The 54,700-nt window shown below is 54.8% G+C and carries 70 protein-coding genes (1 of these 70 cut by a window edge); 43 read left to right on the plus strand and 27 right to left on the minus strand.

Translation table 11 applies throughout. The features are described from left to right. Entirely contained in the window at positions 1–576 is a 576-nt protein-coding gene (locus ACA051_RS31405; protein WP_497376107.1) for a hypothetical protein, read from the plus strand. Between the two features lie 153 nt (positions 577–729). On the opposite strand, the gene ACA051_RS31410 is transcribed toward ACA051_RS31405, so the two are convergent. Then, on the minus strand, positions 730–1,272 hold the full coding sequence (locus ACA051_RS31410) for a hypothetical protein (RefSeq protein ID WP_497376109.1): 543 nt from the start codon (positions 1,270–1,272) through the stop codon (positions 730–732). A 280-nt stretch (positions 1,273–1,552) separates the two neighbouring features. Between ACA051_RS31410 and ACA051_RS31415 the strand changes: the two genes are divergently transcribed. Together ACA051_RS31415 and ACA051_RS31420 are read left to right on the plus strand one after the other, a co-directional pair. Beyond that, the gene (locus tag ACA051_RS31415; protein WP_497376111.1) at positions 1,553–1,891 is read left to right on the plus strand and encodes a type II toxin-antitoxin system RelE/ParE family toxin; all 339 of its coding nucleotides are present in this window, start codon (positions 1,553–1,555) and stop codon (positions 1,889–1,891) included. Next, a complete protein-coding gene (locus tag ACA051_RS31420) occupies positions 1,888–2,187 on the plus strand; it encodes a helix-turn-helix domain-containing transcriptional regulator (protein ID WP_497376113.1) in 300 nt (99 codons plus the stop codon). The genes ACA051_RS31415 and ACA051_RS31420 overlap by 4 nt, the downstream gene beginning before the upstream one ends. Positions 2,188–2,299: 112 nt before the next feature. Here the strand turns inward: ACA051_RS31420 and ACA051_RS31425 are convergent, their stop codons facing one another. From ACA051_RS31425 to ACA051_RS31440, 4 genes are all read right to left on the minus strand, one after another. After that, positions 2,300–2,446: a hypothetical protein gene (locus tag ACA051_RS31425; protein WP_497376115.1), complete on the minus strand. Its 147-nt coding sequence runs from the start codon at positions 2,444–2,446 to the stop codon at positions 2,300–2,302. Between the two features lie 52 nt (positions 2,447–2,498). Continuing rightward, positions 2,499–2,726 carry a hypothetical protein gene (locus ACA051_RS31430; protein WP_497376117.1) on the minus strand — a complete coding sequence of 76 codons (228 nt, stop codon included), beginning with the start codon at positions 2,724–2,726 and terminating at the stop codon, positions 2,499–2,501. A 348-nt stretch (positions 2,727–3,074) separates the two neighbouring features. Continuing rightward, a complete protein-coding gene (gene traM, locus ACA051_RS31435; protein WP_497376119.1) occupies positions 3,075–3,539 on the minus strand; it encodes a conjugal transfer transcriptional regulator TraM in 465 nt (154 codons plus the stop codon). A 12-nt stretch (positions 3,540–3,551) separates the two neighbouring features. Next, positions 3,552–4,271 (minus strand): nucleotide-binding protein, encoded by a 720-nt coding sequence (locus ACA051_RS31440; protein WP_497376184.1) that lies wholly within the window; start codon positions 4,269–4,271, stop codon positions 3,552–3,554. An 828-nt stretch (positions 4,272–5,099) separates the two neighbouring features. Between ACA051_RS31440 and ACA051_RS31445 the strand changes: the two genes are divergently transcribed. From ACA051_RS31445 to ACA051_RS31615, 35 genes are all read left to right on the plus strand, one after another. Then, positions 5,100–5,462, plus strand: coding sequence for a plasmid mobilization protein (locus ACA051_RS31445; RefSeq protein WP_497376121.1), 363 nt, complete (start codon positions 5,100–5,102; stop codon positions 5,460–5,462). Then, positions 5,459–7,894 (plus strand): TraI/MobA(P) family conjugative relaxase, encoded by a 2,436-nt coding sequence (gene traI / locus ACA051_RS31450; protein ID WP_497376123.1) that lies wholly within the window; start codon positions 5,459–5,461, stop codon positions 7,892–7,894. Before ACA051_RS31445 ends, traI begins: the two co-directional genes overlap by 4 nt. Next, positions 7,891–8,259 (plus strand): hypothetical protein, encoded by a 369-nt coding sequence (locus ACA051_RS31455; RefSeq protein ID WP_497376125.1) that lies wholly within the window; start codon positions 7,891–7,893, stop codon positions 8,257–8,259. Before traI ends, ACA051_RS31455 begins: the two co-directional genes overlap by 4 nt. Next, positions 8,256–10,247 carry a type IV secretory system conjugative DNA transfer family protein gene (locus tag ACA051_RS31460; protein ID WP_497376127.1) on the plus strand — a complete coding sequence of 664 codons (1,992 nt, stop codon included), beginning with the start codon at positions 8,256–8,258 and terminating at the stop codon, positions 10,245–10,247. Before ACA051_RS31455 ends, ACA051_RS31460 begins: the two co-directional genes overlap by 4 nt. Continuing rightward, the gene (locus ACA051_RS31465; RefSeq protein ID WP_497376129.1) at positions 10,244–10,810 is read left to right on the plus strand and encodes a S26 family signal peptidase; all 567 of its coding nucleotides are present in this window, start codon (positions 10,244–10,246) and stop codon (positions 10,808–10,810) included. The genes ACA051_RS31460 and ACA051_RS31465 overlap by 4 nt, the downstream gene beginning before the upstream one ends. Then, entirely contained in the window at positions 10,807–11,781 is a 975-nt protein-coding gene (locus ACA051_RS31470) for a lytic transglycosylase domain-containing protein (RefSeq protein ID WP_497376131.1), read from the plus strand. The genes ACA051_RS31465 and ACA051_RS31470 overlap by 4 nt, the downstream gene beginning before the upstream one ends. Positions 11,782–11,783: 2 nt before the next feature. Beyond that, the gene (locus ACA051_RS31475; protein WP_497376133.1) at positions 11,784–15,122 is read left to right on the plus strand and encodes a zincin-like metallopeptidase domain-containing protein; all 3,339 of its coding nucleotides are present in this window, start codon (positions 11,784–11,786) and stop codon (positions 15,120–15,122) included. Positions 15,123–15,181: 59 nt separating this feature from the next. After that, positions 15,182–17,194 carry a type I DNA topoisomerase gene (gene topA, locus ACA051_RS31480; protein WP_497376135.1) on the plus strand — a complete coding sequence of 671 codons (2,013 nt, stop codon included), beginning with the start codon at positions 15,182–15,184 and terminating at the stop codon, positions 17,192–17,194. A 176-nt stretch (positions 17,195–17,370) separates the two neighbouring features. Next, positions 17,371–18,042, plus strand: a complete 672-nt coding sequence (locus ACA051_RS31485; RefSeq protein ID WP_497376137.1) for a tyrosine-type recombinase/integrase — start codon at positions 17,371–17,373, stop codon at positions 18,040–18,042. 345 nt (positions 18,043–18,387) lie between these two features. Then, positions 18,388–18,633, plus strand: coding sequence for a hypothetical protein (locus tag ACA051_RS31490; protein WP_497376139.1), 246 nt, complete (start codon positions 18,388–18,390; stop codon positions 18,631–18,633). 12 nt (positions 18,634–18,645) lie between these two features. Continuing rightward, positions 18,646–19,065 carry a hypothetical protein gene (locus ACA051_RS31495; RefSeq protein WP_497376141.1) on the plus strand — a complete coding sequence of 140 codons (420 nt, stop codon included), beginning with the start codon at positions 18,646–18,648 and terminating at the stop codon, positions 19,063–19,065. 12 nt (positions 19,066–19,077) lie between these two features. Next, entirely contained in the window at positions 19,078–19,350 is a 273-nt protein-coding gene (locus ACA051_RS31500) for a hypothetical protein (RefSeq protein WP_497376143.1), read from the plus strand. A gap of 14 nt (positions 19,351–19,364) precedes the next feature. After that, positions 19,365–19,643: a hypothetical protein gene (locus ACA051_RS31505; protein ID WP_497376145.1), complete on the plus strand. Its 279-nt coding sequence runs from the start codon at positions 19,365–19,367 to the stop codon at positions 19,641–19,643. 6 nt (positions 19,644–19,649) lie between these two features. Further along, on the plus strand, positions 19,650–19,901 hold the full coding sequence (locus ACA051_RS31510; RefSeq protein WP_497376147.1) for a hypothetical protein: 252 nt from the start codon (positions 19,650–19,652) through the stop codon (positions 19,899–19,901). An 11-nt stretch (positions 19,902–19,912) separates the two neighbouring features. Then, entirely contained in the window at positions 19,913–20,206 is a 294-nt protein-coding gene (locus tag ACA051_RS31515) for a hypothetical protein (protein ID WP_497376149.1), read from the plus strand. Positions 20,207–20,219: 13 nt separating this feature from the next. After that, positions 20,220–20,483 (plus strand): hypothetical protein, encoded by a 264-nt coding sequence (locus ACA051_RS31520; protein WP_497376151.1) that lies wholly within the window; start codon positions 20,220–20,222, stop codon positions 20,481–20,483. Between the two features lie 238 nt (positions 20,484–20,721). Then, positions 20,722–20,949, plus strand: coding sequence for a hypothetical protein (locus ACA051_RS31525; RefSeq protein WP_497376153.1), 228 nt, complete (start codon positions 20,722–20,724; stop codon positions 20,947–20,949). Between the two features lie 467 nt (positions 20,950–21,416). Then, positions 21,417–21,626 (plus strand): hypothetical protein, encoded by a 210-nt coding sequence (locus ACA051_RS31530; RefSeq protein WP_497376155.1) that lies wholly within the window; start codon positions 21,417–21,419, stop codon positions 21,624–21,626. A 100-nt stretch (positions 21,627–21,726) separates the two neighbouring features. Beyond that, entirely contained in the window at positions 21,727–21,888 is a 162-nt protein-coding gene (locus ACA051_RS31535) for a hypothetical protein (RefSeq protein WP_497376157.1), read from the plus strand. Between the two features lie 249 nt (positions 21,889–22,137). Beyond that, positions 22,138–22,353 carry a hypothetical protein gene (locus tag ACA051_RS31540; RefSeq protein WP_497376159.1) on the plus strand — a complete coding sequence of 72 codons (216 nt, stop codon included), beginning with the start codon at positions 22,138–22,140 and terminating at the stop codon, positions 22,351–22,353. Positions 22,354–22,600: 247 nt separating this feature from the next. After that, positions 22,601–22,846 carry a hypothetical protein gene (locus ACA051_RS31545; RefSeq protein WP_497376161.1) on the plus strand — a complete coding sequence of 82 codons (246 nt, stop codon included), beginning with the start codon at positions 22,601–22,603 and terminating at the stop codon, positions 22,844–22,846. Then, positions 22,843–23,616 (plus strand): DUF4942 domain-containing protein, encoded by a 774-nt coding sequence (locus ACA051_RS31550; protein WP_497376163.1) that lies wholly within the window; start codon positions 22,843–22,845, stop codon positions 23,614–23,616. Before ACA051_RS31545 ends, ACA051_RS31550 begins: the two co-directional genes overlap by 4 nt. Before the next feature lie 94 nt (positions 23,617–23,710). Beyond that, positions 23,711–24,199, plus strand: coding sequence for a hypothetical protein (locus tag ACA051_RS31555; RefSeq protein WP_497376165.1), 489 nt, complete (start codon positions 23,711–23,713; stop codon positions 24,197–24,199). A gap of 199 nt (positions 24,200–24,398) precedes the next feature. Further along, complete coding sequence (locus ACA051_RS31560) at positions 24,399–25,547, plus strand: DNA cytosine methyltransferase (protein ID WP_497376167.1); 1,149 nt, start codon at positions 24,399–24,401, stop codon at positions 25,545–25,547. 101 nt (positions 25,548–25,648) lie between these two features. Then, a complete protein-coding gene (locus ACA051_RS31565) occupies positions 25,649–25,891 on the plus strand; it encodes a PapB/FocB family fimbrial expression transcriptional regulator (RefSeq protein ID WP_497376169.1) in 243 nt (80 codons plus the stop codon). Positions 25,892–26,110: 219 nt separating this feature from the next. Then, positions 26,111–26,443 carry a hypothetical protein gene (locus tag ACA051_RS31570; protein ID WP_497376171.1) on the plus strand — a complete coding sequence of 111 codons (333 nt, stop codon included), beginning with the start codon at positions 26,111–26,113 and terminating at the stop codon, positions 26,441–26,443. A gap of 352 nt (positions 26,444–26,795) precedes the next feature. Beyond that, complete coding sequence (locus tag ACA051_RS31575; protein WP_497376173.1) at positions 26,796–27,182, plus strand: hypothetical protein; 387 nt, start codon at positions 26,796–26,798, stop codon at positions 27,180–27,182. Positions 27,183–27,287: 105 nt separating this feature from the next. Then, complete coding sequence (locus ACA051_RS31580; RefSeq protein WP_497376175.1) at positions 27,288–27,719, plus strand: hypothetical protein; 432 nt, start codon at positions 27,288–27,290, stop codon at positions 27,717–27,719. A gap of 8 nt (positions 27,720–27,727) precedes the next feature. After that, a complete protein-coding gene (locus tag ACA051_RS31585; protein WP_497376177.1) occupies positions 27,728–27,943 on the plus strand; it encodes a hypothetical protein in 216 nt (71 codons plus the stop codon). Positions 27,944–28,052: 109 nt separating this feature from the next. Then, a complete protein-coding gene (locus ACA051_RS31590) occupies positions 28,053–28,313 on the plus strand; it encodes a hypothetical protein (protein ID WP_497376179.1) in 261 nt (86 codons plus the stop codon). A gap of 203 nt (positions 28,314–28,516) precedes the next feature. After that, positions 28,517–28,723: a hypothetical protein gene (locus ACA051_RS31595; protein WP_497376181.1), complete on the plus strand. Its 207-nt coding sequence runs from the start codon at positions 28,517–28,519 to the stop codon at positions 28,721–28,723. Positions 28,724–28,801: 78 nt separating this feature from the next. Further along, entirely contained in the window at positions 28,802–29,479 is a 678-nt protein-coding gene (locus tag ACA051_RS31600) for a prepilin peptidase (protein ID WP_497376183.1), read from the plus strand. A gap of 353 nt (positions 29,480–29,832) precedes the next feature. After that, positions 29,833–30,018, plus strand: coding sequence for a hypothetical protein (locus ACA051_RS31605; protein WP_497376039.1), 186 nt, complete (start codon positions 29,833–29,835; stop codon positions 30,016–30,018). Between the two features lie 55 nt (positions 30,019–30,073). After that, positions 30,074–30,256 (plus strand): hypothetical protein, encoded by a 183-nt coding sequence (locus tag ACA051_RS31610; RefSeq protein ID WP_497376041.1) that lies wholly within the window; start codon positions 30,074–30,076, stop codon positions 30,254–30,256. 67 nt (positions 30,257–30,323) lie between these two features. Next, positions 30,324–30,626 (plus strand): TrfB-related DNA-binding protein, encoded by a 303-nt coding sequence (locus ACA051_RS31615; RefSeq protein WP_497376043.1) that lies wholly within the window; start codon positions 30,324–30,326, stop codon positions 30,624–30,626. Positions 30,627–30,674: 48 nt separating this feature from the next. Here the strand turns inward: ACA051_RS31615 and ACA051_RS31620 are convergent, their stop codons facing one another. The 11 genes from ACA051_RS31620 to ACA051_RS31670 all read right to left on the minus strand — a co-directional run bounded on the left by ACA051_RS31620 (position 30,675) and on the right by ACA051_RS31670 (position 42,648). Further along, positions 30,675–31,823 (minus strand): Ig-like domain-containing protein, encoded by a 1,149-nt coding sequence (locus tag ACA051_RS31620; protein WP_497376045.1) that lies wholly within the window; start codon positions 31,821–31,823, stop codon positions 30,675–30,677. 36 nt (positions 31,824–31,859) lie between these two features. Then, positions 31,860–32,303, minus strand: a complete 444-nt coding sequence (locus ACA051_RS31625; RefSeq protein WP_497376047.1) for a lytic transglycosylase domain-containing protein — start codon at positions 32,301–32,303, stop codon at positions 31,860–31,862. 26 nt (positions 32,304–32,329) lie between these two features. Beyond that, a complete protein-coding gene (locus ACA051_RS31630; protein ID WP_497376049.1) occupies positions 32,330–33,577 on the minus strand; it encodes a pilus assembly FimT family protein in 1,248 nt (415 codons plus the stop codon). Positions 33,578–33,626: 49 nt separating this feature from the next. After that, positions 33,627–34,211 carry a type 4 pilus major pilin gene (locus ACA051_RS31635; RefSeq protein ID WP_497376051.1) on the minus strand — a complete coding sequence of 195 codons (585 nt, stop codon included), beginning with the start codon at positions 34,209–34,211 and terminating at the stop codon, positions 33,627–33,629. Positions 34,212–34,259: 48 nt separating this feature from the next. Continuing rightward, positions 34,260–35,423, minus strand: coding sequence for a hypothetical protein (locus ACA051_RS31640; protein WP_497376053.1), 1,164 nt, complete (start codon positions 35,421–35,423; stop codon positions 34,260–34,262). After that, on the minus strand, positions 35,420–37,189 hold the full coding sequence (locus ACA051_RS31645; protein ID WP_497376055.1) for an ATPase, T2SS/T4P/T4SS family: 1,770 nt from the start codon (positions 37,187–37,189) through the stop codon (positions 35,420–35,422). The genes ACA051_RS31640 and ACA051_RS31645 overlap by 4 nt, the downstream gene beginning before the upstream one ends. A gap of 9 nt (positions 37,190–37,198) precedes the next feature. After that, positions 37,199–37,714 (minus strand): hypothetical protein, encoded by a 516-nt coding sequence (locus ACA051_RS31650; RefSeq protein ID WP_497376057.1) that lies wholly within the window; start codon positions 37,712–37,714, stop codon positions 37,199–37,201. Next, positions 37,704–39,020, minus strand: coding sequence for a type IV pilus inner membrane component PilO (locus tag ACA051_RS31655; protein ID WP_497376059.1), 1,317 nt, complete (start codon positions 39,018–39,020; stop codon positions 37,704–37,706). Before ACA051_RS31655 ends, ACA051_RS31650 begins: the two co-directional genes overlap by 11 nt. Before the next feature lie 2 nt (positions 39,021–39,022). Further along, the gene (locus ACA051_RS31660; protein WP_497376061.1) at positions 39,023–40,741 is read right to left on the minus strand and encodes a hypothetical protein; all 1,719 of its coding nucleotides are present in this window, start codon (positions 40,739–40,741) and stop codon (positions 39,023–39,025) included. Positions 40,742–40,753: 12 nt separating this feature from the next. Continuing rightward, positions 40,754–41,800, minus strand: coding sequence for a TcpQ domain-containing protein (locus ACA051_RS31665; protein ID WP_497376063.1), 1,047 nt, complete (start codon positions 41,798–41,800; stop codon positions 40,754–40,756). A gap of 122 nt (positions 41,801–41,922) precedes the next feature. Then, entirely contained in the window at positions 41,923–42,648 is a 726-nt protein-coding gene (locus ACA051_RS31670; protein ID WP_497376065.1) for a SprT-like domain-containing protein, read from the minus strand. Between the two features lie 521 nt (positions 42,649–43,169). Here ACA051_RS31670 and ACA051_RS31675 point away from each other — a divergent pair. The 5 genes from ACA051_RS31675 to ACA051_RS31695 all read left to right on the plus strand — a co-directional run bounded on the left by ACA051_RS31675 (position 43,170) and on the right by ACA051_RS31695 (position 45,114). Then, a complete protein-coding gene (locus ACA051_RS31675) occupies positions 43,170–43,328 on the plus strand; it encodes a hypothetical protein (RefSeq protein ID WP_497376067.1) in 159 nt (52 codons plus the stop codon). A gap of 63 nt (positions 43,329–43,391) precedes the next feature. After that, complete coding sequence (locus ACA051_RS31680) at positions 43,392–44,006, plus strand: recombinase family protein (RefSeq protein ID WP_497376069.1); 615 nt, start codon at positions 43,392–43,394, stop codon at positions 44,004–44,006. 176 nt (positions 44,007–44,182) lie between these two features. Continuing rightward, positions 44,183–44,440 carry a hypothetical protein gene (locus ACA051_RS31685; protein ID WP_497376071.1) on the plus strand — a complete coding sequence of 86 codons (258 nt, stop codon included), beginning with the start codon at positions 44,183–44,185 and terminating at the stop codon, positions 44,438–44,440. A 214-nt stretch (positions 44,441–44,654) separates the two neighbouring features. Continuing rightward, the gene (locus ACA051_RS31690; protein WP_497376073.1) at positions 44,655–44,789 is read left to right on the plus strand and encodes a hypothetical protein; all 135 of its coding nucleotides are present in this window, start codon (positions 44,655–44,657) and stop codon (positions 44,787–44,789) included. A 76-nt stretch (positions 44,790–44,865) separates the two neighbouring features. Beyond that, on the plus strand, positions 44,866–45,114 hold the full coding sequence (locus tag ACA051_RS31695; RefSeq protein WP_497376075.1) for a hypothetical protein: 249 nt from the start codon (positions 44,866–44,868) through the stop codon (positions 45,112–45,114). Between the two features lie 57 nt (positions 45,115–45,171). Here the strand turns inward: ACA051_RS31695 and ACA051_RS31700 are convergent, their stop codons facing one another. From ACA051_RS31700 to ACA051_RS31750, 11 genes are all read right to left on the minus strand, one after another. Then, a complete protein-coding gene (locus ACA051_RS31700; RefSeq protein ID WP_497376077.1) occupies positions 45,172–45,507 on the minus strand; it encodes a hypothetical protein in 336 nt (111 codons plus the stop codon). A gap of 15 nt (positions 45,508–45,522) precedes the next feature. Continuing rightward, positions 45,523–45,777 (minus strand): hypothetical protein, encoded by a 255-nt coding sequence (locus tag ACA051_RS31705; RefSeq protein ID WP_497376079.1) that lies wholly within the window; start codon positions 45,775–45,777, stop codon positions 45,523–45,525. A 108-nt stretch (positions 45,778–45,885) separates the two neighbouring features. After that, positions 45,886–47,304: a TraB/TrbI/VirB10 family type IV secretion system protein gene (locus ACA051_RS31710; RefSeq protein WP_497376081.1), complete on the minus strand. Its 1,419-nt coding sequence runs from the start codon at positions 47,302–47,304 to the stop codon at positions 45,886–45,888. Then, on the minus strand, positions 47,301–47,756 hold the full coding sequence (locus tag ACA051_RS31715) for a conjugal transfer lipoprotein TrbH (protein WP_497376083.1): 456 nt from the start codon (positions 47,754–47,756) through the stop codon (positions 47,301–47,303). Before ACA051_RS31715 ends, ACA051_RS31710 begins: the two co-directional genes overlap by 4 nt. Before the next feature lies 1 nt (position 47,757). Then, positions 47,758–48,681: a P-type conjugative transfer protein TrbG gene (gene trbG, locus ACA051_RS31720; RefSeq protein WP_497376085.1), complete on the minus strand. Its 924-nt coding sequence runs from the start codon at positions 48,679–48,681 to the stop codon at positions 47,758–47,760. Positions 48,682–48,700: 19 nt separating this feature from the next. Further along, positions 48,701–49,381 carry a VirB8/TrbF family protein gene (locus ACA051_RS31725; protein ID WP_497376087.1) on the minus strand — a complete coding sequence of 227 codons (681 nt, stop codon included), beginning with the start codon at positions 49,379–49,381 and terminating at the stop codon, positions 48,701–48,703. An 87-nt stretch (positions 49,382–49,468) separates the two neighbouring features. Beyond that, entirely contained in the window at positions 49,469–49,771 is a 303-nt protein-coding gene (locus ACA051_RS31730; RefSeq protein WP_497376089.1) for a hypothetical protein, read from the minus strand. Next, entirely contained in the window at positions 49,768–51,468 is a 1,701-nt protein-coding gene (trbL, locus tag ACA051_RS31735) for a P-type conjugative transfer protein TrbL (RefSeq protein WP_497376091.1), read from the minus strand. The genes ACA051_RS31730 and trbL overlap by 4 nt, the downstream gene beginning before the upstream one ends. A 2-nt stretch (positions 51,469–51,470) precedes the next feature. Beyond that, complete coding sequence (locus ACA051_RS31740) at positions 51,471–51,677, minus strand: hypothetical protein (protein ID WP_497376093.1); 207 nt, start codon at positions 51,675–51,677, stop codon at positions 51,471–51,473. Next, complete coding sequence (trbJ, locus tag ACA051_RS31745) at positions 51,678–52,463, minus strand: P-type conjugative transfer protein TrbJ (RefSeq protein ID WP_497376095.1); 786 nt, start codon at positions 52,461–52,463, stop codon at positions 51,678–51,680. Continuing rightward, positions 52,432–54,700: the 3' portion of a VirB4 family type IV secretion/conjugal transfer ATPase gene (locus ACA051_RS31750; protein WP_497376097.1), read on the minus strand. 263 nt of this gene lie beyond the right edge of the window; 2,269 of the gene's 2,532 nt are visible here — the last part of the coding sequence; the start codon falls outside the window, past its right edge — the gene reads right to left on this strand; it ends in the stop codon at positions 52,432–52,434. The genes trbJ and ACA051_RS31750 overlap by 32 nt, the downstream gene beginning before the upstream one ends.

The raw sequence follows: 54,700 nt of genomic DNA on the forward strand, positions 1-54,700 counted from the left end.
ATGAGCGAGAAAGGACCACAAAAGTACCATCAGCCTGCAAACAGAGGCACTTGGGTACAAACCGAACGTGCCGGGCATGAGGCTTGGGCCGCGCTCTCGGGGAAGCATCCAAAAGCCTCCCAGCTTATGCACGTATTGGTTGCGCACATGGATGAAAAAGCCGCTCTCGTAGCCAGCCATAAGCTTCTTTCTGAGCTTTGCAATGTCTCGATAATGACAATTCGGCGCTCGCTGGCTGTTCTAGTTGAACAGAACTTTATTCAGACCGTGCGGGTCGGTAGCGAACGCGGCGGCGTGCTTGCTTACATCATCAACAGCCGTATTGCGTGGGCTGACTCTCGCGAGAATCTTAAATACGCAGCGTTCAGCGCTCGCGTTTTGGTCACATCCACGGAACAAACAGCACCGTTGGAAGGGCCAGAACTCAAGCAGACACCGCTACTGGCGGCTGGTGAACTCCAGTTGCCGCACGGGCCAGGACTTCCGCCACCGTCCCAGGAATCATTCGATGAAATGCTTCCTGACCTGCCATCGGTCACAGTTGGCGACCAGTCAAAATTAATAGAATCGCGGTAAGGGTTTTCCCCTCGGAAACCAAATGCGGCAAGCCGCAAAAGCGACACCAAAAAGGGGAAGTGTTAAAGTTTCAACACCTCCCCCTCCCCTCTTTACTCGCATTAAATCGCATTAAATCGCGCTATAACGCACTAATTCGCGCTAATTCTCACATCAAGCCTTGTTCTGGTTGTTCGGCCCTTCTTTTGGTGTCCTTACCCGCTTGACGGGCTTAGCAGTCTGCGCGGCATGAGCTTGACCGTCACCCTGCCCTTTCGCTTTTGGCAGTTTCTTGACCGGGGCGCGTGCTTCCACTGGAGTAACGGTTGTCTTGCGCGCTGCTTTAGGTTTGGGATGGCCCGCCTTACGCAGAGCCTTGGCAACGTCGCTGATGCCTTTCCAGATGGCTGCTGCTCTCTCTGGTGTCATTGCGGGTTCATTGGACGTCACGGCGGCCGATAGCTCGCCCAGCCACTTTTCGGCGCTCCTGGCCACAAACGAACGGTGTTCTGACTGCTGCTTATTGCGCCTCGTGGTTAGCCAGTCGTCCAACTCTTTACGTTCTTGAACCGTCAGCTCATCGAGGCCTTCTGTGGGCATCGATGTTATATAGCGCGGGAATGTCGCTACGACCTTCTGGTGGCTGCGCTTCACCGGCGCCGGGTCATACACGGAACGAATGCATTGAAGTTTGCGGCCTTGCTCCCGAATCTGCATAGCGGATAACTCCTTATCTGATGCCCGGATATTAAACTATCCGCATAGGGTGATTATATACTATCCTTGCAAAGATATTAAATCATCCGACTAGAATGTTAATAAACTATCCGATTAACGGATGATAAAACATAACGCTAGTCGGATAATAAATCAGCAGATAGGCGGATATTAAACTATCCGCCTTTCTTTCGATGCCACGAAACAACAGGATAAAAATATATCCGCCTATCGACATTTTTCGCTTGATGTTCTATCGTTTTAAAACGACAATAGCGCCATGATAGAAATTCGACACTACATCGACAACGCGGGCTGCGATCCTTTCGCCGAATGGCGTGAGAAAGTGCGCGACACCAAGGCCAAAATTGCCATTGACCGTCGCATTATGCGCGTCGAGCTGGGCAACTTCGGCGATCACAAGCCTCTGCGCGAAGGTGTATGGGAAATGCGGATCGACACGGGGCCAGGGTATAGGGTCTATTACGCCAAGGCGGGCTTAACGGTTGTGCTGCTTCTGTGCGGCGGTGATAAGCGCAAGCAGGCCGCCGACATAGAGCGAGCGTGCGCTTACTGGCTCGACTGGAAGCGCAGCAATCAACAGGAGGGCGAGCAATGAAAGACAGATCGCACGACGCGGCAATGGCTGACGTGTTCCGCCGTGATCCGGCCTATGCCGTAGAGCTGCTGAATAGCATCCTAGAGGACGGCGATCAGGCCGAACTACTGATTGCGCTGCGCCAGATGACAGACGCCTTTGGCGGCGTCCGGGGTGTGGCCAAGTCGGCAGACCTGAACCCGAACCAGCTCTATCGAACGCTTTCAGCCGAGGGCAATCCCGCTGTCAGCAACCTGAGTGCAATTTTGCGTGCTATGGGGTTGAGGCTAGCCATTCAGCCAATTGCGGTGCATTAAAAATGCGTCAGCGGAGGCGTTAGCCTGGAGCCGGTCAACACGCCTTTTTTTGCCCAAAACAAAAACCCGCCGTAGCGGGTTTTTTGTGTCTGCGATTCGGTGTGAACCTTCATCACTGGGTTTTCTGAGTTGCTTCATATGCCTTGGCACTATCAACCAGTCGTTGGTATTCAGCCTCAGACATTTGGCCTTTGTCGCGCAATTCTTTCAGCGTGCCGCTGCGGTAGTAGCTCCAAATACGTTTAATGCTTGGCTTCATGACGTGTTCCGTGTGCTGGCAGTTGACGCCCGGCGAACCGGGCGTCACTTGTTTAGATTGTAGATTTGAGATATTTGGCGAGGTCATCGGCTTGTGCATGGGTGTTGCAGTCTTCGACCCAAATGTGCAAACCGGCAGCATCCTGCGCATAAACCCCAAAAAAATGCGCTGCACAATCCTCAGCTTCTTCGACGCAACCATCTACTTCGATACATCCACGGATTTGCAGGCTTCCAGTCCATGTAACCGGCAGTTCAAAAGCGCGTTCAAAATTAGTCATTCCCACACCCTCACTGGTTCGTTTCAATGAGATTGATTTTACGCTATACAGTATAATACGCATAGTTAAATTTACGGTATAGAGTATAAACAAGGAGGCTAGTCGTGTATTGATGTCGGATAAATTAATATCCTATGGGTGGATATTTGTATATCCGATAGGCGGATATTTAATAATCCGCTAAGGCGATGCTTATCTATCCGCTAACAGGATAATAAAATATCCGATTAGCAGATAAAAAAATATCCGCTAAGCGGATATTAAAACATCAGATTGGCGGATAATTAATTATCCGCCATGCTTCTGACCACGCCATTAGTAAGCCGAGCCGGACGCGAGCGCCCCGGCTCACTTCACCAGCACGATAACCAGCGCAGCGACCGCTACGACCGCCGACAAAATAGCGACGGCCGCAGCCAGGAACGCCCCGTTTTTCGCTGACTGCGCATCCCTACCGCTGGCCACCGCGTCGCGGCTCGCGGCCTGTGCGTTCAATATCTGGCGGCGCAGCTCAACACCCGCTTCATTTACGGCCGCAGTCACGGCTTGCCGGAGTTGATCGCTGACGTAAGTAGAAGCGTCGGTGATGATCTTGGCGGCTGTTTCCTTGGCTTGTTCCACTTGTTGTTGAGTGCTAACGGCTAAAGCGCGTGTCGCATCATCGTAATGCGCCGCCACTAACTCTAAGTAGCGGTCTAAGACCATTTCGCTAACAGTTACTGTGACAAGGATAGGATCATCCTTGCCCAGCAACACATTATGCTGAATGGCGACGTGTTTTCGAATTTCATCGAAGTCAACCATTGGGCGCATTTGAAACCCCCTTTAGAGGACAACTGCGAGTTGTTCAAAAATCGCGTTTTTAACTTTGGTCAGTCGGGATTTTGACATCAATTTGAAGTCGTCAGACTGATTGACTTCATCAAACGTCAATTTGCTATCGAGCATCAATTTAACATCTTCGCCGAAAGTGCTGCCAGTTTGCCGGGCGATACGCACAATGCCGTGAATTCGATGTTTGTTGTTCACGTAAACTTGCATATCCTCGAAGCCTTTGCCGTTGGCTTCAATGTCGCCGAAAAACTCATTAAGCCAAACAATCAATTTGGCATCGCCTGGCATTTGTTCGAGAATTGTCGCCAAACCGCCCAGTGTGTCACGCATGGCCTGACCACCGGTAACTACGGTATGAATAACGACTTGCTTATTGTTCTCGCCGATGATGCTAAAGGCGTCGTTTTCTGCAATGTAGTAGGAGAGTGGGATAAACGATGCCGCGCCGTTATCCACAACAAAGTTCGAGTCTTCTTCAACAATCTGTTCAATCAAACGGTCAAAGTTACGCTCTACAAGTGAGCCGCCGTTCATCAGTTCAAGGCGCTGAGTGCCGAGTGCCTTATAACCGGCAAGAGTGGCGTTCACTGGGTCGGTATCAACGGGGGTAACAGTTTGACCAACACCGCGCAGATATTGAACGAGCAGAACCGAAATAAACGACTTGCCGACGCCACCCTTGCCTTGCAGGGTAAAGTGAACTTGGCGAATTGCTTGGGTCAGAGGATTTTCGATAGTTACAGCATTCATATTTTCTACACTCCGATTAGATAAGGTCATCGCGGTTGTTTCCGCTGCTTGGGTCATGCTGGAAGACTGGTGGTCGCTTGTTGCCTGCTGGCTTGCCGCTGGTGGTTGGGGCAGGGCTTGCCCCTCCTGATCCGCCAATGCTGCCTGTAGAGGCTGCTGGGGTGGTTGGCTGTTGCTTTTTCCCTTGCCCTTTCCTTTGGTGTCCATCGGCTGTTTCCGCCCTTATGTACTTGTTGACGTATCGGTTGAACTGGGAATAGCTCATGCCCAATTCGCTTTCGTATTTCTCGAACACTTTTCGCTGTTGGTGCCCGGCCTTGAACAGTTCTTGGAACGTGTCCAGGCGGGCTAAAAAAGCGATCTTGCCATCACCCCGGCGGGGTGACTCGGCCGTCTCAATCGCCATTTGCCTTTCCTCCTATTGAGCGCCGCGAGCCTTCGCGTTCACTCAGTCTACAGCGTTATGCGATTTAGTGCGACTGAATGCGATTTAACGCGATTTAATGCGATTGGTCAATACGCCTTGTGCGATTTAGCGCGATTTAATGCGAATTTGTGCGACAAGGCCGCACCACCGGGCTTTAGCCCGGCTTAGGCTGGCCCGGTGCCAGCAAATCGCATACAATCGCATGAGCAAAGACGGCAAGATGTGTGTTGTACGGGTACGGGCTTCGCCCTCCCCCTCCCAACACCTTGCCTTACTCGCCTTCGGCTCGACGGAATCTTGCTCTGCGAGGCCCACCGTCGCTGCCGCGACAGAAGCAAAAGCCATATAGAAAGGAGAACGCCATGACCGGCGCCGAGCCACCCAAAGCGAAAGCCCGCCGACGCGGAAAACCCATAGAGGTTTGGGTGAATGAAGAGGAAAAGGCGCAGATCACTGAGCGCGCCACCCAGGCCGGTTTGTCCCGGTCTGGATACCTGCGAGCCGTTGGGATGAACTACCCAATTCGGTCTGTTGTAGACCTGACCGCCGTTGCTGATTTGGCCAAGGTCAATGGCGACCTTGGGCGGGTCGCGGGTCTGCTGAAATTGTGGCTCGCAGAGAAACGCGGTCAGGGTGCCAGGCCGACAGACGTTGAAGCGATGATGAACGACTTCCGAAAACTTCAAGGTGAAGTCCTAGCTATTATGTCGCGGGTAGTTAGATGATCGCCAAGCGCGTACCACGAGATAAGGGAACATCCGACCCGGCCCGATTGGTTCGGTATATGGTCGCGGCTGTTGGTGGCATTGATCCTAATACATGGTCTAGGACTTCTGATTATATATTAGACACTAAAGAAAGTACGATTAAAGGCGAAAAGGTCGCAAGTTATCGAGTAACCAATTGCGGTACTGACGACCCGGCGGCAGCGGCTATATTGATACAAGCCACTCAGGCTGCTAATACCCGGTCAAAAACAGATAAAACCTATCATCTGGTTTATTCGTTTCCGCCGGGTGAACATCCGTCGTTGGAAGTTCTTCATGCCATCGAGGACGAACTATGTTCGTCCATTGGTTATGCGGATCACCATCGAGTTTCGGCGGTCCATAAAGATACTGACCATTTACATGTCCACGTAGCTATTAACAAAGTCCACCCAACGGGCTTGCAAAATATTGAACCGTATTACGATAAGCGTCAGCTTATGAAGGCGTGCGAGCGCCTTGAAATACAATACGGCCTAGAACGCACCAATCATGGATTAACAAAGGACAAAGACAATGACAGAGATGATCGAATCCAGCTCGAACCCGGACAACGACCACATGAGCGTGATTCCCGCTTTAGACGATATTTACGAGAGTCCTACGATTTCAAGATTGGCGATGAGCCGGAGGCCAAAACCCTCAACACTTTGCGAACGCTGTCCGGCTGCCGTATGGCAAGTATTACCAAAGTCGATCCAGTGTTACTGCCGGATACTGCACGTGATGGTTTACACCCCGGAGGAGAAAACCCCACTACAAGCGTGCGACGGCCGGGAGTTCGCGATAGAACAGATGTTGGCCAAGATGGAAAGCCAAGAGGGATAGCGGCTGATATTGAAGCGGAAAGCGGGATTGAAACTCTGACTGGCTATGCAGCTCGCGAGTTGGCTCCAGCGATCCGCAAGGCGACAAGTTGGCAAGAGGTACATGCCGCCGCCGCCGAACACGGCCTACAGGTCAATAAGCGCGGTGCTGGCCTTGTAATCGGTGATCCCGACATTCCGCTCTGGACGAAGGCCAGCAGTTGCGGCCGCGACCTTTCCTTAAAAGCTCTGACTGATCGGCTTGGTCCGTTCGAGGCATCCGAGCAGAAGCAGCAAAGCAGCGATAAAGGCCGCAAAGCATACACAGCCAAACCGCGCCAATCCGCGCCGTCGAGTGCTGCGCTCTTTGCCCAATACCAGCGCGAAAGGCAGGGCAGCATCACAGATCGGCGCGCTGGCTTGGAGCAGATCAAGCGCGATGGCTTGGCGTTCAAGGCGCAGTTGCAAAACTGGCGGAACACTCAACGCATGTTGCTGAAGGTTGCCACAAAAGGCCCAAGTCGCCGCCTGATGCTGGCCACCATAAAGCACCAGGGTGACGCATCGAGAGCTGCGAACAGCAAGGCAATGGCTCAGCGACGGCAAAAGCTTTTCGAGGACACCACAACACCCGCGTGGGCTGACTGGCTTGTGAAACAAGCCGAGAAGGGCAACACCGAGGCTATTGAAGTTATGCGCAGCCAGGAGCAGCGCGAACGCCGATGGCAAGGCGACCTGTTGACCGCCGAGAAGTCCGACAGAGCGAAAGCTGTCGTTCTGGAGCGGTTGAAGCCCAAGGCGCGCAAGGACGGGACGATGGCCTATCACACGGTTGACGGCGGCATGGTTGTTGACCGAACCACCCACGTTCAAGCGCAGAAGGCGACAACCGGTGCGGCTTTGGTAGCGCTCGAACTGGCCTCGAAGCGCTTCGAGGGTCAAGACCTGATCGTTGAAGGCACCACAGAGTTTCGGCAAGAGGTCGCGCAGCTCGCCGGTATGCACGGCCTCAATGTCCGATTTGTCGATCCATTGATGGAGCAGCTGCGACAGGCAACAGCCGAAGCCAAGGCTATGGAAATTGAATGGCAGGCCGAAATCAAAGGGCAAGGGCAGGCACCAAAAGGAAAGGCCAGCGCGGTCAAGCCGTCCGCAATTCAACCAGAAAGACGGACAGAAACCGGCGATATGGAAGCGGCGTGGCAGGCTGAAATCAATCCGCCAAAACGGACACCCAAGGAGCGGACAAAAACAGGGCAGGGCGATCAGCCTAACGCCCCTGTATCTGCTGACTTAGCGGCTGAAAAATGGATCGAAGAAAGGAACAAAAATAGAGACAAAATATCGTCTATAGACTATCATCGGCTATGGGCACCTACGGATGCCGGTAAGGCTACCTATCAAGGTCGCAGGCGCATGGACGATGGCAGCGAAGTGCTGCTGTTGAAGCGTGGCGATGAAATGTTGGTGAAGCCGTCCGGGCCGCGTGTCGTAGCCAAAGCAAGCAAGTTCAAGCTAGGCCAGAGCGTGCAACTGGATGCACGGGGCCGATTCATTGATGGAGCCAAAGGGATCGAACTATGAACTATGAAACTGGCGCAACGTGCCTCGTTGCGGTGGCCGTGGTCATTGCAATTTCTGCTGCCTTACGCCGTCGCCGGGAGGCGCAAGAGCGCCGCACTATTTGGCAGGTGTTTAATGCCCTTACGCCGCTTGCCGATTCGGTCGACAAGTGGACGCCTGAGCAGCGCGAAGCCGTTCGGCGCACCGTTCAAGTTGATGGCTTGCCCAGGTTCCCGACATCCCAGCAAGACCGCGAAAAATACAGCCCACAACTGCGGTTGATGGAGTGGGATGCACGCAATGAATTCCTAAAAACATGTGTCGGCCATCCGGCTTTTACGACGCCGTGCCTAGCGAATTTTGACCAAAAGGATCAAAAACAGTGAGCGAAAAAAAGGACAAAAACTCATCCGCTGGCAAGCTACGGCTTATTGGCGGGCTTTATCTGGTGTTGTTTGTCACCGGCATAAACAGCGTTTGCACCCAAGTCGTGGCCTCACGGCTTGGCTACCATCCGGCACTTGGAAAGCCTCTGTTCGGTCAGCTTTACGGGCCGTTCGACTGGTGGCGTTGGATGCTTCGTTTCTACGATTCGGCCCCCACGACCTACAACTATGCGTTTGTCATTTTCGCTGTCGGTGTGATGGTGGCGATGTTGGCTTACGTGCTTGTCATCGGTTTAAAGTCACGCAGCTCGCGACAACACGATGACATTCACGGCACGGCGCATTTTGCATCGATGGACGAGCTGAAACAGACAGGCCTTTTACCGCCCGAGGGTCAGCCCGGTGCAGGCGTCTATTGTGGCGCATTTGACGACGAGGAAAACGAACGAACCGTCTACTTGCGTCACGATGGACCTGAGCATGTCCTGGCACTTGCACCGACCCGAGCCGGCAAGGGTGTCAGTCTGGTTACGCCGACGTGCCTTAGCTGGCCTGCCAGCCTGTTTGTGCTGGATCGAAAAGGCGAGGTGTACGCCATGACCGCCGGGTGGCGGCAAAAGGCTGGAAACGTGGTTTTGCGCTACGACCCTGCGCAGCCGGGCAAAGGCTGTTCATGGAACCCTATTGGCGAAATTCGTTTTCAAACCCGATTCCAAGTCAGCGACGCGCAGCAACTGGCACTGATGGTTGTAGACAGCGACGGCAAAGGCATCGAGAGCAACCACTTTCGTTCGGCCGCGTTCGAGCTTCTGGTAGGTCTGATCCTTCACGCGCTGTACAAAGGGGTTAACGTCGATCTTGGCATTTTGCGCACGCCATGCCTGCAAGACTGCGCACATATGCTGACAGGTGTTGGTGACTTCGCAGCCCCTGACACTGACAACGACCTTGATATGAACGAGGAAGGCGACCCCAAAGCGCTTTCAGGCTTATTCGAGGAAATGCGCGACGTTCGTTTTGACACCACCGATCCGGCCGACCGCGAATCGCGCCTTGTCATCATCGGCGTGGGCCGTCGAATGTTGGGCACCCCGGCTCGTGAGTTGGGCAGCATCATTTCCACCGCGAACAACGCACTGTCGCTCTATCGCGATCCCATCGTGGGAGAAAATACCTCACGGAGTGACTTCAAGATCGCTGACTTGATGGATCACGACCGGCCGGTGTCGCTGTATTTCATCACAAGCCAGCGCAACACCGACCGTTTGCGGCCTCTAGCGCGCCTGTTAATCACGCAAATCGTGTTGAGCTTGGCCGATGAAATGGAGTACGACCAAGGCCGCGCCAAAACTGCGCACAAGCACCGGCTGTTGCTCATGCTCGATGAGTTCCCATCGCTGGGCAAAATCGAAGTTTTTGAAACCGCACTGGCTCAAATCGCCGGTTACGGTATTAAGGCCTACATCATCACGCAGGACGTGCAACAGCTCTATAAGGCATACACCAACTACGAGAGCATCATTTCCAACTGCCATATCCGCGTCGCGTTTGCGCCGAACAACTACAACACGGCCGAGTGGATGAGCAAGATGACGGGCCAAACCACCGTCGTGTCAGAGAATGTTTCTACGTCCGGTAAACGGTTCGGATTGATGTTGGAGCAGGTGACGCGCAGCTACCAGCAGACCCAACGGGCATTGATGACCCCTGATGAAATCATGCGTCTGCCCGGACCAACCAAAATCACCGTGAAGCAGGACGACGGGACGACAAAAGACCTCATCACCGAAGCGGGTGAAATGCTAATTTTCGTCGCCGGTCAGCCAGTCATCAAAGGCCGCCAGATTCTGTACTTCAAGGACCCGGTATTTTCAAAGCGTTCGCTGATTCCCCCGCCACCTACCGACGTGGTTCGCGTTGACAGTGCGAGCATCACCCCGGCCGCGAAGCCTGGAACACCCGCAAGCGGGGGCTTTGTCGTCCAATGACTGGCCGCCGCTTCGGAATCGCCGCAATCAGCGTGGCCATCGCTTTGGGTGCCGCTTTTACCATCGGCCATGCCGCTGGTTTGCGGCTGAACCTGACCGACTCCGCTCCGCATGGCCTTTGGCTTGTGCAGGCCGCTGACGTGGCCAGCATCAAGCGCGGCGCGCTGGTCGAAGTCTGCCCCCCGGCCTCGCCGGTTGTCAGCGTCATGGTGCAGCGCGGCTACCTGTCGCCGGGTGACTGCGCAGGCTTGGCCGTGACAGCGCTTCTCAAGCCCGTGTCGGCCGTCCCCGGCGACACCATCCGCTTACAGCATGGCCAGCTTGCGACGGTCAACGGTGTGGCATTGCCGAACACCGTGGCCATGCCCGCGATTCCGGCGTGGCCAGATGGAACCTACACCGTCGAGCAAGGCCAAGCGTGGCTGTTTTCGAGCTACAGCGCTGGCAGCTTTGACAGCCGTTATTTCGGCCCGGTGGAGCTGGCCACCGTGCGCGGCATCGCCACCCCTATTGCTGTTCACGGCGATCCGGCGGCCATCACCACAGGAGTGAACCACCAATGATCGGCCTTGAAATGATGGCTGCCTGTGCGCCCAACGTCGCACCCGCCACCCTGGAACGCATCATCGCCGTCGAGAGTGCAGGGCAGCCGCTGGCCGTCAATGCCAACGTCAAGTGGGTGAACGCCAAGGATAAAGACGGCAACCCCGTAATGGTCGTTACAGCGGACGGCAAAACAAAGCCTGAGCGCAAGAAAGTGACGTTCAAGAGCCCTATCGCAATCAAGACCGTGCAGGACGCGGTGACAGTCGCGTACATGGCCATAGAGGCGGGGCACTCGGTCGATTTGAGTTACATGCAAGTCAACAGCAAGAACCTCAATGCGCTGGGTTACAGCGTGGAGGACATGTTTGATCCGTGCAAAAACCTTGCAGCCGGTGCGCGTGTCTTGACCGCGTTTTATGCCTCGGCACTGCCGAAATACAAAACCGAGCAAGCCGCGTTGAAGGCCGCATTGTCGGCCTACAACACGGGCGACTTTGAGAAAGGATTCACCAACGGCTATCTGGCCCGGTACGGGGTCAATGGCCAAACCACAGCGCTGGTCAGTGTGCCCGCGTTCAATCCTTACGCAGCAGATACCGCCGTGTCATTCAAACAACCACCGAAAAAGGAAGAAGCCATGAGCAGCACCAAAGGGGAAGAGGCACCAGCTTTGGCCCAGCGCGTCGATCCGGTCGTTAGCAAGTCTCAGGACGATGCACAGACGCCGGGCGTACAGGTCGAGCATACGGCCGATCAGGCCGAGGAAAACGGCGCGTTCAAGGAAACGGCAATGAGCGAGGCCGATGCTTGGGAATCGAACGCCGATATTGCGGCCGACGACGAGGGAACCGCGATCCAGTTTTCCCGCAAGGTAGTGCGTCAGACCGTCGAACTCGACACGTCCGACATTGCGAAAATGGAGCCGGACGCCGCTCAAGCAATCATCGCTAATGCGACGATCAAAATCCCGATGAAGGGAGGCGAATAACAATGAAACAAGAATACGCCGAACAAGTCGCGGCGAAGATCATCGAGCAGTTACAGCAGGGCACCGCACCGTGGCAAAAGCCGTGGCAGCCGGGTGAACTGCGCTTGCCCTACAACCCCACCACCGGGAAAGAATACCGGGGCATGAACACACTATGGCTGCACATGCAGGGCCACAGTGACCCGCGTTGGATGACCTACAACCAAGCGGCAGGGGAAGACGCCCAGGTGCGCAAAGGAGAGAAGGGCACCCAAATCGTCTATTGGAAGTTCAGCGACGAGAAGAAGCTAACCGACGAACAGGGTAAGCCGGTGATTGACCCGGAAACCGGAAAGCAGAAGACGATTAACGTCCAGCTTGAGCGGCCACGGTCCTTCACCGCCGTTGTGTTCAATGCTTCGCAGATCGACGGCTTGCCGCCGCTCGAAGCGCGGGCCGTTGGCCCCGAGCCAGAGCGGCATGCACTGGCAGAAAAGATCCTGACCAACTCCGGCGCGACGATCCATCACGTAGCAGGCGACAGTGCTTTCTACAGCCCCGGCCGGGACAGCATCACCCTGCCAGAGCGTAAGCAGTTCCCTACACCCGACAATTACTATGCGACCGCGTTGCATGAAGTTGGCCACTGGACCGGGCACCCGTCGCGCCTTGATCGCGACTTGTCGCACCCGTTCGGCTCAGAAGGTTATGCCCGCGAAGAACTGCGCGCCGAAATCGCTTCGCTGATGATCGGCGAACGCCTCGACATTGGCCATGACCCAGGCCAACACGCGGCCTATGTCGGTTCGTGGATCAAGAAGCTACAGGAAGACCCGAAAGAGATTTTCCGGGCCGCCGCTGACGCTGAGCGGATCAGTGCTTTCGTGATGGGCTTCGAGCATGAGCAGAGCCAAGAGCAGGCCGCCGAGCGTCAGCCGGTGCCGGAGATAACCCCGGAACTGGCCGCCGAACTGCAAGAGCTGCACGAAAACGCGGTTGAAGGTTACTCGCCGCTGGAAAGCTGGCAAATGATGAAAGCCGAGGCCGAGCGTAACGGCTACACCGCGCGCATCGACTACGCACCGGACAGCGAAACCAACGACCTGACCGGGACCTATGCGGTTACATACAGCGACCGCGAAGGCAACCCGACCGGCATTCGTTCCGACCTGTTCACCGATGGGAAGCTCTATACGTCGCTAGATGGCCAGCGCCTTTCGGCCTACATATCGAACGACGATGAGAGTCAGCCTGCCACTCTGCGCGTGGCGATAGACCGCCATGAAGCGGAAAAAAAGCTCGAGCAAAGCGCCCCGGTAGACCATGCGCAGCAGGCCGCGCCGGAGCCGACCGCGTACACCGTCCAGAGCCGCCGCATGGTTCCAGAAGATGCCGCGCAACACGCCGGAGAAAACGCCGTGTTTGTGCATCTGGCCGATGGCCGTCGAGCGTGGGGCTTTGGTGCCGACGACGACGCCGCCGAAAAAAACGCCGTATCTCGCGCCGAGAAAATCGGCCTCGATGCCGAGCGTGCCCCGACCCGTGCCGTGTTGCACGTAGAACCGGAGAAACCTATGCCGTCGCGCACCTATCTGGCGGTGCCCTATGCCGAGAAAAACGAAGCCAAGGCCCAGGGCGCCAAGTGGGATAAAGAGGCAAAAGCATGGTACGCCGAAGCAGGCGTAGACGTGGCCGCGTCCGGCCTTGCCCGCTGGAGCCTCGACAAACCGGGCGTGGTCAAAGAAAAAGAACCCGACACCCCGGAAGTACAGTTTTTGCAAGCGCTCAAGGATGCAGGGCTCGACGTTGCCGCTGCCAAGGACAAGAAAACGCACCCGGTCGATGACGGCAAGATGCACCGTGTACCGACCGTGGGAGAGAAGGGCGGCGGCACCAGTGGCGCCTATGCCTTCCACAAAGACCCAACGTCAGACGGCGGTTCGATCTACGGCGGTTTTATCCAGAACTATAAAACCGGCGAAGTGGTGCATTGGAAGCCCGAAGGCAAAACCGAGCAACTGACCGCCGAACAGCGCGCCGAGCAGGCGACCCAGGCCGCGAAACTGCGTCAGGAACGCGACGACGCACGTTCTGCAGGACATAACGCCACGGCCACCGCTGCACAGGCATTGTGGAAGGAATCCCCGGCCGCCACTGGCGATAACGCCTATTGCAAGGCCAAGGGCATTACCAACCCTGCGGGGCTGCGTGTGGTGCCTTCCAGCGTATCGCCGGAGGCTGCCGCGCTGGGGATCAAGATTGCCAAAACGGCGAAAGAGGCCAAGGAGCTGCGCGAAGCCGATCCGAAAAACCGCGTGTTCAAGGCGGGCGATCTGCTGATTCCAGGCAGCGACGCGGACGGCAAAATGTGGACGCTGCAAAGCGTAAACCCGTACTTCAAAAGCTTTATGAAGGACGGTCGAAAAGCTGGCCTGTTCACAGTAGCGGGTGATTCGACCAAGTTCCTCGACCAGACCAAGGACACCCCTTTGGTGCTTGCCGAAGGCTACGCCACGGGCGACACCGTGTCGCGCCTGATGGGTGGCCAGCCGGTGATCGTGGCATTCGACAGCGGCAACCTTGATGCCGTCGCCGGTCAGTTGCGCGAGCGCAACCCCGGCCGACCGTTGCTGTTTGCTTCCGACAACGACCATAACGCACCTAAGACGCTGGATGCCAACGGCAAGCCCAAGGTCAATGTCGGGCTTGTGAAGGCTCAAGAAGCCGCCGTGAAGCATGGCGGTGGCGTCATCGTTCCCAAGTTCAAAGATGGCGACAAGGGGTCGGACTGGAACGACCTCGCCACGGCGAACGGCGACGAGGCGGCCCGCCGGATGTTCGGCGAAGAAATGGCCGTGGCCAAGCGTGACGCGGCCGTCACCGCCGAGCGCCTAACCACCCTGGCGCGCACACGCGACATGGAGGCCCGTAACGACCCTACCACCAGCGCAGACGATGCCACGGTGGCCACCGAGCGAGGCCACGCGGCCGAGGTGCTGGCCAGCGCGCAATCGCAGCTTGGCGAAGTGCGCAGCATGGCCGCCGATGGTGTCACCGGCAAAGGCAAGGGCACGGGCTCAGCAGCAGCCGTTAAGGCTGGCATCAGTCGCAAGACCGAGGCCATGCACGACAAGGCCAGCGATGAGCGGGAGCATGTTTTGAACCATGCAGCACAAGGCGCCGATGGTGCTGCTGTGTCGTGGAAAAAACTTCCAGAACCCGCCAAAAAAGCCTTGATCGAGGCCGTTGAGGCAGGCCGCGAAGTGAGCTTGCCAAAAGATGCCCCGGCCAAGCTCAAACAGATGGCAGGCCATGAGCCGACGCCCAAAACCCGCAACCGCGGAATGGGCGCAGAACTTTAAATGTATGCCAGCGGCCGGGCTGACCGGCCGCACCTTTTCGACTTTAGGAAGCACCCGAAATGACCACATTGGTAATCGTTGAATCACCGACAAAAGCCAAAAAAATCGCGCCGATGCTGGGAGACAGTTACGTCGTCAAAGCCAGCGTTGGCCACGTCCGTGACCTACCGCAAAAAGAGCTTGGCATGATGCCGCCAAGCTACCAGCTTCAATACGAGCCGACTGAGCGCGGCGCGAAAATTCTTAGCCAGCTCGCTGCTGCTGTGCGCAGCGCTGATGATGTCATTCTCGCGACTGACCCGGATCGGGAAGGGGAGGCGATAGCCTGGCACCTGGCCGACGCCTTGAACCTGTCGAACCCTAAGCGCGTGGTCTACAACTCGATCACCAAGGAAAAGATACAAGCCGCCTTTGCCGCGCCGCGTGCCATTGATATGCCCCGTGTACACGCTCAGGAGGCGCGCCGCGCCCTTGATCGCATGATTGGCTATCGCGTCAGCCCGGCGCTGTCTGACCACGCCGGGGAAGCGCTGGGAGCCGGTCGTGTGCAGTCCCCGGCCGTGCGCCTGATCGTTGACCTCGAACGCGCCATTGCCGCCTTTAAAAGCACTGCCCACTTTGGTGTCGAACTGCTTTTCAAGAACGACGACGCCACCAGCTGGAAAGCGCAGTGGGACGTTAAACCGCACTTGGCCGAGGGGGCGAAATACCTACTCGATTCAGAGTTGGCCAAACGCGTGTCGAATGTGCGCAAAGTCACTGTGACCGAGTACGAAGACAACGAGAAGGGCAAGGCACCTGATTCGCCATTCACCACCTCGGACTTGCAACAGGCGGCAGGTAAACGGCTTAAATTCAAGCCCAAGAAAACGATGGATTTGGCCCAGCGTCTTTTTGAACAAGGCGCAATCACTTATCACCGCACCGACTCCCCGAACATGGACGCCGAGGGAGCCGCAGACATCGCCGCCTATGCGGAAAGCGCGGGCTTGAAGCTGGCCGACAAACCTCGGACGTGGAAAGCCAAAGAAGGGGCGCAGGAAGGCCACGAAGCCATCCGACCGTCGCACGTTGCCGACCTTGAAATGGGGGAAACGGACGAAGAACGGGCGTTGTATAAACTCATCTGGCAACGCGCCGTGGCTTCGCAGTTGGCCGATGCGATGTATGCCGTGCGCACTGTCAGGATGACCGCAGACGCCGAAGGCACGCCAGTTGCGTTTAAAGCCACCGGCCGCACCCTACTTTCGCCGGGCTGGCAGGCTGTCTATGCCGCCGACGTGGCCGACGAAGACGACGAGAAAGACGAAACATCCAACAACCCAATTCCTAAGCTGACCCTGGCCGATCCGCTGACCGCTGACAGTGCCAATTTTCTGTCGAAGAAGACCAAACCGCCTGTACGTTACAAACTCGACACGCTGGTTAAGGAAATGGTGCGCTTGGGTATCGGCCGCCCAAGCACCTATGCGGCGATTCTCGACAACATCATGAGCCGGGAATACATCCTTGAAGACAAAAAAGGCTATCTCAGCCCGTCGCCGCGTGGCATCACGGTTTGCGACAGTCTGGTGGGCAAGTTTGCGTTCCTCGAAACCGACTACACCCGTGGGCTTGAGGACGAGCTAGACCAGATCGCCGAGGGCAAAAACCAGTATTTGGCCGTCGTGGCTGGAGCATGGACCGCCCTCGATGTTGAGTTGACCGGCCTTGCAGCCGCAGAACTGGCCGCCGGTCATCCGTGCCCGACCTGCGCCAAGGTGCTGCGCCGTCGCAAGGGGGAAAACTCCTACTTTTGGGCTTGCTCTGATCGCGAATGCGCCCAGCAGACTTTGCCCGATGCGGACGGTAAGCCCGGCGAGCGGAAGGCACCACCACCACCGACAGGCATCGACTGCCCGAAATGCGGCAAGGAACTGGCTCGCCGCCAGGGCATGACCAAACCGAAAAAAATCGGCTGGAAGCCGCAGCCGTATGATTTTTACAGTTGCACCGGCTATCCAAAATGCGAGGCGAAATTCAACACCGGGACAGATGGCAAACCCGTGTTTGAGGACGCCAAGACGGCGTAACCCATCGGCCCCCGGCCTCATGCCAAGACGATTGGACACCAAAAGGGAAGGGCGGGGGCCGAGTCTGATTTTCCGTGAACACCACAGCGGGCCTGCCTGTAAGCTATTCAGGAGGCCCGTTGGCCACTCTCTACAGATCCAGCACGATTCCCGTGCAATCCTGACAGAGAGCCCGTATGACCATCCGCCGCGCTACTTCACTTCGCCCAGGACAACTCAAACACTTGATCCGCGTTGCATCCGTCACCGGCCGTCTTCCAGAACGCGATGTGGCCTTGTTGTGGCTAACCCATACCACAGGCGTTCGCGTCACCGAACTGGCCTTGTTGGAGGTCGCAGACGTGTTGTACCCCAGCGGTGCCATCAAGCCCGAGGTGTACTTGCGAGCGGACATCACAAAGGGTTGTAGACCGCGAAATATCTATCTGACCCATGCCAAATGTTTGGCCGCACTCGATGCGTGGTTTGCGATGCGTCATCGGCGCCGCTGGGGGCTTTCCGGCGCGGATGAGTATCGAGGGTTGCGCCCAGGTTCAAAGCTGGTCATGACGCACAAGGGGCAAGCCTTTGAACTGGCGTTCAAACATCGCCAGTTGGACAGTGGGCCGGAGGTGTACCGGGCCTGTGATGCGCTGCAACAGACAATCACCAGGCTCTACAGGCAGGCCGGTATCAAACATGGTTCGTCCCACAGCGGCAGGCGCTCGCTCGCAGCTAAGGTGCTGGCTGCAACCGGTGATGTTGAGACAGTGCAAACGATCCTTGGCCATGCGTGCCTTGACCACAGCAAGCCGTATCTGACCGTAAATCAAGAAATCATTCGACGGGCTTTCGAGGTGGCTTTATGATGAAACATATTTCGCATGATTTAGGTGGGCTTGTGAGCGTTACAGAAGTGGTTCCAATGACTCCCGATGAGTTTAGGGCTCTCATGGCAACACGGGGTTGGGATGCCTTGATGCTTAGTCAACGCTGGGGAATGTCGAAGCGCAGAGTGCAACAGATCGTTGCCGATACAGACCGGCCGCGCTACTACGACGATGGGTTGCGCGGGCTGCCTGAAATCGTTGTAAGGTGAAATATATTTCTTTACTTGGTATGAAATATATTTCACACTTGCCTCATCGAAACGTCGCCCTATAGGGCTGACAAGTAAAGGGAAAAGATCGCTGCATACCTTCTAGGGGGGATTTATGGCAGGTCAAGAATCAAGCGCGAGTCAGGTTAGAAAGGCCGACCGTGTTGCAGTGCTAGGGTTTTATTTGTTCCTCATGACGCTTGGTTCTTTGTTGGTTCCTTTGATTTTTGAAATCAAAAGCGGCGTTGATCGACCGATTTTTTTCGGCCTTGTTCTGGCCTGCTGGGGAACGAAAATCTTTGAATCCCGTTTGCTGCGTCGAGCGCTAGAAACGGGTGCCAAGCCGACTGCCCAAAGTTGAGGGAAAACGCCCATGACCGACAAAACCACCCAGCAGCAGCGCGACGAGCTGCTGCACCTGTTAGAGAGTTCGTTCCGTGCGCTTGCCACGGCCGAAGACGTGCGCACCTACCGTTTCGATATCGGCTATGTACAAGGCATGCTCGATGCGATGGATATTCTGCGCGTTGCTGACGCGGGGCTGTTCAGTGCTGAAGAGATGCACGAGCTGTTTGAGCGCAAGCGGGTAGTTGGCAACGAGACGGTAAAGCGGATCGAGGGCGAACCGGCCGATGACGAACAGCGCAGTCGAGCAGATGCCATGCCTCTGCAAAATGGGTGTTACTGGTATCTCGGCGTTACAAGACCGTGTTCAAAATGCCCCACTGGGGTCGTGACGATGACGATTCCTAACCAGCTGCGCATCTGCGCTGCTTGCGTAGCAAAAGGTTAGAGGAAAAGTGCGATGAATCATAAGCAGGCTCTTACGGACTATGAGGCGTTACGCGCCATCGCCGTTGGCGATCCTCACGATGCCGGTGAAATCCTCGAACAGATCGGCAACAAAATGCTGAGCCGCCCTACTGCGAAGGAAGCGACAAAGCATCTTTGCCACCTGATCGACTTGTTTTTTGATCGTGGTGGCCCGCTGGGCGAATCACTGCGCGAGATACCAGAAGCTCACGAAATTTTCGTCCGTCACCAGCTCGTTGACGACAATGAAGAAGACGACGATTAATCAAGGAAAATCTGATGCACGATATTTTTGAGCCATCAAGCGAGCCTGCCCGCAGTATCTATGGCGCGTTCCAAGCCGAAGCAGCGAAACGTGTTGAGCGTAGCGTCGATGAATGGCAGTACTTGGAACTGGCTGCTGTGTATCGCGAAGCAGTGACTCAAGCTCAAGAACTCGGGCTGCGAGTGCCGACACTGGCGGACATCGTAAACGCTGAGCGCTACGCCAGTGGCTCCATCGACTACGGTGCCAAGTGGGCATATAGGGTCGTCGAGACCATGCGAGAAAGCGCATAGGAAATCATGAACAACATCAAAAACACACTCGCCCAGCTCGACGATGAATTGCTTGCTGAACTGCTGGAAGCTGCCCAGTTTGCGCTCAACGATACGCGCACGGCGAAGCGCGTAGCTGCCGAACTGGATGTACCAGCAGCTCGGGTTAAGGCTCTGGCTTACGTCGCTGTGCAGCTTTCTATGGAGCCGGACGCTGTGCCGGACGTGTCCACCGTGGCCCAGCTCGATGCCTTCCAGGCAGAGCTTGCCGGAGCATAGGAAAAGATTCAGTGAACACAGAAAACACCAAAATACAGGCTGTACCCGTACTAATCGCCGTCGGCCTGTGCGTCGCCATAACCCTAATGGCGGTAACGAATGTGAGGGGACAGGGTGAACCGCTGCGCTACGCGTTTTTGTTGCTGCCAGTCGCCGCCCTTGTTTTCTGGTTGTTTGGCAAGGCTCGTGCTGAAGGGCGGCATACAGTTCTGCTTTACGTACTGTTCATTGTTGGTGTTCTTTCGTTCGGTGCGGCCCTCAATTGGCTGTTATGGAACACCGTTACTGCGCTGATGCAAAGTTAAAGGAATTTCAGTCATGACCACAAACAGCGAGGCGTATTTTGCGCGGCGGCTCTTGGCAACGCTCAAGGAGCATCACCCATCGTTTCCAGTTGAAACGGTGAAGGGGAGCCGGATTGGGGCCGGATCGATGCGTGTGATTCACCTCACGCACAGCGGCGGCAAATTCGCTCAGTTCCCGTTCCCGATGAAGGGCCTGCATGCAGGTGCGGTTAGCGATGCGCTGTACATGTCAGCGTGCAGCATGTTGATGCTCACGCCGGTTCCCGAAGCAACGTAGGAAATGAAGATGACCACATTGGTATTTAAGTCGGTGAGCGTCCCGCTCCCAGCTCTGTTAATCGTCGTATTCGCCGCCGGTATTGCCGCTGGCGTTTGGGTTGGAGTTGGAGCTTTTTTGTATGGCTTCAACAAGGCACAGGATGAAGCCCGGATTGAGCGGGCTGCCGATCCTAGGCCAACAATGGCGGATCTATGCCCACCTCCGCTGCCACCTTCGCAATAGCACGGAAAAGATCATGGCGAGCAAAACGTTGGTGCGATTGGCAAAGGCAGCGGCAAAGGCTCACGCAAAAGCGGCGGCTGCGCAGGCAGCATGGGTTGAAGCGTTTGAGGCAGAGTACGGTCACGACGATATTTCAGACGCGCTTGTGAGTGCCATCGACTACGCGAGCGGGGAAGGTAATCACGGCGAAGACCTCACAGCCGAGTATATCGACGCTCACTCAGCGCCGGGAATGTCCTAACCAACTGTTGCAGGAAAAGTCGCTCAGATTCACCCCAAGCCCCTCCTTCAAACGTGGGGCAGAGGTCGTAGGGAGACGCGGTTATCGAGTCCACGAATTAGCGAGGTTCAAATGGGATTTTTTAGTAAGCAAGCGCACACCCGTACCCTAGAAGGAGTAGTTGAACGCTATGGCTTGGGAGGCATGGATTTTGGTCAGGGCCTTATCGTTCTACGCGGGGACCTACAGGCTTACGTGGTGGTTTTTACCCCTCAGACGATGCATGAGTTGATCCTAACTCAGCCGGGAGACAGGGTTAGGTTTTCAGAAACAGGTGGCTGCTTTGAAAACCTGACAATCAGAGAGTTGGGCATACATCGTTAGGAAATGTAGCTCAGCTGCACCCCAAGCCCCGCCGTCAAACGCGGGGCCAGGTAGAAGGACACCGATATTTACGTCCGCAAAATACGCTAACGAGAGAACAAGGCATGGACAACACAGCAAATACCAAACGCGATAGGTTTCCTTTGCTCGCAGTTATCGCCTTATCTGTGGTGGTAGGCGCGTTGATCGGAGGTTATGTAGCAAAGAATCAGGCTGATGGCTGGGAGAAGGTGGCTAACCGCTGGGAGAAGCAGAACAAGAAATTGTCCGCTATGTATGAGGCGTGCGCTAACCCTGCGGCCAAAGCCAACTGATCACGGAAAAGTAGCCCGCTGTACCCCAAGCCCCGGCTGTAAAAAGCCGGGGCCGAGCCCGTAGAAGGACGTCAATTTTTGCGTCAAAAAAGGAGAAGTTATGAGTTCGTTAGTGTTTTTAGGTCTTGCCATTTCTTTCGCAGGTTTCGGGCTTTTTGCGTGGCGTTCAGTTGTTCGTTGGATTGCGTACCCAATGTTCTTGATGGCGGCGATTGCCTTGTTTTTTTGTTTCCGGCCCTTGTTTGTCGTAGCCACTAACTAAGGCGAGCAAGGCAGCGGGGTTCATCACACTAGAGGCATGACACAACGACTGAACACCAAAAGGGAGGGGCGGAACGGGTGAACTCGGGTTTCCGTGAGCGGTATAAACACCATAGGCCGGGGGGCCCCTCGGCCTTTTTTGTTCCCGATCCGCGCCAATTATATTACGGTATACAGTATATTTATCTGTATTTATTATACGCTTAACCGTATAATAACCTCATTGAAACGAACCACTGAGGACTGAATTATGTTGACTATCAACGATGTGAAACAAGGCGATACCGTTAAACTTCGCTCCACCTTCGGAGGCGGCCCCATTGTCACTGGTGTAGTTTCTGGCGTGTTTGCCGATATTAAAAATGGTTACCCAGGCATCGACTACAAGCTCAACGGTAGCGAGGACGCGGACAGCGAGCGGTGGGCCTATTTGGATCAGGTCGACTATGTAGTGAAAAATAAATGACTCATCCTGCCCCGGTTCGCCGGGGCGGCATTTTCTCATCGGAACACCAATAAAGCCGGGGGGCACCCTCCGGCCTTTTTGTTTGTGTAGATCAGCCAGCGGCCAGCGAGCAGCCATTCAGATACAGGTTTAGCGGACATTTATTTTACGGTTAACCGTAAATAATGCTTTATATTTTATACGCTATACCGTATATTTATCTCATTGAAGCGAACTACTCCCGCTTGCATTGATGAGGAAAACCGTCATGGCCAAACCTGCCCCCGTTCCGTCTGATGCGAAACTCGAAAAAATGAGCCGCGATGAGCTTGTGGATTGTTACATGGAGATGTCCGGGGGCATGGACCCGCTGGAAGATGAGCCCGATATGCCGCTTTCAGAGCTGCTTTCAGGTTGCAAGGGGTACGCCATGATTGTGCGTTGTGGTGGCATCGACAACGCGAAATATTTGCGCTGGGAAGCGCAACAAATTGAGGCTGGAAAACGCGCATGAGCATCTTCAAAAACCTTGCGCTCCCCACGACGCTGAATGATCTGCTACAAGCCCGCGATGACGCCTTGCGCCTCATCGCGGATGCGCGCCGAATCACCAACATGGCCAAGGATTTGTTGGCTCCGCATGGGGCTTATCTGATGCCTCGCGGTGCCGTGTTGCCCGACGATGAAAGGACCGTGCGCCGCGATCTTGATTGCAGCATGTGGCGTCGAGCCTTCGACCTGACGGGCTTCAAGCAGTTGATGGATGCCCAAGCCGTGGCCGAGTTCGAAAAGGGTTTGCACCCCACCCCGCCCGAGTTCACCGAGGCGAATATCCGGGCCACCTTCATCGACTTGCGGATTCGTGCGGGGGATATGTTTCGGCGTGGCGTGTTCAACGTGTTCCGCTACCTGTCGGGCGACTACCGCACTAACGCCAAAGAGCCGTTTCGCATCGGCCGGAAGGTGGTTATGACTTGGATAGTCTGCCCGTCATTCCGGCGCGGCCTGTGTATCCGATCCGGGGCGAATGACAAACTCAATGACATAGACCGGGTATTTCAAACCTTGGACGGTAAGCCGTTTCAGCCGCGAGCCCTGGAATCAGCTATGAATGTCGCCTTCGAGCAGGGCGAGATATTTGAGAGCAGCTACTACCGGGCTAAAGCGTTCAAGAACGGAAACATGCACATAGAGTTCAAGCGCCTTGACCTACTCGACAAGGTGAACGAGCAGATTGCAGAGTTCTACGCCGAAGGCGCTTTGCCGGACGCCCGAGCCGCTTAAAGATCGACCAGCACCACCACAAACCCCGGCCTAAAAAACCGGGGCTAGGTCAGTGAGGGTTGCCCAACGCACCCGTAATACCTATGAGGAATCTATGAAAGCAGTTGTGTTTACGATGTTGACTCTGGCGGCGGCGACGGCCTCGGCTGAAACCATCAATATCACCTCCGAGCTTACTCGGCATGGTGAGATTGTGAGCAACTTTTCAGCGGGTGTGCAGAACGGTAAGCAACAGGATTTTCGCGATGTGTCCGTGGTGGAATACACGGACTCGGCAACTGTACAGGGTGGCGTGGTGAAGCGTCACAAAGCGAAGCTGGAAACCGGTTTTCAAATGTCGCTTTTGCCCCGCGTAAGCAGCACTGGTGACATCATCTATCGGTTAGCCGCCAGTAATACAACGCTTGAAAAGATGGGAAAATCACCAGGAGGCGATGCCGCAATTGATTTGCCTCACACGGTAAGCGACAGCTTTGTCCAATCGCGAATCGTTAAAAGCGGTGAAGCGGCGCAGTTTCCCTTTGGTGCAAATGGCTCCGATGACGGGTACGTGTTGACGGTTACTGCAACACGGCAAAAATAGTTCGTCCTGTAATTGAAGCAAAAAAGGCCGGGGCGATCCCGGCCTTTTTTTGTCGATAAAAATGTGATTAATTTACGGTTTACCGTAAATATCTCTTGTGTGTTTTATGGTTTACCGTAAAATGTATTTTATTGAAGCGAGGCATCTTCGCTAGTAAAAATCCACCATTTCGCGCCTGCGAATTCGACGGAAAACCCGAATGAGTCAGAAAGCATTGCAGCCCCAGGTAGTGAGTTACGCACCTGAACATGCCGCCGTTGGGGTGGATGATCGAGAGCTTGACGAAATTGTTGCGGCCTTTGCTGAAGCCCATGAGCGTATGGGAGCGGCAGAGGAACGCACTCACCACCTGTTCGATTCGCCGCTGGCCTCTGAAGTGGTTCGCCTCAACGACAAAGCGTCGGTTTACCACAAGGCCCATGGTTGGATGACCCCAGCCGAAGCCCGTGAGCGCATCGAGGCGTGGAAGCGACACGCGGCAGCTCAAGGCGACCTCCGAAACAACAGCGATAAAGTCGTGCTGTCGTTTTTCGATAAGTCCGGGGCTTGGTCCCGGCCGTGGGAAGAAGCGGGATACCAAGTCTATCGTTTCGACATCCAAGACAACCCCGAAACGGGTGATGTAAATCTGTTCGGCGCCGGTTTTTTTGGTGAATGGTTTGGTGACTTCGACGGGCTGGATATTTACGCGATTCTAGCCGCCTGCCCATGCACGGATTTTGCCGTGTCCGGTGCCCGTCACTTTGCCGCTAAGGATAGCGACGGACGTACTGTTGCGTCGGTCGAACTGGTTCACCAGACCTTGCGAGCAATCGAGTATTTCAGGCCCGTTATTTGGGCCATTGAAAACCCGGTCGGACGCATCGAAAAGTTGGGTGGATTGCCGCCATGGCGATTGGCGTTCGACCCGAACCATGTCGGTGAAACGTACACCAAGAAAACCCTTCTATGGGGACGGTTCAATGCTGATTTGCCAGTGGCTCCGGCAGAGCCCACAGAGGGTTCAAAGATGCACCGCATGTACGGCGGTAGCAGCCTTGCCACGAAGAACGCCCGTAGCGTGACCCCCGATGGTTTCGCCTATGCCTTCTTCATGGCCAACAATGCCGGTGACCATCCGCAGATTGCTGTTTCTGGAAAGTACGACCGGCTTTGCTCTCGCTTGTTGGGTGAAGCGGTCGCATGTGGTTTGTCGTCTCAAGAAATCGGCTGGCTGATTGATGATGCGTACTACATGGACTTGGACGACCACGGGGCCGAGCAGATTTTGCGGGATGAATTGACCGCTCGCGGTGTCACCCTGGCCAGCTATGCCGACGTAGGCGGACAGTTCGCTATGTGGCTCTAAAAATTACGTTATGCGAAGCTGGCGAGCGGTAGCCCCTTCAGTGGGGGCTAAGCCATTACCGGGCGCGCTAATCGCGCCTGAAATAGTTCGGAGAGTCATTGATGGGTGTTCACGATTTGGTGCCGGGCAGTGTCCCTGACGAGCAATTTGAGCTGCTGTTAGCTGGCACGGATATTAGGGGGCCGAAGGTCCGCGAAGCACTTCGGCAGCACCTTGTAAGCGGTGTGACACCAAAGGAAGCTTGTGAGCAGACAGGTGCGAATCGAGGCCAATTCTCGTTGCGTTTGAAAGGCATCGTCGATGAAAACGCGAGAGTGGTCAGCCTGCTTAAATTTTACGGTTAACCGTAAATAATTCTTTCTGCTTTATACGCTATACCGTACAATACACCTCATTGAATCGAACCAGTGAGGAACATCCGATGGAAAGCTTGCGTGATCGCTACAACATTTATGTTCAGTGTGCGTCCGACCTTGGTTGGCCGGTGAAGTCGTTCGACGAGTGGTTGAACTCCTAACTTCCCCTTGCCCGGCTCGCCGGGCATCCAGCACAAGGAAAAATAAATGACCATTTACACCGTCGAACAACGTCGGGAAGTGCCGCCAAATGAGGGGGTGCATGCTGGGAAAAAAGCGACCTATGTGAAGCTGGCCAGCGGATACGCAGCGTGGGGCTTTGCGGGTGATTGGGATGATGCAGAGCGTCAAGCTGTAGCGGTGGCAAAGTGCCTTGAGCCCCAGGCGGCCAAAGTCATCAGAAACACCGTGAACGGCCTCCTGATGAAAGCGGTTATGAAACAAAAAGGTTGGACAAAACAGGAAGCCGTTCAGCACGTCACAGACTGGCTGACCTCTGGTGCGAAGGTTTCCATTTTGGATTACCTGCAACCCCGTTGATAAGCACCTTGCTGCACCCCAAGCCCCGGCCCAAAAAACCGGGGCCGAGGCCGTGTAAGGGCGACCAAAACCAACGAACATGGCGAGGCAGCTATGGAAACTAGCCGACGCTTTTGGACGACAGGAGAGCTCAATATGCTCAAGTCTCTGTATCCGAATACGCCGATGGATGAGCTTGTGCGTTTACTGAATAGACCGGTTTCGGCGATTCAGGGCAAAGCCAAGGAGTTGCGCGTGAAACGGAGTGCCGAGTTTCTCGCGGGGGAACATAGCGGAAGGGTTCGAGCTGGCAACCAGCGCGGGTTAGCAACGCGCTTTCAGAAGACTTCGAGATAGTGGAAAAGTGAACCCCATGATAAAGATTCTTGCCGCGTCGGTCTTCTTTGTCTCGTTGGTAGCTCATGCCGCGTCAGTGCCGCTTGAGCCTGTCCGCGTACATTTGCTGACTGACAATCCTGATCCCGGCAAAGGAGATCAATTGGCCTTCGAGGGGCCAGCCGGGTGCGTCTTAGCTGGTTCGGTAAATGACGCAAGGTTGGTGGTCATCAACCGCAAGGTCTGCCCAAGTGGGACAACGAGCGTGACTATGGTTGTTCCTCTAGACAGGCTGGCCAGTTTCACCGAGGCGCAGGCGCAGAATAACAATGCGGCTCTTGAATGGCTCACCGAGTCGAGCCGGAACTACTACCTATTCCCGGTGGAAGCGGCAGGTAATGCCGGTATTAATCGGACACCCTGAATTATAGGAATTGTCGCCCAGGAACACCCAAGCCCAGCCCTAAAAACGCTGGGCCGAGGACGTAGAAAATACGGTTTTCACAGCTATCAACGGGATGCCATCGCTATGAACACATTGGAACAAACCATCGTCAATCAGGCGAAAAATCGGCTTGCAGTAGTGTCCGCTTATTACGGCCAAGGTGGAGTCTCCGAGGAAGATGCTCACAGCTTTACCACCGACACGGCGCAGCTCTTGGCACTGCTGGAAATTTGGCATATCTCGGGCAGTGGTTTGAGTGCCGAAGGAATCGCAGCTTTGGAGGCCGTTGAAGCTGATTATGCTGCGCTAGTGCGGTCGAACAGCGACCACGGCAACCACGCAGCGGTCGCGGCTATCGAATTTGCCCTCAAAACCGAAGACGGGATTCAATTTCTTCGCTGCTGGAACGAAGGAAACTTTGAAGCGATCCGCGATGAGTGGCCCGAGGCACCGGAGGAAGTTTTCATCGGGGCTGACACACTGCACAAGCCTTCAACAGTTCTTCCAGTCCTGTAGGAAAAACGATGTTCGAACGTGACGTTGAAGTGAAATTGCCGGTCATCGACGGCCCTTGTAAGGGGCAGCGAATGGCTCGACCAGGGGAGCAGTTCACCTTTGAAGTGGCTAGCGTTACAAGCAAGACGAAGGCTCAGGTCACCTACTGTTTACGCCGCCACCCGCTGCTTGGGCTGGTGTGGGCCATCCCTTCCAACAAAAGCGTTTCAACTCTGCAACGGTAGGAAAAGTAGCAATATTGGTAGAGCGTCCATTGCCCATTTTGCAATAGGTGTCAGGGATACAGTCAGTGGACGCTCTAACCAATACAGCTCTCACCAAGGAAATGCAATTGTGAATAAAGACAAGGATCAAAAAATGGAGCCGATGCCGATGGCATCAAAAACCATGAATTTCAGTTCTTTCACTGTTCTGGTCGTGCCACCGATTGCTCTGATGGGAACGTCTTTGCCGTTGTGGGGCATGGAGTCATCCCCTGTAGTTGACTTAGCGCGGCATGGTTCATTTGTCGTCAGCGTCTTATATGTCGTCGTTCAGATAGTGTTGATTGCGGTTCGTGGTCGGCCATTGTTTGTTAATAAACCCGATAAATAAACCGGATCGTCCGGGTTTTGGCCGCTTCCTCGGAGTCATCCGAAAAACAAATCTGTTGAAGGAAAATCACGCCAAGTGCACCAAAAGCCCCGCCGTCAAAACGTGGGGCCAAGTGCGTAGAAGGACGCCCCGTTGCTGCCGCCCTTTTGTTCGGTGCGGTTTTTGGGTTCGTAGCAGGGAACTGGAAAGCGGACGAGTCGAAGGTGCAGGCAGACTGGAAGGTGCAAGCAGAAAACTGGCAGGCATTCGCCCAGGAACTGAAAAAAACGGCAAGCGAGCAAGCTAAAGAAGATGCCACCTATGCCGCTCGTTGGCAGGCTGCGGCGAACAAGTCGTCAGAAGTTACCGAGCGTTGTTTCGCTTTGTTGGACAAAATTCAGGGGCCTGTGACGGGCACCAACCGGCCGTAGGAAAAGACCGCGACACTACATCTGGTGTCGCCGGCGGCTGCGATCGACACCAGATGTAGTGTTACAGAGGAAAAAGAAATGTGGTTTTTTGCATCTTTTGGTGTACTTGCCGGCTTGCTGGCTGGCTGCGTTGTTGCGATGGTCAGTATTCGACTTCCGCTGTCGTTACAGCGGGAATGGCGCGCAGATGCTCAGCAGTATCTAGATTTACCAGACGCGCCCGATCCGGCCATTAATGCAGCACCAAAATGGGAACTCTTGAAAGGCCCGCGCTTCCTGGCCATCGAATTTATCTGCGCAGCTATAGGCGGTGTGTTGTTCTGGCGTATGGGGTTGTCGCTTGAAGCGGTGGTATTTGCTGTGCTGTTTTGGGCGCTCATCACCGTCGCGGTAATCGATCTTGAGACTATGTACATCCCCGACGTGATTGTGCAGCCCCTCCTATGGGCGGGAATGCTTTTCTATGCGCTCACAGCGCCCGATCAGCTTCAATGGCATGTGTTGGGTGCCGCAGCAGGTTATTGCGCCTTGCGGTGGCTTCCAGTGGGGCAGGGCGATGCCAAACTTTGTGCCGTTGCAGGGGCTTGGGTCGGGCTCGACTCCCTGCTTACGTTCTTCACGATTGGCGCTGTACTTGGCGTGGTGGTCGGACTTGTCTACTACTACCAGCGGGGTAAGTCAGAGCCGTGCCCGTATGGCCCTTCCCTTGTTGCCGGTTTGCTCGCTACAGCGGGTATGCAACTGATGAATCTATAGCCTCAGTGCTGCAAGCAAATAGCCCGCTCGATGCGGGCTTTCTTTTGAGTCTTTCCGACATCTTGCGTAGATCACAGGCGGCGACACGGCATCTAGTGTTTCTGGCGCGCAAAAAAAAACCCGAGTGCGGTAGCACCCAGGTTTAAACAATGTAGGAAGAAACTGAGATAACCGCCTACAGGCCGCCGATTCTACATACTGGCGTGGTGCCACGCTATGGCGTCATAAAAATAATTAGTAAAAGTAGTAAATATATTTGTTTACCCTATTTACAGGTGTTCGGGCTTGCCATATCATAGGGCCATCAGCGACAGAAAGCGCTGAAATCCATAACCCGCACTGAGGTGACACACATGAAAACTTCTAAATCCCTGCTGGCAATCACCATCCTCGGCCTGGCTCTGCTGTCCTCTGTTGGTTGCACTGCTCGCCCTGTTACTGCCTCGCAAGCCTACGCCGCGGCTGATGACCTCGACCCGGCGAACAAGGTTGTTGCGACCGATCCGCGCAACAAAATGGCTGCCCACGGCATTAACTAAGCGAAGACCGGCAAACCCCTAAATTACTGGCTTTCCACTGAACATGGTGAATCGAATGAAAACTGCAAAATCCCTGTTGGCTTGCTCCCTTATCGGTCTGGTGATTCTGTCTTCGGCTGGCTGCTCTAACCGCCCAATCCCGAACTCAACGCTCTATGCCTACGGCGATGAGAAAGACCCGTCGAACAAGACCATCGCGACCGATCCGCGCAACAAGATGGCTGCCAAAGGGCGCTAATGCGCTAAAGTGGCTGAACTGCAAACCCCATCGTAGGATGGGGTTTTTTTATTTGCACGGTGACGTAATGGATAAAAACACGCGAATGACCGCCGATGAATTTCGGCTTGATATTCGACCTCGATTGTTCGGTTTCTCAGAAAAAGTCGTGACTTTGGCTGAGCTTTTTTTTGTCGCTGGGAAAACAATCACAGACGCTGGCAAGCATTGTGGTATGTCCAAGCAATCAGCCGGTCAGAATATCGGCCGTGTGCTGGCTGTACTGAACGATGTGCCGAAGGATTGGGTTTATTACGAGGGGTATATGCCGCCTGCTCTTGCGAAAGAGGTTCGGCAAAAGGTCGATGCTTTACTTCCGAAGGACATTTAAAAAAACCCGCTCGATAAGTGAGCGGGTTTTTATTTTCGTCCTTCGATCTTAATGATCTAGTCGAGCGTAAATGATTTTAGGTTGAACGCTTGCGGTTGCTGTTTGACCATTACTGTTGTAGGCAGTCAGAGTGAAAACTGCTGGCCCCAGGTTCGCATTGACCGGGTGATGGAATACGTTGGTTGCATTCCATTGTGTCGCTGTACCACTCCACCAGACAAATCCATCTTGAGTGGTAAGTGTGTAGCTTGTGGCGCCTGTAGCGGCCCACATGAAAATAGTGGTCGAGTAGATCGTATTACCACTGGTATTGACTTGGTATTCGTTGAACCGATCACCTCCAATACTGAACGAGGTCAATACAGGCGCTGTAGACGGTGGTGCGGTAAATGTCACGTTGGTGGCGGCATTCGCTGAAACTGCGGTTCGTGCATAAATGGTCGATAGACCTTGTGTGCCACTCGAAATGGCTGCCACCGCCACGCCGTTACCGTCTGTATACGAGATACCAGTATTTAAACCGCCCAATGTTGTTGCCCAGTAAACGGCTTGCCCGGCTGGCAAAATATTATTGTAGGCATCCCTTACCGTCGCGTAGAGGCCTGCGGCAGTCCAGTTAGCGGGTGCAGATGCAGGGCTCGGAACCAAACTGATTACGCGAGAGGTCGACGCGTCTGGAACGAGCGTTACGTTCGCGGCGGCGGCTCCCGCCGCAGCGGCGGCGGTGACAGTAGCCAAACCTGCCACAGTGCCACGCAGGGCAACGGACGTTTTACCGGAGGCATCAGTGACTGTCGAAGTGTTCGATAGCCATCCATTTGTGGTGCCCCAGCTTGTAGGAATCCCGAACCCCACCAAGTACCCGTCGCCATCTACGAGGGTGGCGGTCAATGTGCTTGCCGCAATGTTGTTGGCCAAGATCGAGGGCGGTGAAGCCGTCACACTGACTACCCTGGCAGTTTGCTTAACCCACTCAATATTGGAGCAGCCGTTTTGTGTGGGCTCCCATACTTCATGGCGCCCCGGATTACATCCGGTCCCACCCGGATTGATGTTGATGGCCATCCCAGGAATGTTGACGACGTGCTGAATGTCAGCGCTGTTTTCCTTCAATTGGGCTGCAAACACGGCGGCGCTGAAACTGAGCAGCAGTGCGCCGTAGCTGGTGGCCCTTGCGAGTCGGTGACAGATATTCATGTACTCGATCCATGTGTAAAGAGTTGAATGGAAGTGCTACGGGCGCTGTGCCAGCGCCTTGTTAACCTTGTCTGCGTAGATTTGCTGATTCTTCGGTGTAGGGGAGTTATACGCACCCACAGCGCGCCACGTGTTCCCGTGTTGTTGGATCGAGCGAGCCAGAATCCACGCACCGACATACGCCGAGGTACAGGTGTCCAGCAGATCGCTTTTCTTGATTCCGTGCTTGGCCAGGGTCGGCAACCACCAGTCATTGATTTGCATGAGGCCGGTGTCGCTTGTCCCATTGGTGTTATTCCCAACGGCCTTCGGGTTCATGTTGGACTCGACCTTGGCGATTGCGCGGAGCAGGCTCAAATCAACGTGATGGAGTGCCGCAGCCTTGGCCATGCAGGAATCCACTTCCACTTTGGTGTCGGCCAGCACTGGCCCACTCGCAAGCGAGAGGGCTATGAGAATTGTCCGAATCATTGTGTTCATCTGGCTCGCACCGTCCTGAAGGTGATTTAGAGATAGCGGCAACCTTGCATAACCAGCGCCCTGGCGTTTGCAAACGCTGGAGTAATCACCACTTTCGAGGCAACAATCGAGGCGCCCTGCGCAACCCGAATAGCGCTGCCCGGCCCGGAGGTCGTTGTACCGTTGAACGTCCCGCTGACAGAGACTGCTCCCGCGCTGCTGACATTACCTGTACCCGTGATCGCACCACCCAGCACACCAGTAATGGCAATATCAGAGCCGGTCATGGTTACGTCGGAATTCTGGAGCGAGATATAAGCGAAAGGCTGCATGCTCGCTCCAGGGCAAGATGGCGGAACTACCGTTTCGCCGTTGGCCATTGACTGGGAGGTAAGCAGAATGTGGTTGTTCAGCTCAAACCAGCGTCCCCCCGTGCAAATGACGTAAGAGCCACGGGTGCTGGTCCCGTAAACACCTTCGCCTGTACAGATTTGGCCAACCACAGAGTTCGTGGGCAAAAGCAGCCCCTCACCTGCGGACACTTGTTTACTGACCGTCAAACTGTCCTTTAGGAAGATGTGACGGGTATCGCCCTGACGCACGAACTGACTGAACATCGAGTCATTCAACGATGCCAGAACGGCGACATTGCCAGGGCTATTTGCAGGTAGTCCCAAAGTGGTTGCCGATATGTTGAATAGCGGCCCCCTCATCGTTGCCGGAACCAAGTAATTGGTCGCGCCATACCCTTCGGTGGCACCGAGTACCGAACCGACCATATTGGCGTCGAATTCCGTACCGGCGGGAGCGGCCGGGCAGATCGTGTTATTGACTGCACCGACTGGCTGCAAAGCGCTGATCGGCCAGCAGGTGTAGACATAAGCATCCAGCTTGCAGGTATCACCCGGACACACTCCAGAGCGCAAAATCTGTACGTGTACCGACCGACCGACCGGCGGGGTATCGGGGAAAGAATCGGACAACAGAACGGCGTCTTTGAGGTCTTTGACCGACAGAGTTTTTTGAGCCCCGGAGAACACAGCCCACGCAGGCGGAACCGGGTAAACACCCGGCGGGGCAGTGCTGGTATCAACCAAGGTGAATGCCGCGTCGTAGGTCGATAGCGCTTTGATAACCGCTGTACGGACAGTGATGAGATACCTGCCCGTCGATTCAGCGGCTGCCTCCTTGACGAACGTGGAGTATTTCTGTGCGCTCAACCCGGCCAAAAACAACAGAATCATAATCGCGATCATGACCTGGATCAGCGCGAATCCACGCTGACTTTTGCCCATGCGTGGGTGTCTCAGAGTTGGGTACGCCACGTTCGTCATTCCTTTGCGCTTAGTTACGGTTAACAGTGAAAACGAATTGGTTGTTGTCGCCATCAACGCAGCGGGTAGCCGCTGTACCAGCGATGTAGGCTTGCGTCACTACGTTGTTCGCGTCAGTTGCTTTAACCGCCGTGGCATTGATGGTGATGGCGTCGAAATTACGCTGGAGAGCTGCGGCCAAACCGGGGCAAGCAGAATCACTTACGTCATCGAAGGTCAGCGCGAAGGTGGCGCCGGTCGTTGAAATTGTCACCAAGCCAGCATCCCCACCGCCAAGACCGTGACGCACAACCGTAGAACCAGTGCCTTGGCCAGAAACAGCCCCGACTTCGAGACTGCTGCCTTTTACCGCACGGGCAAAAGAGGCTTGAGTCAAGCCGGTATACGGGGTGGTGCCTGCACCTTGCGACGACACTTTCACCCGCGAAACGAAACGCTGAATTTCTTCTGCAACAGAAGGAATCGCGCCCTCGACCAAGTAGCCCTTGACCTTCGGAATACCCCAGGCAGCCAAGATCAGCATAATCATGATGCCGATACCGATACCCAGGAGGTAGTTACCTTGTTGGCGTTTTGCTTGGTTAAAGGTTTTCATATTTTTGCAACTCCATTTTCCAAAATTAAGTTTTCGATGTAACTGAATTCAACCCAAGTACAACTGTAGGGAGCGTCTCAAATCATCAATTGCCGAGTAATGCCAAGCAAGCAAATAAGCGGACACAGCAAGCGACGAAAGTAACAACACCCATGCCACAACAAGGCTTTGAACGGTTATTCGCTTCAATACGCGATCTTTCAAGCGCTCTTTGACATACTGGAGCGCATCACTAAATCCCCTAGATTCGATCAAGTCAGAAATGTACCACTGCATGGTCTGATCCATAATGCCCGTGGTAAAAATCTCAGGTCCAACTTTACCGCGCCCTACGTATTCGAGGATTTTGTTTAAGTGATACTTTTTCCAACGAGAAGCACCATGAATTTGCATTATAAGTGCTGGTTTAAGATTAACAGCAGTATTATCGCTTTCACGCACCAAAGCCGCAAGCGTTGATAAGAATCTAATGCTTTGAAAGTCCCGATACAAACCCCAGACAAAGCCGTATTTATCAAGGTACTCACGCGGCTTGCCAGTTACATACGAAAGCGACCATGTAACCACAGAAACAATCGCTACTGCCGCCATCACAAGCATAACGGATGAGTCTTTAACAAAATCAGCAAGAGCAACTAATGACGCTGCTGATTTTGGGTATTCACTCAGCGGAAGCATTGAAAAAGCATCAACAATTTTTGGTACGGTGTAAGACGGCATTGCGATGAACATGCCAAGAGTCATTGACAAGCAAACAAGGCCCGCGAGCGTTGTAAATAGCATAATCATTCGCGCTTTCGACATCAAAGCACTGTTCTCTGACAAATCACGAAGTGCATTTTCCAATGCTCGCTCACCACCATTACGCAACAGCGTGTGGAGAACTGCGACATCATCCGATGGCAATGTACCTGCAAAGGTTAGTTGAAGGCTGCCACCACCTGCTCTGTACTGTTTTGCCCAATGTAGCGAAAGCTTGCCGCGTGCTGAATTCCCGTATCGCTCAACGTCGCTCATGAAAATATCGACAAGCGACTTGCGACCACGGGTTCCCGAAATTGTGTCAGCCAGGAACATATAGTAGTCCGAACGCTTGCCAGCAAAAATAATCGAAGCGATCTTTGCGTCAGTAGTCATGCCCGCAATGGTGTGACTACGCAGCCATTGAGTCGCTTTGAACGTCCACCGTTCAACAAGGCTACTGAGTTTCATGCTACAGGCTTCCGCTTATCCATGATTCGCTCGAACGTATCGAACGCCATCGTTTTTTGTTCGATGTCTCGCGGATCAATAAGCCCAAGCGTAGCTTTATACATGGCGCATTCCATGATTGACTTATTCGTCATATCTGGATCATCAATTGGAGTCCTGTCGAGTGACTCGCAATATTCTTGAAGGCCAAGTGTATCGTTTTGACGGATATGCCGTAACATTTCGCGGTCAACTTGTGGTTCCAGCATCGACGCAACAGCCGTGCGACCTTTGTAGCCATTCAACTGAGGCAAGTCCGAGCGTTTGCAAGAATCACAACCTTCATCACATTTGATCCGAAGGTGCGAACTATCAATTTTAAATAGCCGCTCGATGCGTTCGATGTATTCGGCCCAATACATTTCATCATGATAGATGCCGCGACGATCCATCCCACCTGTTTTGCCAAGACTAGATAACGGCTTCGCGCAATCTTTGCACAGAACTGGCATAAGCGCCTGATAGACCAACAAGTTCAAAATTCCCGGCGACGCAAGAAAATCCACAGGGATTCCAATTGCTTTGGATGCCAGCCGCTCAGGTATTTGAACATTCGATTTTGCGTGGACAGTGCAATAAAGGTTTGTGCCCGACCCTGTAATGTCGACAACTGCATCACCCGTCTGTGTATCACGGATTTCACCCAGCAAAATGTCGTTCGCCGCAGAGCGTTTAAGTGTCTTTAGCTTCGAGGTAAAGGCGTTTTCATCCGAGCCATCGAGCGAGCGCACCACAGTGTTTTGTAGCGCCCTGCGATTCATATATTCCACAGGGTCTTCAATGGTAATGATCTTCCTATGGTCAGGAATCATCTCGATCAGTTCGGCCAGGGCTGTCGATTTACCAGAGTTAACAACCCCAGCAATCACAATTGCACCACCTTCAGCCGTTTGAGCCCGCAAAAACATTGCAATCTGAGTTGGCAGAAAGCCTTGAGACTCCAGCGTCCTACGCTCAGTCGCTTGGTCCAGCTTCAACAGCCGCAATGTGACGGAAACGCCGCGATCCGCTGCCATCGATGCCCAGCGGCACATAATCCGCTGGCCGCCGATCCTCAGCACCAAACGACATTGGGCTTCAGTATTTGGAGAAAACACCGCTGAGCCACCGCCTGCCCCTTTCTGCCAAGCGACGTTAATTAGTTCCTCCAGGCGTACAGTGTCCATACGCCATTGCGGAGGCGCTGTGTACTGGCCTTCAATTGTGAAATGAATCTGCGATTGAGGCTCGCCGTCTTCGACGTTTAGATGCACGTCGGAAGCACCGTTATCAATGCCGTAACGGATGATGTCCGTAAAGGTGGCGAAGTGGCCGGAAGTATCATCGTCCGCCGCAACCTCAATAACGTCATATCCTTCGCGCTGACTGTGAGCGAGCAACAAGTACGGTGTAACTTTAACAACGCGCACTTCGCCCTTACGAGCGCCTGCATCAACGCACTTAGCTTTGACCGAATCAATAAGATCGCTTTTGGCATAATCCGGCAAGGCCAGAATAACCCACTGTCCATCCAAAGTTTGGATAGGGCAGATTTTGCTGCCGAGCTTTTCACCAACAATTTCGGTACGTCTTTGTGCGACCGGCGAGCCCAAATATTTAAGCAAGTCCGGTTTTGTGTTTAGAACGATGTTGCTGTCGTCGTTCTGCGCGTCTGCCAATTCTGCAAATTCTACAGTTGCGGCCTGACCTTGAACTAAGCTACTGAAAGATAAAGTAGCACTACTCATATCAATCTCCTACAGGCCCGATTTGCTAAGGCAAATATTATGTTCAGTCTTGTTCGCTTCTGCGATCTTGACGCACGGAACATTGATAGAAACAAGTCGATACGGATAATCAGCACTGGCACCAAGTGGGGCCGATTGGCCACGTTTGAATCGAACCCGTGAATTATCAATAGCCACGTCTGCAAGCAAGTTGTCGCCTAGGCCAAAAATCCCTAGAACTTCCATGCGAACAGGAACAACCACCGGTTTAGGAGGCTCGACTTCTGGCGTAGCTGTACTGCCATTGACGTTAGCGTTGCCTGGAACACCACCAAGTATCGGCGCCCCACCAAGGCGACCTTGGGCCTCAGCAAGCATTTTTTGTTCAGTCAAAATTGCTCGTTCCGCATCAATCCGCAGCATTTCATTAACAGATTGCGCTGCGTCACCAACAGAGTTTGCGGCCCCAATTTCGTTGGCGTTCACGGCAAAACAAAGCAATGAAGAAAAAGCAAATGCGATCAGCTTTACGGAATTAGCGTACATAGATTTCCCCAGTCAATTTGGCTGTATAAATGCTGTCACGAAGGGAAGGAACCGACCCGTGACTACCAACCACAAATCGCAACTGTTTGATTACGGTTTCATTAATCAACGGTAAAACAGCCATAGTCCGCAGCGGGCCTTCCATTTCAAACGTCTGAACGCTTGGCAACTCAATACCCGCCGTATTTGCATCTGGATACGGCACCGGCACAAGTTCTTCGCCCTGGCCTCTGTTGATATAAACCTGAGGCTCTGGAACTGCAACAGCAGTCGGCGATGCTAGAGTGACCTTCTTAAAGGCAGGAAGAATCTGTTGCAACGAACTGATATACACCAAACTGAAATCAGAAATCTTCTGAATACTGGCCCTGTTGATACTCTTTCGCTCAACATTGACTGACCAGCTTCCTATAGCGGCCGTCAGGCCGTCCCATGTTGCAGTCCATCCTTTCGGCATATTTTGTATAAAGCTGAGGTTGGTTGCGTTCACACCTGCCTCATAGCGAGCCGAACAGCTCCACCCGTTTGGTGCGCGCGTGCAACTTGCTTCGGACTGGCTCCAACCACCTATTTTCATTGGGGTTTTACCAAGTTCGACGTAAAGATTTATTAGGCCAGAGCGCCCATCCGGCTTTACTGCTGTTGCCCACTGATTTAGTGCGTTCGTCCACTCGGCATGTGCATCGACATACTGCGATGTATCAAGGGCACGCGCCTGTCTGATTTTATACTTTTTGTACTGGGTCCACGACGTATCAAAAACCATGAGTAGCACAAGAAATACCACGAAGATTTTTACAGGCTTCGGGATTTTCTGTAGCGCATTCCTTACTGGTACGAGTTGTGACTTCGAGTTCAAATACTGAAGTGTTTCAAACTCGCCTTTGATGACTACAGCGTTAGCATGACGCCGTTTAACATCGGCAATAAGCTCTTGCGCTTCGGCGTGCGATAACAGGGTGTCGGTATCACGAACTACTACACCATCATGCGCAGCTACAACCCACACTCGGCCATCGAGCATTTCTTGAGTGGTTATCAAAACACCACTTTGATGCGCTTGAGCAAATACGGCGGCTGCCGAATAGAAGTTCCTGCCTTTATCCTCTTGTTTGTCTGCCGGTAACTTTATGGTGCCGACCGCCGCTGAATGCTCACCAGCCGCGACATAGTGGGTTGCCTTGTTCGAGACGGCAAACTTCTCAGACTGGCCAGCCAGATTGGAGCCGATCAATGGCTTCCAGGCTATGCCGCCAAAAACAATGGACGTCTCTTTATTCGCGTCGATAATAATCGCGTTAATCATGGTTACTTCTCTCGTACCAACGCAGTTAGTACAAAGACCGTGACGCGTTCCGTCTTGTCAGCGATGTCGGAGCCACCCAACAGTATCGGCGCGTTGCGATCAGTTCGGCGTTCGTTGTAGGTGTCGTTGTTCGCGGTAGTAGCGCTGACCACGTAGGGTTGTCCGCTACGCACAATGGCCGAGCGCACCAAAACATCGCTGACCGACTTTGGCGACTGAACAAAGCTACCGTCCGTTCCCACTGGCTGTTTTTCAAAAATCGGCGTTGGGGTGTTGTCGTACTTGATGGCCAGATTGATATCGCCGTCAGAGTACGCATACGGCAATACGGTGATGATTCGCCCCGACACTTCTTGAGCCTGAGTGACTGTCACTGTTGGCTGACTCGCATCCGAGTTACTGGCTGTTTGCTCCAGCTTGTCGATGTACTTCTGACGCTCCGGGCGTCCCGACGTAGCGGGCATGCCGTTGACCGCACCGAAGGTATCCATCTTGCGGCCCACGATCTTGCCGACCTTGCTCAGTGCCTGCGCGCTGACCGATGAGCCTGCCCACTGACCCGACCCGACCGACGCGCCCAGCGACATCGCAGCGCCTTCTTGGTCGAGCAAGGAATTCAACCCGTCAACGTTTATGCCATTGCTAGAGCCGCCACTGCTAAACATCAAATTCCAGTTGAGCGCCGCTTGAGAGCTGCTTGTACGCTCGACGGTGATTTCTTCAAACACAAAGTCGACGCGGCGCGAGCGCATCTTGTTTTCTTGGTTGATGAACTTCTCGATTTGGTCCAATGAAGACTTGATGTCTGTGACCACCAGCAGCCCACCGGCACCCGCTGCGACCTTGCCCGAGCGGGACATAAATTGCGTTACGCGCTCGACCAGCCCTGCCATTGGGCCGTCCTTGACTTCTGGAATGTCAAGAGAGGCTTTAGATTTGCTGTTCAGGCCGCTAGTGCCGGAGTTATCAACGCCTCCAGCGAGATCGATCGACATCGCCGAGCTGGCCGCCATTTCGGCACCGCGGATTTCAAACATCCGGGTTTCTGTTCTGTAAAAGACAATTGCTGCAAGGTTGTCGTCCCACTTCCAATACACATTCAAGCGCATTGCGGCGGAGTCCAGGGTGGTAGCCAAAAGCTGATTGCCGGCCTGCCCCGCGATGCTACTTTTGGCTACGGGAACTTGTGCCGTGCTGACCGGCACAGGGGCATTCGGGAAGGCTCCAGCAACAGGCAGTGGCGAACTTAGCGCAACCGGGTTCGTGCTTACCGTCGTTGGTGCACCAAAGCCCACGGAAGCGCCTTGGCCCGGTCTGCTGTCTAAGCGTGGGCCGAAATCTTCCATCGGCAACAGCGCATCCGGCATGACTTTTACAGGGATGCCCGTTGCATCAGTGATGCGCGCTGCCAATGTGATGAGGTCCGCGTCATCTTTAAACAGCAGTGTGGTGTTAACAGTGCCACGCAGCGGTGCGGGCAAAGTCACTTCCCGAGCCAGCGGAATCGCTTTGCCGGTGATGTACGGTCGATTGACGTCTTGAGCTGCGCGCCTGGCATCGAGCGTCAGCGACTTCATATTTCGCGCAACCTGATCTTTTGTCGCGCTCCCGACGTCTTCCTCAAGACCGTCAATGTCTCTCTTGTCTTGATAGGTTGAGCAACCAGAAGCCAGTGCCACCGCAATAGCGAGGACGGCAGGAAGAACATTGAGTTTTTTCACAGAAGATTCCATTCAGCGGGCACTCATCTGGTCGCACACTTGGTTAATGGGCACCACTCGCACAACACGGTTTTGGTAGAAGCACGGTTGCGATGGGGTATCACTCAGTTCCGTTGCCGCTATGAGTTGACGTACAGCGGATTTGAAGTCACCCGAAAACGTGGCGCTGGCCGTAACAGGAATGTCCATCGGCAACGTCCAGTACTCAGGTTCAAACGTCCAACCGGCGCGCAGGGTCCAGTTTTTGAGGGCTTCGCGAATCGTCTTGTCCTGCGGTGAAACCGTCCACGTTGGGATCGGCGGCGGCAGAGGTTTTGGGGGCACGGCAATCGGAGGGGCGGCAACGACTGATGCAGGAGCAACCGGCGAGACGCTGGCAATTGGTTTGGTGAAGCCTTCGGCCTGAACAGTTGGTGGTGTCGGAGCTGATTGCACTACAACAGCACCACCCAAGACAGGCTTGGCGGGAGGTACAACCGGAGTGGCCGCCTCCTTCTGTTGCGCCTGCACAGGCACGGGTTTGATGGGCGGCAAAATCAGCCCCTTCGAGCCGGTTCCGGTCTTCACCAGACGCTCGATGGTCACGCTGCCTTTTTTGGTGCCGCTGTAAACCAGTTCGGCGCTATCGAATAGCCCATCGACTATCAAGCGATCAGGGTCTTTGAAAAGCTTGACGGTCGAGTTTAAGTATTTCTGCACCCCCTCAATTTGTAACGTCGGCGGCTTGTCATCCGAGGTCTTAGCAAACTCGATAGTGGTCGTGATCGAGTTGTTGTAAACCCGCAACGGCTTGAGCGATGGATCGCCGCTGAAGCGATAACGAAAGTCAAGATCGCTGACGTTCGCGTTCGCTCCGGGCAGCATCCCGAGCTTCATTTGCGCCGATTGGGCCGCAATACAGGCATTCGGGATGATGATCGCCAGGGCAATCGAAAGCATCAACAAGGGACACTTTCCGAAGCTCTTGATCGGGCCGATTGCGGAGGGAGATACGCCTAAAAAATCATGTTTGTGGCTGAGGAATTCAGCCGGTGGATTTATGGCTGTTAGAGTGTTCATTCAGTACCTTTGCCATCACAGGTGGCCACTATCGTTCCGGTTAGAGGCGATGATAGTCTTTAGGCTATAAATGATGCAAGCGGAAAGGCGCTGAAGAAACAAAAATAGTAGCGAAACAGTAGCTATGTGCCTGCAAACTCGAATCGGGCAGCTTTGCACCCCTCAGAACCGCACAACAAGCTAAGCCCCGGCTTTCCCCAAACCTGAACCTTGCAGCACGGACAACGGTATTTGTCGCGGTTTGAGCGGCCGCCCGTTGCAGGCGTAAGCATCCCGGCCAGCTCGCTGTCTTCTCCGTCTTCGCCGCCTTCCATACCATTCAAAATCGCGGTGACTCTCGTTTGCGCAGGCGTCACCCGGTCGAGCCAAGAAATCCGAAAATCAGTCGTCAGCAACTCGGCCGTGGCGAGAAGGAACAGGCCGCCTTCTATCGCATAATCAGCCATCTTTTCGCCGGTTTTAGCGCCGCCCGGCTGGCCGGTGCTGGACGGCATCAGGCCGATGGCTTCCATCTTTTCGGCCCACTCTTTGTTGTGGTAGCCGCGTCGCCCAGGTTCGCCAAAATGGAACTGCCACGCATGAGCCATTTCGTGAACGATGGTTTGCAGAATCTCTAAAAGCGGGACGACACCAAAATATGAGGGGTTGAGTGCGATTTCATCGGTAGAACTCTTGTCTTGCCGGTGAATGAACCGGCGCGATGAGAAGTAGCCGTAAGTACGCTTTTCGCGCTGCATAGTGATTAAGCAAGGCGGCAACTGACCATCGAAAAGAGCCTTGTTGTAGTGGTCGAATGCGGCTTGCAACTCGGCATACGCCTGCCCGGTCGGGTTCAGCGTGGCGGTCATAGACACCCCTTCATTTTGCCTTTCCTTTGTTTTTGGATTGCACAATCCAAATTATAGACAGTGGACTATATTGACTGCAAGCCGTCCCTGTCCGTCAAACGACCGTTAAGCGGTCATTGCGATATTGTCCGGCAAACAACACTTGCAGACGTTTGACGGACAGATTAGAATAACGGACAGAAGGCGGACAGTTTCGGCGAGTCGCACGCATTAGAGGTCAGTTTCAGTGCGGACACGCGAAGACCTTCGACCGGCCAGCCTGAGCCGCTGGCCACTTCCAGAAATCCAGAGGGAAGCACAATGCCAAAACCCAGGAATGGAGAGGCAGATGGGGCAGATGGGGAGTCAAGCGATGGGGGTAGCAGTGAGGCGGAGAGGAATCGGGAGCTAAATACCAGTTTGCCTTGGTGTCTCGCACTCATCAGAGCATTGAAGCCACTTGATTCGCAGAGTTCTAAAGCGCCGAGCCAAGGGTGCAACCAAGGCCCGGCAGTGAACACAACAACATTTGGAGAGCCGTCATGTCCGAGCGAGAAATTACCACAGTAATGAGCCTGACCAAAACTCAGATTGCTAATCCGCGTTTTCGGCGGCTGCTTCTGGAGTACGCGGGGGATCTGGCCCCGCCATGTGTCGCGGAAGCGCTGATGAAGATGCTGCGCCCCGCTAAACGCGCTTAACGGCGCAGAACCGTAGCAACCGGCGCCGCCCAGCGCGGCGTCATTACCATAGAGGCTTGATTGATGCGCGACCCCAAAGACCCTGGCACGCTCGACATAGGCATAACCACTTTGATTGGCTATGCCCGTGTCTCGACGACCGATCAGAGTGTAGCTATGCAGGTTGATGCGCTGGAAAAAGCCGGGTGTCTCCGCGTGTTCACCGACGTGGCCAGCGGCGCGAAAGCAAACCGACCGGGCCTTGATGAAGCCCTGTCTTACCTGCGCGAAGGTGACACGCTAGTGGTCTGGAAAATCGACCGGCTTGGCCGCTCGCTTTCCCATTTGGTGCAAACCGTTGATGACTTGCGTGATCGAGGCGTTTCGTTCCGATCCTTGAACGATGCCGGTATCGACACGACCACACGCAATGGCAAGTTGCTGTTCAATTTGTTCGGCACCTTGGCCGAATTCGAGCGCGATTTGATCAAAGAAAGAACCAAAGCAGGCATAGAATCAGCAGCGGCGCGTGGCCGTCACGGGGGCCGCAGGCCGGTAATAACACCGGCTAAGCTGGCAAAAGCACAACAACTAATGAGCAAAGGCTTGACCGTCCGTGAGGCGGCCGCCGCAATCAAGGTCGGGAAAACGGCCTTGTACGCCGCTCTGAGCGGATCGAGCGACAAAGACAAGGCGTAGGTGGCCGCTGGCCTTCTCCGTTCGTTTGAGCCTGTTTTTTGGCAAGTGTAGCGACCGCGCAGTCATTGCAACGCTTGCAGCGTCCGCCACTACGTTTCGGCCCTTCGGGTGCAACAACCGCTTTGCAGTCGCTCTATCACTGGCCAACAGGCACCAAATAACGAACGGAGATCACCATGAACTACACCACCCTTTACACCGCAGTGACCATCGCCCGAACCATCACTCTCAAAGTCGCCAAAGTGCTTGTTTTCATCCTCGGCCTGCAATTCGCAATCCTCTACCTGCTGGCCAGCGTCTCAGACGCATCGCTTACAAGCCTCATCAGTCCAGCGCTGCGCGTGCTTGTCGTCGTTGCCGTCGTCATTCTGGCCCCACGGGTTTTCGATGCCGCCCTTCGGCGGATCGTGCAGGCGAGCCGTAACGCAGGATGAACCCGATGACCACTAGCACCAAAGGAATGACCGATGGGCGCTCAGCACCTGAACCGGAAGAGTTCAAGGCGGTACACCCAGGAACGCAACAGCCCCTTGAATGGAGCTAAACCCATAGAAGAGGCGCGGTTTTCGCGGCCACAACGAGAAGGCTACGATGATAAGAATCAGTTTGGACCTATCCGAAGCCACGAAGGCAGAGTACGACACCTACATGGCTTCGCGACTCCGGCATTACGTGGTCGAAGAATTGGCATCCGATTTGTTCGGCTGCGAGGTGCTGGTCGATGGGCCGCATTGTCCGCACAGCGTTGAAAGAGTCGATTCGCTTGATGTGGAACCGAAATAGGAAATGCCGCAACACAACATCTTGTGTTGCCGGCAGCAGCGATCGACACCATATGTAGTGGTAGAGGGAAAAACGCATGAACAGAAGCAAGCTCAGCAAAGGTCCGCTCTATGTCGTTGGTTTAGCTAGTGTGGTAATGGTTTGCATGTTGGGCTGGGTTGTGTTCAAACCAGCGCCCTCAACGATGTGCATTGAAGGTTTTTCGTATGTCCGCAAAGACTTTCCGGGCGGCGCCCATTTGCTTACGCCTGAACTAAAGCCCAGGTCATCCGAGCCTGATGATGGAACAGCAAAACTGAATTACCCAGTTCGCTGCGGTGACTAACTGAACCATACGCGCATAAAAAAGGCCGGTAGTCCGGCCTTTTTGCTGCTCCTATTTCTACCCTGCGGGCATCTGGCGGGCAGCAGTTTGGTGCGCCGTCTCGCCGTGTAGATCGTAGTAGTCGTAGTTTTTCCACGCCTCGCAAAGCTCCGGTGCAAGCCCCGTTACCTCCGTCATGAACGTCACACAGTCGGCATCGTTGAAAACTGCCAAACCTGAATTGCGCTTAATGAAATGTGGGTAAGCCTTCTGATCCGCGTCCACAACCTCCACAGACAAAACATCAGCTACGATCCCGGCCAAACTCAGGTAGCGCCAATGAGCCATATGCAAGGCTTGCAACTGGTATGAGTCGGCCGTATCCAATACGGTCGAGATTTCTTCCGGCGTCATCACAACCTCCTACGGTTAATTGTCTACCGGCATATCGCCGGGGTCTTCCTCATCAAAAAGAGACGGGCCGGGTACATCGTCGCGATACTCGAAGTAGTACCCGAAATCATCGTCATTGCATCCCCCTTTGATGTCGCCTGCTTTGAGCTTTGCCAGCACCGTTTCAAGCAGGCCGATCACACTTTCACGGCTGCTGTGCTGGGTGCCTTGAAGCTGGATATACACCTGTTTGAAGGGCTGCGCGTGTGCGAGCCATGCCTTGTTGGTCATACCGTTTTTACCTTCCTGCAGGACGCCCCGGAACAACTAGGAGGCATTGAGTTTCTACCAATGAGCCGTGTAAAAATGGCGGCCTGCTGGCCGCCATTTGATTGAACCTCACTCGCACGCCTTGTTGTTGGCCCCGGCCATCGGGTGCCCTTCCCAGGTCGGCAAAAGAATGTCCTTCGTCACCATGATGTTGAATTGGTAGCCGTTCCTGATTTCCAGAGTCGGCTGAATGTTCATGTTCCTCTGAGCCATCTGCATACCAATCTGGCCCATCTGCTGGCCAAGCGCTCCGGCGATAATTTGCGAACTGTTGGTGTTTTCCTTGCCGCTTGCCTGCGGCTGGGACAGTTGAATACCGGCGGAAAAAATCGACAACATTGCCCCGGCGCCGAAGATTTTCACATAGTGGTTGTTTACTTGGTCATAGAACCCGGCATAACCGCCTTGATCGGCGCCCGGCATTTTGTCTATCGAGATAGACGAACCATCGGGGTAGATGATGCGTTGCCACGCGGCTAAAGCTCGCGTCTGACCCAGTGTTACACCGCTGTCGTAAGTGCCCACCAGTCGCGAACCTGGAGGAATCAAACATTGAGTGCCCGTCGCGCTGTCATAGACCGCCTCGCGCACTTGCCCAATGATTTGCCCCGGCAAGTCGGAGTTCAAGCCCCCAATCATCGTGCCCGGAATGACCCACCCAGCTTTAATCTCTTGCGACGGCGCAATGGCCGCTTTTTTCTGTTGAGCTAAATACGTGCTGGCTTCGGCCGTGCCCGATAAAAATGCTCTTTTCTGATCCTGCCGATTCTCGGCCGCCATGCTTGGAACACCGCCCATGCCATCCATGCCACCTGCACCGGAACCGCCCCCCATACCGGATGGGCCAGCGCTGGCAAGGTATTGCTGCATCAAATCTTGAGGGTTCAAACGATTCGCGGTTGCTGGCCCTCCGGGCTGTTGTACGCCGCTCGGGTTGCCTTTCGTAAACTCTTCTACCGCTAGATCGGCGTACAGCGCTTCATCGGCCTTGGCTAGCTTTCTGTCCTCAAGCTGTTGAATTTGTCGCAAGCGGCGTGTCATTGCCTCGGACAGTGGCACGGGCTGGCTGGAGTTGTTCGACGAATTACGCTCCGTTGGGACCGATCCCGGCGTGTTTTGCTCAGGCACCTGCCCAGGTTCAGTTTCTGTGGGTGCGACATAAGTCGGTTCGGGAAGCGCTGGAGGACGCACAGGAGGCGTGGCGGTTGTCGTTACCTTAGGCGGCTCCAGCGGTGTTGCCTTGGCGACGTTGGCCGCCTGCCGGGCGAAAAATGTGTAAGTTATCCCGGCCACGGCGAGCAAGATCAAGACAGCCACCACAACGAGAGGGAGACGGTTTAGACGGCGAACCCCCTTCCCCCTTTTTGGTGCCGCCAAGAAGTCTGGTGACTCTCCGCCGTCTTCCTCATCGCGTGGATTTTTTTGTGTTTCATGCACATCAGCATCATCAAGCGGCAAATCAAGGTCTTTGTCCTGTCGCTGGCTCATTTGGCCCCCCTCACCATAAACGGTGCACCGTTCGACAGCAGCTTGCCTCCCGCGCTACGCGGGTAGTAGCGCGTGGACTCGACACCCTGATATTGCAAACGGAGTACCACACCGCTTTCAAACGGCGATGCGAGATAGCGCAGTAGCGTGCCCTGCCCCGCAGCGACTCCCGTTTTTGGATCGACCACCAACACGCCATAGCCACGGCCACGGAATGAAAGCTCGTACAGCGACGACAGTGCGTCATGCTTGCCGCTTAATGGCGGGTCGAGGATGAGGGTTGTGCGCGCTGGTGGCAGTGAATCGGCAAGGTAAGCCACCGAATCAGCTGCCAAGACTTGTGCATCAGCCGCTGTCAATTCCGGGGCCACATACGATGTGGTAGGCCGTGACACCGCGCATCCGCTCAACAGAATCGCAACAGCCAACGGCAGGAATTTGCGATGGCTCATATCATTTGCCCTTGTGCGTAATGGTGACTTTGATTTGGTCACTGCCGACGCCTTGGATCAGGGCTGCACGGTCAATCACCTTGTCGACCACATAGCGGTCACCGATTGGGCGGTAGTTCACCAGCTTCATGCTTGGGTCCGAGAACAAGCCGCCATCGTTGCCAAGGGCTACCAGCGCCGGAGCCTCACCACCGAACGACGCCGATGAAAACTGGATGTAGGTTTTTTTGCCATCCGAGTAGACGCGAACAGGCTTCCAGCTCGGGCTATCACCGTCGATGGTAAAACCGAAGTCGAGGTTAGCCAGGTTCTCGCCGGTCGGCATCGTGTTGTTATAGGTCGTCTTGGCGCGCTTCTCGCGGTACTCGGCCCAAGCGCGATCAATCTGATCGGGATAATCGAAAGACAAAAACGGCATCCAGCGGTCTTGCGTGCTTACGAGCTTGATTGAGTACACACGGCGATCAGTCGGGATCGTCAGGCTTGTCGTCAAACCTGCATCCGTTGGCTTGACGATCACCAGCGTCGTATCGCCTTCCGCGTCGCCCTTGGACCCAGGCGAAATTTTCCAGCGCGCCTTGTCACCTACATGCACCTTGTCAGTGACTGTTTCGCCGGGCTCCAGCACGATGGTGCAAACCTCAAGCGGCGAACAAACGAGCGTCGGGAGCGTGGCACCAAAAAGATAAACCACACTTCCGTCAGCCCCGGTACGCGGCTTGTCGGGGTTGGACTTCCATTTACTGGCGAGGCGCAGCCCTTCCGCCTCTTTTGGATCGAGCTTGATGTTGTCATCGGACGACAGCAGTTGAAGCGATGGAAGCACTTCGCCTTGAGGGGCATCAAGCGCCGGTACGTTCTGAGCAAACACCGGCAGGGCAAGGAGGGACGCAGCCAAACCGGCGATCCACATAGTCTTTTTCATAGCGTTTTCTTGACCTGCACTAGTTGATGCGTTCATTCCACGAGAACTGATTTGCGTAGATACCGAACGGATTCAGGGTTATCGCGGCTTCTTCAGTTGGTGTCGCCACCTGTGTTTTTACCGTGGCCACGTAAGTAATTGGCTCACCAATTTGCTTGCCTGCAAGGGAGCGAATCGTTTCTGTCCATTCGATTTGCCACATATCCCCCCCGATCAGGCTTGCGCCGTGCCATGCCACTTCCACTGTTTCTTTTTGCGCTCGCAGGTACGGGTTTTGGTCGCGGTGATACTCCGCAAGTGCGGAATAAGCCGGGCTATCAGGGAAAGTCATCGCATACGTTGCACCGATGATTTGCTGTTGTGCCCGTGCGTCGGTATAGACAGTTCGCGCACCTGTGATCCACTGACGCAGACCGGCTTTCATTTGCTTTTCTGTAGGCTGTCCGGCCCGGTCTGCCCTGGCCACGCGAGTGACTTCGCCATAGCTATTGGTTTCAACGTAGTACGGCACGACCTTCTGTTGACCCGACACCCAGACCAAACCACTCGCAAGGATCAGCGACACGCCAAGACTACCGAGCGCGGCAAGCCGCCAGTTATTTGCGGCCGCGATATAGTCTGAGTAACGCTCATTCCATTCGCGCCGTGCCGCTATGTAGGGCGACTCCGGCGGTGAAGCCGGGGGTTTGTTTTTGCGCATGATCCCTCGCTAATCTTGATAGTCTCTAGGCTATATTATCAGCCAAAGGCGCCCCCCCTAGCAAGCGCTAGGAGAGGCAAAAAATGGTTATTTGTCCTGATTCGGCGGGGTTTTTTGTTCCAACTGTTCCCACAATGCGCGAGTGCGCTTGCTGCCTAGCAACGGAATGCGGCTCAAGCCTCGACTGAGGCCAATTAGAGAGCCCCCCAGCGGGTTAACCACCCGGCCGGTTACACGTTGAAACTTCCCGAAAACAACTGCCATCCGGTCGAGCAAATCGCCGTGCCCTTTGCGCCGGAGCCACTGACCCAGCGCCCAAAAAGCGATCCCGGTGACGAACATTCCGGCAAGTGGCAAGACAAAGGCCAGTACCTCATAAAGCGCGTTCACGGCTTATCCCCTTTGGTGTCAGCTTCTGAATCGGCTGTGCCGCCTGGAGCTTTAGGCGCCGCCGGAGCTTCTGCCGGACGAATCACGTTTTGCGTTTCGGTCCCTTGCACCTCCCCTTGCACTTCCATGTTGCTGTTATCACCGCTACCAGCGCCCGGCATTGGCTGCGGCGCACCGGCTCCCAACGACAACCCGGCGGCCCCTTCCATCCCAGGCACCGAGATTGCCGAGAGGATGCCAGCGCCTCGGGTCACCGCGTTCGCCACTTGATGCCCGGTAACGCCGCCGCTCTCTTTCGCCTCACCTGCTGGCTGTTGGGATTCTGATTGAGTCCCAAGCGAACTACCGCCGTCCACGTCGCCTTGTGGGGCCGACTGCGGCTGAGCAGAACCGGAATCATCGCTGTCGCCTTCGGCGGCCTTGCTGGCCTGCTTGGCAGCCTTTTGCACACCTTCGCTAACCTGCGACGTTGGAGCCGATCCGCTAGGTCCGCTTGCTGCATTGCTGCCGCCAAGTTTGGCCCCTGCGGACTTCGCGGCCGCGCTGCCACCAGTACCTGAGCCGAGGCTGGAACTACCCGCACCCATTTTGGCTACGGACGCACCAGAGCTCATCCCGCCAGTAGCACCCGCACCCGCACCCGCACCGGCACCGGAACCACCGGCAAAACTGGAGTTAATCGCTCCGGCCAAGCCACCCAGGCCGCTGCCGCCTCCCGCCGCACCGGCCGCCGCTGGAGCGGCTGCACCGGCTGTTGCAATGGTGGCCGCTGCTGCTGCGGCTCCGGCGACTGCTGCGGCTGCCATTGCACCCACATTTGAACCGCCGCCCGCCGAGGTGCCGCTAATCATGGCGGCGATCAATTCGGGGATCGTTTTAGCCAGATAGGCACAAGCCAGCGACAAACCAACCATCGTCCACATCGAGGCATCGTCAGCGTTCGCGTTGTAGGCAGCGGCCCAATCCTTCGCCGAGTCAATAATCAACCCAACGATCAACGTCAAAACAAACAACTTGGCACCCACGGAAACGGCGTAGCGAACGAGCGCCATTGCGTATTCCCGCGTCCACTGTGAAGCACCGAAGCCCATGAACAATGCCGAGGCGTTGATAACCACATAGGACTCAATGATGGTTAGGCCCATGAATGCGGCTATGAACGCGAAGCAGAGCAGAACAATCAAAGAGGAAATCGCAATCATGAAGGACGTGAGAGGGTTCCACGTTTCCACATTATCCATTGTGTTCGCCAGCTCTACTGCCGTGCCGAAAATGTCTCCCGGTTTCAATCCCGTAGAGCCTAGACCGGCAGCCGTTGCACCTGCCTGCCGAAAGCTGTTCACTACCGCTTCCGCCCAGTCGGCCGAAAACAGCAAAAGCGCATAGAAAAACCCGATCACCATGATGAACCGAATCAACTCACCGACTATTTCACCAAAGTCCGCTTGCCTGAAAACCAACGGGAAAAAAGTCCATACAAGCTGAATCGTCGCCAAGAGCCAAAACAGCCTTTGAGCGTATACCCGCAGCTTTCCATCCCACACGGCGGCGCTGTTTTTTACAAGATCGAGCAGCCCGGTAAATGAGCCGCTGGGATCGTGCAAGTCGGCTGCATGCGCCGCTGTTGTGAAGAGAATCGACGCGAGCGCCAGAAGCATGAACCACAGACGGAAATGTTTTTGCCCGCGCCTGACCATCCTCAATACTCCTTATTGCGGCCCGTGTTCACGGGGTCTGCATGACGAAACGTCTCGGCCGAACGAGCGGGAGGCTTGCAGTTCAATACTGCGGCCGCATCCGCCGAAGCCGTGCTGTTCATTTTGATAAAAACCGTCGTGCCCGCCGCGCTGACACCGGCCGAGACAATCAGATAAATCACCAGTGTTGATACCTTGAGATTAAGCACTCAATACTCCTTATAAGCCGCCGTATTTTTTAGGGTTCCACTGCGACGCTGCGCGCGCACGGCATCATCCAGGCCAGTGCGCTCCTGTTCTTGGGCCATGTAGTTGCCCTGCATCTGCATTTGCGTAGCCACTAGGTCGCGTAACTTCTGGAGTTGCTGCACGTTAGAAGCGGCAATTTCATTGCCTGCTTGAATCGCTTGTTGCCGTCCGACTGCTGACTGCGAGCGGGCCACCATTTGGCTAAGCTGCGCGTCTTCGTCAGCAAACGTACTGGTATTCATGTTCGCCGCTTCCATAGCGGTTTTTACGTTGGCCCGGCTACTGTCTGACCATTTTTCGTACCGATCCGGCATAGCCGATCCGCTGGCCTGTCCGCTGGACTGGACGAAATTTTGCAGGTACTCCTGATAGCTCGGATATTTCGTGTTGAACTGGGAGTCAAGGTTGGAAATATTCCGACCCAGCGCTTGCGAACGGTTATAGATGCTCGCCACGCGCTGCAAATCCGCTGTAACGCTGGAGTACATGCTGCTAGGCAATGAAGTGCCTTGTTGAACCATGTTGTTGTACTGCTGAATTTGCGTAGAAAGCTGCTCAGCCGTATTTAAAGCCGTGTTTACCTGTTCCACGTACTCGAACATCTGCTGATAGAACGTCGAGCAGTTAGCGCAGTAGATGGCGTATGCCGGAACCGGCATAACAGCAAATCCGACACCAAAAATTGAGGCAGCCAGCGCGGCCGATAACACGCCATTACGCAGCTTGTTGCGAAAGATATTTTTCATAGTCAACTCCCTTGTGATTCAACCAAAACAGCGGCCAGTCGCTGCCATGCTCTGCCATCATCCCCCGGACTTGCGCCAAGTCCTCCTTGCTGGATACGGCGACGAAGGCCAAGGCCAATGGGCCTAACCCCAGCTCAAACACGCGACGGCCAAGTGGCGATTTGTAGTAGTACATCCGCTTGTACTGGCCGTTTTTCAGGATGCTGATTTCCTTCGAATTCAGGCCAAACATGGTGTAAAGGTCTGCCGGGCCGGGCGTGTCTTTGGTGCCGTGCAAATGTGCCTCTTTGTTCGGCAGCAGGATTTTGGTCGGGCATTGTTCCAACAGCACATCGAGCAGGCCGGAATTCACGGCATCCGAAAGGCTTTGCGTGGCCATGATGACCAAGCAATTTTTCTTACGCAGTTCCTTGAGCCATTCACGCACTTTCTCGCGGAATACAGGGTGGCCCAGCATTACCCAGGCTTCATCGAGCGACAGCATGGCGGGCTGGCCAGTCAACGACCGTTCAAAGCGACGGAACAGGTAGAGCAGCACCGGAATAGCGTTCGACTCGCCCATTTTCATAAGGTCGTCAATTTCGTACACGGTGTAATCGCTGGACTTCAAGGCATCTTCCTTGCCGTCGAGCAAGTGGCCCATCGAGCCGCTGATGGTGTAGTGGTTGAGCGCTGCGCGTACTTCGGCGTCCTGCACTGTCGTGACAAAATCGGTCAGCGACCGGAATTCGCGTGGAGCTTCCCGCAGTAAGTCCATTGCCTTGTGAACGGCCAATTTCTGCGCCGGGGTGATTGGCTTTTTCGCTTGCAGTTCGTAGCAGGTAATCACCCATTCTTCGGCCCACAGGGCTTCGGATTCGCTGTCAATGTCCACAAGCGGAGTCAGCGCCGGGGTGTCCGATTCATCGTTGCCAATGTCGTAGTGAATCCCCCCGGTCGCCTGACAAAGCGTGTAGAGCGACCGGCCTTTATCGAACGCTGTGATGGTCGCGGGTGCCCGCTTGCCATCACGACGCTTGCGGCCGCGATAGCGTCGAAATTGAGCGTGCAACATTGCGAGCAATGTCGACTTACCGGCACCTGTCGGGCCAAATACGAGGGTGTGCCCGACATCGCTAACGTGGAGGTTCAAGCGGAACGGTGTAGCGCCCGTGGTGACCGTGTGCATCAATGGCGGCGAGCCTTCAGGATACAAGTCACACGGGTTTTCACGTAGGCCCGGCCATGCGCTGGCCAACGGCAGCAGATCGGAAAGGTTCAGGGTGTGAACAAGTGGACGGCGCACGTTCGGGTAGGTCTGACCCGGCAGCGAACCTAACCATGCTTCCAGGGCGTTGACCGACTCGATTCGTGCAGCAAAACCTTTGCGCTCAAGCTCTCGCTTGACGTAGCGCGATTGTTCTTCGAGGAACGACCGATCTTCGTGCATCAACACGATGACCGGCGTGTAGTAACCGTAAGCCACCAACCCCGATTTAGCGTCGTTAATGGCCACTTCGGTTTGGTTCGACATATCCAAGGCATCAGTGTTAATCATGCCTTTCTGCGACTTCATCACCTGCGACCAGAAGCCACGGATTTTCTGTTGCCACTTCAACCGGTAGCGATTGAGCGCGGCCACAGCCTCATGCTGTTCAAGGAAAATAAAACGACTCGACCACCGATAGGCCATCGGCAAGCCATCGAGCATATCGAGAATTCCGGGGAACGAGTTACCCGGAAAACCTTCGATAGCTACGCAGGAAATGAACTTGTCGCCCAGCTTTGGCGTATCTCCGGGCCACAGCTCAGGAAAACCCATCCACGCATCAAGGTACATAGGGCAATCAGGGATGCGCAGAGCGATGGGCTCATTGGTCACAGTGAAGTGCAGGTAGTTGACCAGTTCGTCACTGTCGTAGGTTTCTTCGTAAGCCTCATCACCACGGCCAATGGTTTGCGTGATGGAGATAGTTCCCATCCGGCGCATGTGAAGCAGATCGCCCAAGCCATCGTGCAAGTCGCCGATCTTTTTCTTGAATTCAGCCAATAGCCGGTCGCCTGGACTGGAATCGTCGCGGCCATCATCGTCGTACACCATTTCGCCCAGCTTCGAGCTACGGCGCAGCGGCGGCAGATACTGCAAAATCAGAGCGTATTCAGTTTCAAAGAGTGCGTTTTTTGTTTCAAACGCCTCACGCCTTTCGGCGTCAATGAGTGCCGTAATAGGCTCAGGGTAGTGCGACTCACTGGCGTCA

It is taken from the genome of Pseudomonas sp. LBUM1669 (assembly GCF_059695705.1).

Bases quoted from the DNA above. Each gene is read 5' to 3' on its own strand.
- ACA051_RS31405 (WP_497376107.1), top strand. From the start codon at position 1: ATGAGCGAGAAAGGACCACAAAAGTACCATCAGCCTGCAAACAGAGGC.
- ACA051_RS31410 (WP_497376109.1), bottom strand. From the start codon at position 1,272: ATGCAGATTCGGGAGCAAGGCCGCAAACTTCAATGCATTCGTTCCGTG.
- ACA051_RS31415 (WP_497376111.1), top strand. From the start codon at position 1,553: ATGATAGAAATTCGACACTACATCGACAACGCGGGCTGCGATCCTTTC.
- ACA051_RS31420 (WP_497376113.1), top strand. From the start codon at position 1,888: ATGAAAGACAGATCGCACGACGCGGCAATGGCTGACGTGTTCCGCCGT.
- ACA051_RS31425 (WP_497376115.1), bottom strand. From the start codon at position 2,446: ATGAAGCCAAGCATTAAACGTATTTGGAGCTACTACCGCAGCGGCACG.
- ACA051_RS31430 (WP_497376117.1), bottom strand. From the start codon at position 2,726: ATGACTAATTTTGAACGCGCTTTTGAACTGCCGGTTACATGGACTGGA.
- traM (WP_497376119.1), bottom strand. From the start codon at position 3,539: ATGCGCCCAATGGTTGACTTCGATGAAATTCGAAAACACGTCGCCATT.
- ACA051_RS31445 (WP_497376121.1), top strand. From the start codon at position 5,100: ATGACCGGCGCCGAGCCACCCAAAGCGAAAGCCCGCCGACGCGGAAAA.
- traI (WP_497376123.1), top strand. From the start codon at position 5,459: ATGATCGCCAAGCGCGTACCACGAGATAAGGGAACATCCGACCCGGCC.
- ACA051_RS31455 (WP_497376125.1), top strand. From the start codon at position 7,891: ATGAACTATGAAACTGGCGCAACGTGCCTCGTTGCGGTGGCCGTGGTC.
- ACA051_RS31465 (WP_497376129.1), top strand. From the start codon at position 10,244: ATGACTGGCCGCCGCTTCGGAATCGCCGCAATCAGCGTGGCCATCGCT.
- ACA051_RS31470 (WP_497376131.1), top strand. From the start codon at position 10,807: ATGATCGGCCTTGAAATGATGGCTGCCTGTGCGCCCAACGTCGCACCC.
- ACA051_RS31475 (WP_497376133.1), top strand. From the start codon at position 11,784: ATGAAACAAGAATACGCCGAACAAGTCGCGGCGAAGATCATCGAGCAG.
- topA (WP_497376135.1), top strand. From the start codon at position 15,182: ATGACCACATTGGTAATCGTTGAATCACCGACAAAAGCCAAAAAAATC.
- ACA051_RS31485 (WP_497376137.1), top strand. From the start codon at position 17,371: ATGACCATCCGCCGCGCTACTTCACTTCGCCCAGGACAACTCAAACAC.
- ACA051_RS31490 (WP_497376139.1), top strand. From the start codon at position 18,388: ATGGCAGGTCAAGAATCAAGCGCGAGTCAGGTTAGAAAGGCCGACCGT.
- ACA051_RS31495 (WP_497376141.1), top strand. From the start codon at position 18,646: ATGACCGACAAAACCACCCAGCAGCAGCGCGACGAGCTGCTGCACCTG.
- ACA051_RS31500 (WP_497376143.1), top strand. From the start codon at position 19,078: ATGAATCATAAGCAGGCTCTTACGGACTATGAGGCGTTACGCGCCATC.
- ACA051_RS31505 (WP_497376145.1), top strand. From the start codon at position 19,365: ATGCACGATATTTTTGAGCCATCAAGCGAGCCTGCCCGCAGTATCTAT.
- ACA051_RS31510 (WP_497376147.1), top strand. From the start codon at position 19,650: ATGAACAACATCAAAAACACACTCGCCCAGCTCGACGATGAATTGCTT.
- ACA051_RS31520 (WP_497376151.1), top strand. From the start codon at position 20,220: ATGACCACAAACAGCGAGGCGTATTTTGCGCGGCGGCTCTTGGCAACG.
- ACA051_RS31525 (WP_497376153.1), top strand. From the start codon at position 20,722: ATGGCGAGCAAAACGTTGGTGCGATTGGCAAAGGCAGCGGCAAAGGCT.
- ACA051_RS31530 (WP_497376155.1), top strand. From the start codon at position 21,417: ATGGACAACACAGCAAATACCAAACGCGATAGGTTTCCTTTGCTCGCA.
- ACA051_RS31535 (WP_497376157.1), top strand. From the start codon at position 21,727: ATGAGTTCGTTAGTGTTTTTAGGTCTTGCCATTTCTTTCGCAGGTTTC.
- ACA051_RS31540 (WP_497376159.1), top strand. From the start codon at position 22,138: ATGTTGACTATCAACGATGTGAAACAAGGCGATACCGTTAAACTTCGC.
- ACA051_RS31545 (WP_497376161.1), top strand. From the start codon at position 22,601: ATGGCCAAACCTGCCCCCGTTCCGTCTGATGCGAAACTCGAAAAAATG.
- ACA051_RS31550 (WP_497376163.1), top strand. From the start codon at position 22,843: ATGAGCATCTTCAAAAACCTTGCGCTCCCCACGACGCTGAATGATCTG.
- ACA051_RS31555 (WP_497376165.1), top strand. From the start codon at position 23,711: ATGAAAGCAGTTGTGTTTACGATGTTGACTCTGGCGGCGGCGACGGCC.
- ACA051_RS31560 (WP_497376167.1), top strand. From the start codon at position 24,399: ATGAGTCAGAAAGCATTGCAGCCCCAGGTAGTGAGTTACGCACCTGAA.
- ACA051_RS31565 (WP_497376169.1), top strand. From the start codon at position 25,649: ATGGGTGTTCACGATTTGGTGCCGGGCAGTGTCCCTGACGAGCAATTT.
- ACA051_RS31570 (WP_497376171.1), top strand. From the start codon at position 26,111: ATGACCATTTACACCGTCGAACAACGTCGGGAAGTGCCGCCAAATGAG.
- ACA051_RS31575 (WP_497376173.1), top strand. From the start codon at position 26,796: ATGATAAAGATTCTTGCCGCGTCGGTCTTCTTTGTCTCGTTGGTAGCT.
- ACA051_RS31580 (WP_497376175.1), top strand. From the start codon at position 27,288: ATGAACACATTGGAACAAACCATCGTCAATCAGGCGAAAAATCGGCTT.
- ACA051_RS31585 (WP_497376177.1), top strand. From the start codon at position 27,728: ATGTTCGAACGTGACGTTGAAGTGAAATTGCCGGTCATCGACGGCCCT.
- ACA051_RS31600 (WP_497376183.1), top strand. From the start codon at position 28,802: ATGTGGTTTTTTGCATCTTTTGGTGTACTTGCCGGCTTGCTGGCTGGC.
- ACA051_RS31605 (WP_497376039.1), top strand. From the start codon at position 29,833: ATGAAAACTTCTAAATCCCTGCTGGCAATCACCATCCTCGGCCTGGCT.
- ACA051_RS31610 (WP_497376041.1), top strand. From the start codon at position 30,074: ATGAAAACTGCAAAATCCCTGTTGGCTTGCTCCCTTATCGGTCTGGTG.
- ACA051_RS31615 (WP_497376043.1), top strand. From the start codon at position 30,324: ATGGATAAAAACACGCGAATGACCGCCGATGAATTTCGGCTTGATATT.
- ACA051_RS31620 (WP_497376045.1), bottom strand. From the start codon at position 31,823: ATGAATATCTGTCACCGACTCGCAAGGGCCACCAGCTACGGCGCACTG.
- ACA051_RS31625 (WP_497376047.1), bottom strand. From the start codon at position 32,303: ATGAACACAATGATTCGGACAATTCTCATAGCCCTCTCGCTTGCGAGT.
- ACA051_RS31630 (WP_497376049.1), bottom strand. From the start codon at position 33,577: ATGGGCAAAAGTCAGCGTGGATTCGCGCTGATCCAGGTCATGATCGCG.
- ACA051_RS31635 (WP_497376051.1), bottom strand. From the start codon at position 34,211: ATGAAAACCTTTAACCAAGCAAAACGCCAACAAGGTAACTACCTCCTG.
- ACA051_RS31640 (WP_497376053.1), bottom strand. From the start codon at position 35,423: ATGAAACTCAGTAGCCTTGTTGAACGGTGGACGTTCAAAGCGACTCAA.
- ACA051_RS31645 (WP_497376055.1), bottom strand. From the start codon at position 37,189: ATGAGTAGTGCTACTTTATCTTTCAGTAGCTTAGTTCAAGGTCAGGCC.
- ACA051_RS31650 (WP_497376057.1), bottom strand. From the start codon at position 37,714: ATGTACGCTAATTCCGTAAAGCTGATCGCATTTGCTTTTTCTTCATTG.
- ACA051_RS31655 (WP_497376059.1), bottom strand. From the start codon at position 39,020: ATGATTAACGCGATTATTATCGACGCGAATAAAGAGACGTCCATTGTT.
- ACA051_RS31665 (WP_497376063.1), bottom strand. From the start codon at position 41,800: ATGAACACTCTAACAGCCATAAATCCACCGGCTGAATTCCTCAGCCAC.
- ACA051_RS31670 (WP_497376065.1), bottom strand. From the start codon at position 42,648: ATGACCGCCACGCTGAACCCGACCGGGCAGGCGTATGCCGAGTTGCAA.
- ACA051_RS31675 (WP_497376067.1), top strand. From the start codon at position 43,170: ATGTCCGAGCGAGAAATTACCACAGTAATGAGCCTGACCAAAACTCAG.
- ACA051_RS31680 (WP_497376069.1), top strand. From the start codon at position 43,392: ATGCGCGACCCCAAAGACCCTGGCACGCTCGACATAGGCATAACCACT.
- ACA051_RS31685 (WP_497376071.1), top strand. From the start codon at position 44,183: ATGAACTACACCACCCTTTACACCGCAGTGACCATCGCCCGAACCATC.
- ACA051_RS31690 (WP_497376073.1), top strand. From the start codon at position 44,655: ATGGCTTCGCGACTCCGGCATTACGTGGTCGAAGAATTGGCATCCGAT.
- ACA051_RS31695 (WP_497376075.1), top strand. From the start codon at position 44,866: ATGAACAGAAGCAAGCTCAGCAAAGGTCCGCTCTATGTCGTTGGTTTA.
- ACA051_RS31700 (WP_497376077.1), bottom strand. From the start codon at position 45,507: ATGACGCCGGAAGAAATCTCGACCGTATTGGATACGGCCGACTCATAC.
- ACA051_RS31705 (WP_497376079.1), bottom strand. From the start codon at position 45,777: ATGACCAACAAGGCATGGCTCGCACACGCGCAGCCCTTCAAACAGGTG.
- ACA051_RS31710 (WP_497376081.1), bottom strand. From the start codon at position 47,304: ATGAGCCAGCGACAGGACAAAGACCTTGATTTGCCGCTTGATGATGCT.
- ACA051_RS31715 (WP_497376083.1), bottom strand. From the start codon at position 47,756: ATGAGCCATCGCAAATTCCTGCCGTTGGCTGTTGCGATTCTGTTGAGC.
- trbG (WP_497376085.1), bottom strand. From the start codon at position 48,681: ATGAAAAAGACTATGTGGATCGCCGGTTTGGCTGCGTCCCTCCTTGCC.
- ACA051_RS31725 (WP_497376087.1), bottom strand. From the start codon at position 49,381: ATGCGCAAAAACAAACCCCCGGCTTCACCGCCGGAGTCGCCCTACATA.
- trbL (WP_497376091.1), bottom strand. From the start codon at position 51,468: ATGGTCAGGCGCGGGCAAAAACATTTCCGTCTGTGGTTCATGCTTCTG.
- trbJ (WP_497376095.1), bottom strand. From the start codon at position 52,463: ATGAAAAATATCTTTCGCAACAAGCTGCGTAATGGCGTGTTATCGGCC.